Raw genomic sequence first — 57671 nt, 5'->3', positions numbered from 1 at the left:
GCTCCGGCGGAACGCTGTTTCTCGATGAAGTCGGGGATATGACCCCGCTCGTGCAGAGCAAGGTGCTGCGCGTGCTGCAGGAGCAACGGTTCGAGCGGGTGGGAGGCAATGAAACGATTGAAACCGACGTGCGGATCATCGCCGCCACCAATCGGGACCTGGAAGAGTTGGTCGGCAAAGGTGAGTTTCGTCCCGATCTCTATTACCGTTTGAACGGCTTCAGCATCAAACTGCCGCCGCTCCGCGGGCGAACCGAGGACGTCGCCGTGCTGTTGGAGCATTTTCTGCACCGCTTCAGCCGCGAACTTGGAAAGGACGTTTGCGAGGTATCGCCTGAAGCCCTGGAAATGATGATGCGCTATCGTTGGCCGGGCAATGTGCGGGAGTTTCAAAGCGTGCTTAAGCAGGCGCTGCTTCAGGCGATTGGATCGGTGCTTCTACCGGGGTTCTTGCCACCCGCGGTGCGATCGGCCGCCGGGGAAACCAATGGCGAGATGGAATCGCGACCGGGGGAAATCGCGGCCCTCGAGGATTTCGTCGACGAGAGGATGCAGGCCCGATCGACCGACCTGTATGCCGAAGTGTCGGCATACGTCGAGCGGATCGTGCTCACCCGCGTCCTGCGACATACGGGGGCCAATCAATCGACGGCCGCCAAGATACTGGGTATTACACGGGGCAGCTTGCGCAACAAGATTCGCACTCTAGGCATTCGCATCGATCAGGTGGTCAACCTCGCCGATCAGCAGCCGGCCAAGCTGCCGCGATCTCTCGAACCCGTGGGTTGACGATCCGGCCTATTCCGACGCGCGGGGCGATTCTTCTTTCCAGCAAAGTTGCGCGATCGTCTGCAGGAGCCGCGCTTTGTCGATGGGTTTGGCGACAAAGGCATTGATGCCGGCCGCGTGGAACCATTCCGGATCGGTCGGGTTCGAATACGCGCTAACCGCCACGATGGGGACTGGGCGTTCGCTCTCGCGGCGACGGATCTCGCGGACGGCCTGCCAGCCGTCCATGACCGGCATGTGAAGGTCCATGACGACCAGATCGACCGGCTCGCGATCAAAGATTTCGACGGCTTCGCGCCCGTTGGCCGCCAAAAAGACTCGATACCCCTGGGCTTGAAAGAGCCTCAGCCCTACCAACTGACCGGCCGGAGTGTCCTCGACAAATAAGACCCGCAACGTTCGATTTGCCGGGCCACATCCTCCATCGCGGCCGTATTCGTTCGATTTCATGGCAAAATTCGAGTCCATTGCGTGCGGCGGTCGTTCCTTACGGGCGACGGCGTTTCAAGAGCATTCCCGCGAGGAAGCCAATCCCAGCGGCGGATAGAATTGCTCGCAAGGGACGGGTGCGAATTCGAGTTTCCAAGGATTCGCTCACCTCCATCGCTTTGTGGCACCCTTTCTCGACGAAATCGGAGGCCGTACCGCGGGCGGTCTCCCAGCCGACCTGTGCCATGTTCTTGGCCTTGCATCCCATCTGCTGCAAGCTGTCGCGAAGGTCGCGGCCGCTTTCACAAATGGTCTCAGCGATTCCGCTTACGGCGGCCGCAGGGTTTTTGGAACCAGAACGGCGATGACTCATCCTCAACATGATTTCCACTCCCTTTGCCGTGCTTGCAGCCCAATTGCCATTGATCACCGCGCCTATGGGGGGGAACGACCAGCCTGATCGGCTGCGGAAACCACGAGCAGAAATCGTGCCGACTCTGGGAAATGAACCTTAGAATTCGCCGCACGATGACGGATGGTCCCGTTTTGGCCGCGAGTGTCGCAGTATTGGCGCCGCCATGATCCGGCCCAGCCCTCCTCCAACCGACCACCTTCTGCCGACTTTTCCGATCGCAGCGGTGGCGTGCTACGATTGGCTGGCCTCCAGTTGTTTTTCGATCGGCCGATTCGCGATTCGGAAACAAATACTGGCAGTTGGCGTCCATGCTGCCCGCCGGTTGACCAGCTTGATCGGCCATCTCTCAGAGCACGCGCGAGGTGGCCCAGACCCACTCAGATTGGCCATCGCCGGGGCGGCGGAACGCGGCGGCCGCGACTACCAGTAGTAGACCGCGAGCAGGTTTGCCGCGCCGGCCAACTCGGCATGCAGTCGTTCATTCAGTTCGCCGATAACGCTCAAGTTGCGGTCAACGGCCGACGCTTCCAGGCTGGCGGCAACTTCGGCAACGCCCACTGCGCCGCACGTCGCTGCAACTCCCTTCAAACCATGTGCCGCTTTGTGGAGGGCGTCAGCGTCGCCTGCGGAGATGGCAGCGCGCAGTCGAGGGAGCAACCCGGCAGAGTCGTTGAGGAAGCTCCGCACCAACTCCCGGTAAAGCTCAAGGTCTCCCCCAAGGCGGCCGATCGCAGCCTGGGGTTCGCAAGGTCCGCCCATATGACGCCGCCAAAAAAAAGAACCAGATAAAGAATGCTCGATTCGGCATTCGGCATTCAGACTAGTTTCTTCCGAACCGCCCAAACCGCCGCCTGGGTTCGGTCCGTGACGCCGATCTTCCGTAGAATATGTTGCACGTGCTCCTTGACGGTCTCGTAGCTGATGTGCAGGGCTTGTGCGATTGCCTTGTTGGTCGCTCCGAGGGTCAATTGGCGCAGCACCTCATTCTCGCGCTGCGTGAGGGGGACCTCGACGTCTGCGGAAAGCCGCGGGGTCGCCAAGGCGCCGGTCACGCGGCGCAGCTCCTCGCGCGTCCACGTTGTCTCACCCGCCGCGGCAGTTCGAATCGCTTGGACGAGTTTGTCTTTGCTGGCCGACTTCGACACGTATCCATTGGCGCCCAGCGCCACGGCGCGCGCGACATACGTCGGGTTGTCGAAAGCCGACCAAATCAGCACGGGCAAGGTCGGATGATCCAATCTGATCCGCCCTAGCGCTACGAGCCCGTCGCCATCCGGCATCCGGATGTCCATCAGGACGACGTTCGGATTATGCTTTTTCGTCAGCCGCAAGACCGATTCTCCGGTGGCCCCTTCGCCGACGATCTTGAGGTCGGTCCCTTGCAAGAGACTTTTCAAACCTGTGCGGACAACCTCATGGTCGTCGATAACCAAGATTCTGATGCTCATGCCGCACTCCAAGGGTTCGCAAACTGAGTGGTCGGTGAACTAGAATACAGGAGGGCCGCCTGCGAATTGCGGCGTTTGGTTCCGGCGACCGGCCGCGGCGTCAACAGCGCGCGAGCGCCGACCGGTCGCATGATCGAATCCTTGATATGCTAACCGCTATCGGATTAGATTGTACCCCCCGACGTTATGGAAAAACCCCGTGAAAGCCCTCGTTGAAACCGCGGATGTCGCGCTCCAAGCGGAATGGGAGACCCATCTCGTCAAGTGGGGCTTTAAGGTCGTGCCCTGTTCCGACGTGGCGGCCGCCTGGAACGTCGTTCTGGAACAGCGCCCGTCACTTTTCGTGATTGAGAGCCGCAAGGCGGATCCGGACGGCCTAGAACTCTGCCGCCGCGTGCGCACTGAAGGCAACGGCCATTTGCGGGTGATCTGGGTCGTGACCGATCGGAGCGGACCCGCGGCCGCACGGGCCGTTCTCGATGCGGGCGCCGACGATTGCTTTTCGCTGCCCCTCGACTGGCAATGGTGCGACGTCCGCATTGCGGCGGCCAAGCGAAAGATCGCCGAGTTTCGTAACCGCGAGCAAATGGAAGAAGCCCTGCGCCGCGGCAACGAGCGATTCGACCTGGCGGTCCGCGGGGCGAACGAAGGTCTGTGGGACGCCCTGGTTCTCCCCGGCGTTCCTTGGTACTCGCCCGAGACGCCGGTCTGGTACTCCCCGCGAACGAAGGAACTGCTCGGATTTCGCGACGAAGAGTTTCCGAACGTTCTGGGAAGCTGGATGTCGCGGCTTCATCCCGACGACCGAGAACGGATTATGAAGGCCGTCGCCGAGCATGTCGAACATCGCGTGCCCTACGACGTCGAGTATCGGTTGCTGACGAAATCGGGCGAATATCGGTGGTTCAGCGCTCGTGGCTTGGGGATCTGGAGCGAAGCCGGAGAGATGGTGCGGATGGCTGGCTCGCTGCGCGACGTGACCGAATCGCGGCGGACCGCCGATGCGCTGCAGGCCAGCGAGGAAAAGTGGCGCGGGCTGGTCGAGCACGCGCCCGATTTCATCCTCGTGATCGACCGAAGCGGCGCGATCCGGTTCCTCAATCGCGTCGGGCCGCAATACGAAATGAAGGACGTGGTGGGCGCCAGCGTCTTCGATTTCACGACCAACGAAGAAGACCGCCGACGTGTCCGGCAAACGATCGACTCGGTCGTCCAGACGGGAAAGCCGGCTCAATTGGAATCGTCGCTCATTGCCCCCGACGGCAACATCGCCTGGTACGCCAGCCGGTTTGGCCCGATCGAGCGCGACGGAAAGATCGATTCACTGATCGTCATCACCCGCGATATCTCCGATCGCAAGCGGGCTGATGCCGCCTTGCTCCGGGAGCAGGATTTCTTGCGGCGTCTGCTGGACTTGCACGAGCGCGACCGGCAGCTCGTCGCCTACGAGATCCACGACGGAATGGTTCAGGAGATGACCGGCGCGCTCATGCACCTCGAAGCCTCCAAGCACGCTGAGGATGACGGTCTCCGCGAGACGGAATTCGATCGCGGAGCGCGGTTGCTCCGCGAGGCGGTCAATGAAGCGCGGCGGCTGATCAGCGGTTTGCGGCCTCCCGTGCTCGACGAACTCGGGGTGATTGCCGCCGTGGAATACCTGATCAACGAAGCTCGCGGCGAAGTGCCCGAGATCGAGTTCGTCCATCGAGCGACATTTGATCGATTGGTGCCCCCGCTGGAAAGCGCCATCTTCCGGGTCGTCCAAGAGGCGCTCAGCAATATCCGCAAACACAGCGGCAGCCGCCGGGCGCGGATCGAAATCTATGAAAACGGCAGCACGCTCCGACTGGTGATCCGCGACTGGGGCCGCGGCTTTGATCCGACCAAAGTCAGCCGCGAGCGGTTCGGGCTGCAAGGCATCCGCCAGCGGGCGCGGCTGTTCGGGACGACCGCCGTCGTCGACAGCGCGCCGGGGAAAGGGACCACGATCGCCGTCGATTTGCCGCTGATCCTCAACGAAAAAGTAGAAGTACAAAGTACGAAGTTCGAAGTACGAAGCGAAGAATTGGAAAGCCGGAGTAACTAGCCGAGGCATTCATGCCGCGCCGCTGCGATCGGCTTTGGGTGCCATGCCCACGGCTCGGCGTGGGCACGGACTGTGTTGGCGCATGGCCACTCAGGGCAGTGGCCATGGCACCCGTCACTCAGGCGCTCTCGTTGCGGATCTGCTCGAGCGATTTGCCGAGCCGTTTCCGGCCGGCCGGCGGGGCAATCGTTGCCGCCCCGGTCTTGCCTTCTGTCTCGACGGATATGCCCTGCCGCAAGCTAGCAGCCAGGTGCAGACCCAAATCTTCTCCTTCGTGCCGTTCGCCGATTTGAGTGACGGCGTCGGAGAACCCCATCAGCACTGCCCGTCGGACTCCCTCCCGAATCCAAACGAAGAATCCCATGATCGCTGTCCCTCCACATCGGTGAATCGTTGCCGGCGCCCTGCGCGCCCCATTACCGCCCGTTCCGAGTGGGCCGGATGTTACCTGTTGAACCTGAGCCGTCAAATAGCAGATCGCAAGCCAGCGGCGGAGTATGAGCGGCGAGGGAAAGGTCGTTGCCGACACTGCTAGCGTCGGCGCGGACCGCGCCATGTCGGCCGTATTCACTGCAGGTCTGACCGTTTTCGACGGTCGGCTTACTTAACTGCATTCTCCGATTGCCCGCCCCGGTCATCGTCGAATCGCCGAAAATGGGTCGATTGGAATGTCTCTAACGTTCCTTCCGGCCGGCGCATGATATACGCCGCAACGCCGGGCAGTCTTTCGACGAGTACCAAGCCGGCCGTCGGTCCCATGACGCTCACTCCGGTCGAAAGGCCATCGGTCGTCGTGCAATCGGCGGCAATGACCGTCACGGAACAATGATCGGTTAGCGCCCGTCCCGTCGCGGGATCGATGACGTGCGAAAACTGTTTGCCGCCGATCACCACGTGCTGCATCGAATCGCCCGAGGTAGAGACCGCCGCGTTGGCCAGCAGCACGTAGCGGCTGGGCGAACCCTTCAGTTCGAGGGGGGCGATTCCAATCCGCCATCCATTCCGCCCCGGCGGCGGGTCGCCCACTGCGATGTCGCCGCTGCCAGCCACAAGAGCCCGCATGATGCCTTGTTCTCTCAATACGGACAGCGCCGCGTCGGAGGCGTACCCCTTGGCAATTCCCCCCAGATCGAGCCGCATTTTCGGCTTGAGCAGCCGAACCGCGTGTTGCTCCGAGTCCAGCTCGAGAAACCCATAGCCGACCGCCTCGCGCGCCGCGGTGATGGCCTCGGTCGAGGGCAGCTCTCCGGTCCGCCGCGCTCGGCGCCAGAGCTTCACCAGCGGCCCGACCGTGCAATCGAAGGCACCGCCGGTTTGCTCTGAAATTGCCTTGGCGCGCGTGAGCACCCGCCACAAATCATCGCTCACGGGAACGGGTTTGGGCGACGGGGCCGTGTCGCTCAAGCGGCTCAACTCGCTTTGCGGCAGGTAGTCGCTCATCATCTCATCGAGCTGCTTGATGCGAGCGAAAGCGGCCGCGGCAGCCCGTTTGGCGGCCGGTTCGTCCGGGGCGTAGAGCGTGACTTGGAAATCCACCGCCATGTGGACCTCGCTGAATTCAAACCGCGCCAGCGCCGGCTCGCCGGCTTTAAGCGACGCGCCGGCAGATGCCGCTGCTAATAATGCGAGCAACACCAATCCGAGTCGAAGGCCGCCCCAAAGATTACACATGGGTTTGCTCCATTTGCAGAATATCCGCCATCAGCGAAATTAGCACCGAACCGACCGGTCTGCAAAGGTCGCGGGCATTTTGGCCATCCCGCGGAAGACAAGCCATTATCAACGGGACGATAGGGATTGTCGTCGACGACTTGCAATCGAAGGTTAGCGCTATAAGATTCTGACAGCAAAACAGCCACGATAATGGAGCGGGCAACGGGAACGAGGAAACAGGGCGACAGGCAGGTTGCGCTGGCTATGTCGAGTTGACCATGAAGCGATGCCTGTTGCTCGACGTCGGTCTGATTCTGATTGCGGCGGGACCGTGGAACGGATGCGCTCCGAAACAGACTGACGTGGCCACTGCCCAGGCGCCTGCCATTCCCGTCAGCCAGCCCGTGGCGCAGCAGGTGACCGACTTCGTGGACTTCACGGGGCGCACCGAGGCCAAGGAATCGGTTAACATCATTCCCCGCGTCACCGGCTACCTGGTCAGCACGCCGTTCAAGGAGGGGGCTGAAATCAACCGCGGGGATGTGCTGTTCGAGATTGATCCCAAGCCGTATCAAGCCCAATACGATCAAGCCGAAGGGCAGGTGTTGCTGAACGAGGCCCGAGTGAAGGAAGCCAAAGCCGACAATGCGCGGGCCAAGGAACTCTCACGAACTCCGGGGGCGATCAGCAAGCAAGACCTCGACCGCTACCAGGCGGCCGAAGAAGAGGCGATTGCCTCGGTCCAAGCCGCCAAGGCGAGCCTCGAGGTCTACCGGATCAATCTCGGCTATTGCAAGGTGGCCTCTCCGATTGATGGACAGGTGAGCCGCTATTATTTGACGCCGGGCAACCTGGTCAATCAGGATCAGACTCAATTGACCACGGTGGTCTCGACCGATCCGATGTACGTCTATTTCGACATGGACGAGAGCACGTTGCTGCGCATCCGACGCGCGGTGAACGAAGGTCGAATTCAGCGCTACCGGCAGGGAGAAATCCCCGTGTTCATCGGCCTGGAAGGGGAGGAAGGGTTTCCCGAGCAAGGAACAATCAATTTCGTCAACAACCAGGTCAACTCAGGGACCGGCAGCATCATGGTGCGGGGCGAGGTCGCCAATCCCAAGCCGATAAACGGCACTCGGCTCCTCTCGCCCGGCATGTTTGTGCGAGTTCGGCTGCCAATCGGCAAACCGCATCCGGCGCTGTTGGTGATCGATCGTGCCTTGGGATCGGATCAGGGATTGAAATACGCTTTCATCGTCGGTCCGAACAACACGATCGAGCAGCGGCGCGTCGAGACCGGCGCGTTGCAAGAGAATGGCCTGCGGGTGATTGATTCGGGATTGAAGGCGGAGGAATGGGTGGTCGTGGGGGCCATTCAGCAAGTTCGCTCCCGAATGCAGATTCGGCCGGACCGCGTGACGATGCCGACGCTCGGCACGGCGGCTGAATCCGTCTCTTCGGAAAACGGGGCCACGGGGTCGCAACCGGCCCCTACGAACGCGGACAAGTCGCGGCCCGGCGCGGAGAAGCAAGACGTCGAATCGCCGAAAAAAGGGGAAGCAACTCCTGCCCCCGTCCCGCCAGCCGGCGCGGAAAAGCCAAACGAGAAAGCGACCTAATCGCCTCCGCGTCGAGAGTGCCATCGTCATGATCTCGCGCTTCTTCATCGATCGGCCGATTTTTGCCTCCGTCGTCTCGATCGTGATCACGCTGGTCGGGGCGATCGCGCTCTTCTATCTGCCGATCGCCCAATATCCGCGCATCACGCCACCCGGCATATCCATCTCCATCACCTATCCCGGAGCCAGCGCGAAGGTCGTGGCTGACACGGTCGCGGCGCCGATCGAGCAGCAAGTGAACGGCGTCGAGGGGATGCTCTACATGTCATCGCAAATGGGAAACGACGGCTCGTACACGCTGACCGTGACCTTCGACATCGGCGTGGATCTGAACACGGCCCTGGTCATGGTCCAGAACCGCGTGGCGCTGGCCATGCCGCAGCTTCCGACCGAAGTGCAGAATCAGGGAATCACGGTCCGCAAGAAGACGCCCGACATCTTGATGATCGTTAACTTCTATTCGCCCGACGGGCGCTACGACGATATCTACTTGAGTAATTACGCGACGATCTTCGTCAAGGATGAATTGCTCCGCGTTCCGGGTGTTTCGGACATCTCCTACCAAGGGCAGCGCGACTACAGCATCCGGGTCTGGTTGGATCCGCAGAAGCTCGCGGCCCGCGGCATGACCGCTATTGACGTGGCCAACGCGGTCCGGGCCCAGAATCTGGACGTGCCGGCGGGGCAAATCGGTCAGCCGCCAGCGCCGGGCGGTCAGATGTTTCAACTGCCCGTCGACGCGCTGGGCCGGCTTTCGCGCCCCGAGGAATTCGCAAACATCATCGTCAAGGTGAATCCGACTCGGATGACACAGCCCGCGACGGCGCGCAGGCCGCCGGTTTTGGCATCAAGCTTTGGGTTGCCCGCGCCGGGAACGAACGCCACGCAGCCAACCGGCCCAGCGACGACAGCAGCTTCGACCAGCGCCGTGAACTCCAGCCTGTTAACGGTTGGGACCGGCGGCGGCACGGCTGGTACGAGCGGGCCGACATTGTCTACAAGTACGACTGCGGGCCGCGCAACGACGGCCACCGTAACCACCGCCGGCGCCGCACCGGCCGGCGGCACCACCGCGGGTGCGACGCTATTGGCGACGCCCGGAGTGTCGACTGGCGGTGGCGGAACCGCGGCGGGGGGCGGCACGACCGGGGGCGGCGGCATGACCGGAGGCGGGTCCACTACCGGCGGCGCTTTCTCGACCGCCCCTTCATCCAACGCGGCTCCTTCGTCCAACACGGCCCCTTCGACCAACACGGACCTTTCCTACAGCGCGGCATCGTCGACCAGCGCAACGTCCGCCAGCCCAACCGCAAGCGCGGCCGGCTCCTCGTTCATGCCGAATCAGCCGTCGCTGGCGATCGTTCGTTTGAGCGACGTCGGCCGGGTCGAAATGGGCGCTCAAAACTACAACCAGTCCTGCTTATTCGACGGCAAGCCGTCGGTTGGGCTGGGGGTCTTTCAACTTCCCGGCACGAATGCTTTGGATGTGGCCAATAGCGTGCGGGCGAAGATGGAGGAATTGAAGAGCCGGTTTCCGGAAGGGTTGGATTATCAAATCGCCTACGACACGACGCCGTTTATCCGCGAGTCGGTGTCCGACGTCGTCAACACGCTCTTGGAGGCGACGCTCCTCGTCGGCGTGGTGGTGCTGCTGTTCTTGCAAACCTGGCGGTCGGTGCTGATTCCGTTGATTGCCGTGCCGGTTGCCATCATCGGCACCTTCTCGATCATGGCCTTGCTCGGCTATAGCCTGAATAATATTTCGCTCTTCGGCCTGGTGCTGGCGATCGGCATCGTCGTGGACGACGCGATCGTGGTGGTCGAGAACGTCGAGCGCTGGCTCGAGCACGGTCTACCGCCGCGCGAGGCGACGCGCAAGGCGATGGACGAGGTGACGGGGCCGATCATCGCCGTGGCACTCGTGCTGTGCGCGGTATTCGTGCCGTGCGCTTTCGTCGGCGGCATCACGGGGCAGTTTTACCGGCAGTTCGCCGTGACGATCGCCGTTTCGACCGTCTTCTCCGCCTTGAATTCGCTGACGCTCAGCCCGGCGCTCGCCGCCCTGCTCTTGAAGCCGCGCGACGGCCGGCGCGATCCCGTGACGAAGATTTTGGATTTATCGCTCGGCTGGATCTTTCGGCTGTTTAACGCGGCGTTTGGCGCGAGCACGACAGCTTACGGGAAAGTCGTCGCGAGCTTCATGCGCGTGAACCTCGTGATTCTGGCGGCCTACGGAGCGTTGATGGTGCTGACGTATTTGATGTTTTCCAAGGCCCCGATCGGCTTCGTGCCGCAGCAGGATCAGGGCCGATTGATCGTCAGCATCCAACTCCCCGATTCGGCATCGCTGCAACGGACCCAGGCGGTGGTGGCCAAAGTTGCCGAGATTGCCGGGAAAACGCCGGGGATCGCGCATACAGTGGGAATCTCGGGGTTGTCGTTCGTGATGCAGGCCACCGGGCCCAACGTGGCCTCAATGTTCATCGTGCTCGATTCGTTCGAAAAGCGGCGGCACCCCTTTCGCCCCGACACGGCCATCATGGCCGACCTGCGGCGCGCGTGGGCCAAGCAGATCAAGGACGCGGTCGTGACTGTCTACGGCGCGTCGCCGATTCCCGGCGTCGGCGTGGCGGGGGGCTTCAAGGTGATGATCGAAGACCGCGGCGACTTGGGGCTCCCCTCGTTGCAGATGCAAACCGATTCGCTGGATCGCAAGTTGCAGACGGACGTGCCCGGCCTGATTAGTGTCTCGACTCAGTTCCGCTCCAACACGCCTCAACTCTTCTTGAACATCGACCGGCTCAAGGCCGCCTCGTTGGGAGTGTCTTTGCAAGACGTGAATCAAACGCTCGACATTTTCCTCGGCTCGCTTTACGTGAACAGCTTCAACGACTTCGGCCGCCATTGGCAGGTGACTCTCCAAGCCGAAGGGCCGTATCGAAATCAAACCACCGCCATCAATCTGTTCCAAGTGCGGAACAACCGTGGCCAAATGGTCCCGCTCGGCACGCTGGCCAACTTGCAGTCGACCGGCGGCCCGATCGCGGTCACGCGCTATAACCTGTACACGGCTGCGGCGATCACCGGAAACTTGCAATCCGGACTCAGTTCCGGCGAAGCCATTCCCGCGGTCGACAAGCTCGCCGCCGAAACGCTGCCGATCAGCATGAAGGGGGATTGGACCGAGCTGATGTTCATGCAGAAGCGAGCGGGCAACACGTCGATGGTTGTCTTCGCGTTGGCGGTGGTTTGCGTGTTCCTCGCGCTCGCCGCACTCTATGAGAGTTGGTCGCTGCCGCTGGCGGTGATTCTGGTCGTGCCGTTGTGCTTGCTTTGCTCGTTGGCCGGGGTGCTCGGCACGCATCTGGACGTGAACATCTTCGTGCAGATCGGATTGGTGGTGCTCGTCGGGCTGGCTTGCAAAAACGCCATCCTAATCGTCGAGTTCGCACGGCAATTGCACGAGGAGGGACGGTCGCGATTTGACGCGACGGAGGAGGCCTCGCGGCTGCGGCTGCGCCCCATCCTGATGACCTCGTTCGCGTTTATATTCGGCGTGATTCCGTTGATGTTGGCTTCCGGCGCCGGTGCGGAGATGCGACGATCGTTGGGCACGGCGGTCTTCAGCGGTATGCTAGGAGTGACCCTGTTCGGCATTTTTCTGACGCCCGTGTTCTTTTACGTGATTCAATCCATCGGCGAAACCCGCTTGGTTTCGGCCACCGCGACGCGCTGGATCGGCTCGACGGTCGCTGGAGGCCTGCTGGGGTTGACGATCGGTTTCTTGCTCGGGGAGTTGGGCGTAGTCGGTCTGCCGTGGGCCGCCTGGGTCGGTGCGTCCGCTGGAGTGCTGCTGGCGCTGACGTTGCTGGAGTTGTTTCGCAGATACCGTGCAGAACCTTCGTAGGAATCGGCCGTGATAGCGGAATTCTTCGTTGACCGCCCGATCTTCGCCACGGTGATATCCGTGGTGTTCGTGCTGGCCGGCGGCGTGGCCGTGTTCACGTTGCCGGTGGCGCAATATCCCGATGTCGCGCCTCCCACGGTCCAAGTCACGGCCTTCTATCCGGGCGCCAATTCCCAGACGGTGCGCGACACCGTGGCGGCCCCGATCGAGGAACAGGTCAGCGGCGTCGAGGGCATGTTGTACATGTCTTCGCAATCCACTAACGACGGCGCGTACAAGTTGACGGTCACGTTCAAGCTCGGCATGGATTCCGATATGGCCCAGGTGCTGGTGCAGAACCGAGTGGCCCTGGCTCTGCCCGTCATCCCGGCGCTCGTGCAGAACGAGGGGATCAACGTCAAGAAGACGTCTCCCAACACGCTGATGATCGTGAACCTCATCTCGCCCGACAAGCGATACGACGATATCTGGCTGAGCAACTACGCGACGATTTACGTCAGGGACGAACTCGGCCGGGTGTCCGGCGTCGCGGGGATCACCTATTTGGGCGAGCGGGCCTACAGCTTGCGGGCATGGCTCGATCCCGACAAGCTCGCCGCACTCAATTTGAGCGCGATGGATGTGGTTAGCGCGATCAGTCAGCAGAATATTCAAGTCGCGGCGGGACAAATCGGCCAGCAGCCGGTCCCCAAGGGCCAGCAATTCCAGCTCACGATCAACACGCTCGGCCGACTGACCGATCCGGAACAATTCGAGAAGATCATTGTCAAGGCCGGTGCAGGGGCGGGAGCGGGGGCCGGCTCTGCAAGTTCGTCAACCGGCAGTTCGGCGGCCGCTCCCTCTGCCAGCACGGCTGCAGCCGGCTCCGGCGGAAGCGCGGGCACATCGGGCGCCGCCGGGACCAGCGGCAGCCCCGCGCCCCCGGCGACCGGCATCGTGATGCTCCGCGACGTGGTCACGCGCTTGCCCAACGGGCAGCCGCGCGTCGAACTGGGTTCTCAACAATACGACCAATCCTGCACGCTCGACGGGCAGCCGTCCGTTGCCCTATCGATCTATCAGCTTCCCGGCTCGAACGCGCTCGACACGGCCGCCGGCGTCTACGCCAAGATGCGCGAGCTGAAATCGCGCTTTCCAGACGGGCTCGATTATCAGATCGTCTACGATACGACTCCGTTCATTCGGGAGTCCGTCAACGAGGTGTTTTACACGCTTCGCGACGCTGTAATCCTGGTGGCGATCGTGGTGTTGATCTTCCTGCAAGATTGGCGCGCCATGATCTTGCCGATGATCGATGTTCCCGTGTCGCTCATCGGCACGTTTGCCGTGATGGCCGCGATGGGCTTCACGCTCAACAACCTGACGCTGTTCGGCTTGGTATTAGCCATCGGGATCGTCGTGGATGACGCGATCGTGGTTCTGGAGAACATCGAGCGGCAGATTGCGACCGGTCTGGATGCGCGCACCGCCACGATCAAAGCGATGCACGAAATCACGGGGCCGATCATGGCGATCACGCTCGTGCTGAGCTGCGTTTTCATCCCCTGCTGCTTTCTCGGCGGCGTGACCGGCCAGTTCTTTCGCCAATTCGCGGTGACGATCGCGGTTTCCACGATTATCTCGGCGGTCAACGCGATTACGATGACGCCGTCGCGTGCCGTGGTGATTTTCCGGACGGAGGAAGGCGCCGACGGTAACAAGCATCGCAAGGAAGCAGTCCCCTGGTGGCTGTTCGGAATTCTGGGTGGATTGCTCACGCTTTCACTGGGCGAGAAGTATCTGGCGGGGCGAATCGGTCTCCCCGCGTTGCCCGGCGCAGAAGCGCCGAAGTGGCTCCCCTGGGCCATCGATGCCGCGTACTTCACTCCTGGCGCGATCCTCGGCGGCGCCATCGGATGGTTCATCATCGGGCCGGTGAATGCCGTCCTTGGCGGCTTTTTCCGAGCCTTCAATCGCCTCTTCGATCGAGTCGTCGGCGGTTATGGCCGCTCCGTCGGCAGCTTGCTGCGAATCAGCGGCCTGGCGCTGCCGGTCTATGGCGGATTGCTCGTGGCGACTTACTGGCAATTCAACCGCGCGCCGACGGGATTTGTCCCGCAGCAAGACAAAGGCTATTTGCTGCTGAACGTGCAGTTGCCCGACTCAGCTTCGGTCGAGCGCACCTCGCGCATGATGGCCCGGATCGAGGAGATTGCGCGCAAGACGCTGGGCGTCGAGCACACGGTGGGCATCTCCGGGCAGTCGCTGATCTTGAACGCCAATGCCCCGAATCTCGGCTCGATGTATGTGATTCTGAAACCGTTCGAAGAGCGTCGCGCCGCCAATCTTACCGCCGACGCTATCGCCGCCGACTTGCAGCGCCGCTGCCAGGAAGTGCGCGGAGCGGTCGTGTCTGCATTCGGAGCGCCGCCGATCGACGGCCTCGGGACGACCAGCGGCTTCAAATTGATGGTCGAGGATCGCGGCAACCTGGGCTTGGGAACTCTCCAACGCTACAGTGACCAAATCGTCTCCCGCGGCAATCGCACGCCGGGTTTGCGCAACATGTTCAACAGCTCCGGCGCGAACACGCCTTGGCTCTACCTCGATATAGACCGCACCAAATGCGAAGCGCTGGGAGTTTCGGTCAGCGACTTGTTCAGCACGTTGCAAGTTTACTTCGGTTCCTATTACGTCAACAACTTCAACGAGTTCGGGCGGACATGGCAGGTGAACGTGCAAGCCGATTCTCGTTTCCGCGATCAAGTCCCCGACGTGCGGCAGCTTCAAGTGCGGAACAATCAGGGGCAGATGATCCGTTTGGCCACCCTCATGACCGTGCGCGACACAAGCGGCCCGGTGATGGTCATGCGCTACAATTTGTATTCCGCCGCTGCCATCACGGGCGACCCCGGTCCCGCAACCGGCTCCGGAGAGGCCGTCGATATGGCCCAGCGGATCGCCGCCGACGAATTGCCCCGCTCGATGGCTTACGAATGGACCGATCTGGCGTATCTCCAACTCGAGGCCGGCAGCCAGGCGATGTATTTCTTCGCACTGGCGGTGTTGTTCGTCTTCTTGGTGCTGGCGGCGCAATATGAAAGCTGGTCGCTGCCGCTAGCTGTGATTCTGGTCGTGCCGATGTGCTTGCTCTGTTCCGTGATCGGCGTGCAGATTGCCAGCCTCGACATCAACATTTTCACTCAGATCGGCTTTGTCGTCCTGGTGGGCTTAGCGAGCAAAAATGCGATCCTGATCGTCGAGTTTGCCAAGGATCGGCGCGAGTCGGGCGTGCCGCGAATGGAAGCAACACTGGAAGCCTGCCGGCTTCGCTTGCGGCCGATTCTGATGACGTCGTTCGCGTTCATTCTCGGCGTTGTCCCGCTGGTGATCGCGAGCGGGGCCGGCGCCGAAATGCGCCGCACTCTGGGAATCGCTGTATTCAGCGGAATGCTTGGGGTGACGCTGTTCGGGATCTTTCTGACGCCCATTTTCTTTTATGTTATCCAATCCTTCAAAGAGCGGAGACATCGGGCGCAGCCGATCAACCCAGCGCCAATGCCCATTAGCGACCCGGCCGAATGATGGCGAGGCAAGAGCGGAAGATTGGGATGGCTGTTCCGGATTCATGGTATGGATAACGACGGCGGATTGCGACGTTCCTCCACCGACGAATCCGGCGGGGACTCTCCCGTTCTCCCAGCTGGATTTGATAGTTGATCTGAACGAATTGCTCGGCGGCTGCGCAAGGAATGACGATAAATCCGATAATGCCGGTCGTAGCGGATTTTGCGAAAACGCCTTCACGGTTGGCTGGGCAGACTTTGACCGCGAAACACACCGGCCGGAGAGCATGCGGCTTCCGACCAGTGCGTGCCGCTGGCATGGCGAATGGAATCGACTCATGCGTGGCTTCACGTGGAAACTGTGCGCTCCCCTGCTCATGGCGGGACTGTTCTGCGGTTGCACGCCCATTGGCGATTACATCCACAACGGCTTCAAAGTCGGGCCGAACTACGGTCGCCCCGCGGCGCCGGTCGCCCATGATTGGATCGACGCCAACGATTCGCGCTTGCGGCGCGATGAAGACGAGCAGACGCGGTGGTGGGGAGCGTTCCACGATCCAGCGCTCGAAGCTCTCATCTGCACCGCCTACCGGCAAAACCTGACGCTCCGCGAAGCGGGCTTCCGGATTCTCGAGGCGCGAGCCCAATTGGGAATCGACACCGGGAATCTCTTCCCGCAGACTCAAGACGCCACCGGCAACTATCAGCGCAATGCCGTCAGCAAACGGACCGCGCTGGCGTCGAACAATCTGACGAAGCATTTCTTTAGCCAGTGGAACTTCGGCTTCAATCTCGCCTGGGAACTCGACTTTTGGGGACGCTTCCGGCGAGCGATCGAAGCCGATTCGGACAATCTCGACGCCTCGGTCGAGAACTACGATGCCGCGCTGCTCACGCTGCTGGGCGACGTGGCCACCGACTACGCGCAGATGCGGACCACCGAACAGCGCATCAAATACTTCGAGGACAACATTCGTGTGCAGCGTGAGACCTTGACGATCGTCGACGCGCGGTTCAAAGCCAGCACGATTAGCGAATTGGACTTGGATCAGGCCCGCAGCACGCTTGCCGCCACGGAGGCTGCGATCCCCGAGCTGGAAATCAGCTTGCGGCAAACGATCAACCAGCTTTGCGTATTGCTCGGGATGCCGCCGGAGGAACTTCGCGCTCGCCTCGGGCCGGGCGGCATTCCGACCGCGCCGCCAGATGTGGTGGTTGGCATTCCGGCGGACTTGTTGCGCCGCCGGCCGGACGTGCGGGCCGCGGAACGCCAGTTGGCGGCCCAGTGCGCCTTGATCGGCGTCGCTCAATCTCAGTTTTATCCGGCGATTTCCATCACCGGCTCGTATGGCTATGCGGCCCAGAATCTGGGCCACCTGTTCGAGCCGGCGGCGCTCACCGGCTCGGTCGGCCCAACGTTCCAGTGGAACCTGCTCAACTACGGCCGGATTTCGAACAACGTGCGCCTTCAGGATTCCAAGTTCCAAGAGCTGCTGGCCACTTATCAACAATCAGTCCTCACCGCCAATCAGGACGTCGAAAATGGGCTGGTCACGTTTTTGCGCGGCCAGATGCGCACTCGCCTTCAACAGGAGAGCGTTGACAACGCCAAGAAAGCGGTCCAGATCGCGCTCGTGCAATACAAAGCCGGCACGGTCGACTTCACCACGGTCACCCAGGTCGAGCAGGCCTTGGTTCAGCAGGAAGATACGCTGGCCCAAGCGCAAGGGGAAATCGTCAGCGGACTGATCCAGGTCTATCGGGCCTTGGGGGGCGGATGGCAGATTCGGCTCAGCGGCTGCAACGAAGCGCTCGCAGCCCCCGGAGTCGCCCCAGCTCCGTGGCGGCCGCCGCCGGAGACCGTGCAGCCGCCCGCGCCAACCGAGGTCAAGCCAAGCCTGCCAGCGCCGAAATAACCGGCGAAAATCCGTGCGGAGAGTGAACTGGCTTACGGAGGCAGTCCGTTTTCAATGGCATGAGCCGCCGCGCATCGCGATGTCTGCGCTGCCCAGATTAGCCAGCCAATCGATCCGCGGAGATCAGGGCGCTATGCAAAATCGGCGACTACTGGGAAACGCGGGCAGTGGGTCGTAATAGCTCCTCACGCACCGAGTCGCACGGTTCTTTCGAATCGAGTGGCAAGGCGGGCATGGTCGATATTACCACTAGCCGCGGGGAGCAATGGATTAAGAATCCTCACGCGACTTTTCGCTCAGCAGGTCGACTAGGAGAAGCATTACCATGGCTGGTATTGGAGCGGTGGGAAGTACGAGTTCGCAAATCAATGCTCTCGCGAGCCCATCGAGCATCAGTTCGACCGGAACTGCATCGGGAGGCGCTGCCGGCGGCGGCCTCATCGTCGCCTTGCTGTTCGATCCGAATCTCCAGGCCTCGTCTTCCAGCGGAGCTTCGCCGTCAGATGCTTCGTCGGCGACCATCGGGAATTCGGCCGGCCTGACCGATCTGCGCCAGCAAATCGACGCGGCGGTCACAGCCGCGCTTCAGACTTACGAGTCGGGAAGCAACTCGAGTTCCAACGGCGGCAGCGCGGCATCGACGTCGACCGCTTCCGGCTCGACGACGAGCGGCTCGGGCGCGTCGGATATTCTGCAAGCCATTGCCGACGCCATCACCCAGACGCTTCAGAAAAACGGCATCGATCCTCAGCAGCTCCAGCAACAGGCCGGAGCGGGGCGTCTCCATCATCACCATCATGCGGAGTCGAGTTCGGAAACCGGTTCGCAATCGGGTTCGCAATCCAATTCACCGACCGATTCGACGATAAATTCGACGACAAATTCGCAGGCCGGTGCGCTCGATTCCGGAAATCAGCAGGGGCTCAATCTGCTAGTGCAACTGCTGCAAAACAACGGTAGTAATTCCGCCGGAGGCCAGCTTGCCTCTGATCTTTTCGCTGGGGCCGATTCTTCGTCGCAAAGCCCTGGCTTGAGCAATTTGGTGCAGCTCTTGGGCAACTTGCCCGCCGGGTCAAATGTCAATGCTCAGGCCTGATTAGCCCGGATTTTTCATCGCCGATACTAGCCCGATGCGCGAGCGAGGGAGCGGTATCGCTCTGCCTGGCTTGCCCCGAAACGCCTTTTTATTGCCGGCCACTGCTAGAATTCGCGGCCAAGTCAGGTTAGATTGATCGTTTGGCCGGCCGCCGAATCTCGGGCCGCAATGCGACATCCCACCCCTCGTACGTTTCGGAGAATCCAAGATGAGTGATCCGACTCCCTCCGCCAATTCCTCCCCCATCGTAACGCCTTCGCGGCGCGAATTCCTCAAGACGTCGTCGGTCATCGCGGCCGGCGGGGCGCTGGCAAGCACGCTCGGCATCGCCCGCTCGGCTCATGCGGCCGGCGATGACACGATCAAGATCGCCCTGATCGGCTGCGGCGGCCGCGGCACCGGCGCTTGCGAACAGGCTTTGAGCACAACGGGGCCGGTCAAGCTCGTGGCCATGGCCGACGCGTTCCGCGACAACTTGGATGGCGCATACAACGGCATCAGCAAGAAGTTCAAAGACCGAGTGGATGTCTCGGAAGACCGCAAGTTCGTCGGCTTTGACGCTTATCAAAAGGCGATCGATTCGGGGGTCGACTTGGTGATCCTGGCCACCTCGCCCGGTTTCCGCCCGATCCACTTCGAAGCGGCGGTGAACGCCGGCAAACATGTGTTCATGGAGAAGCCGGTGTCGACCGATGCGCCCGGCATCCGCCGCGTGCTGGCCTCAGCCGAGGAAGCGAAGAAGAAGAACCTCAAGGTGGGCGTCGGTTTGCAGCGCCGCCATCAGGCAAACTATCTCGAAACCGTGAAGCGGCTTCAGGACGGGGAAATTGGCGACATCACGGCCATGCGCGTGTATTGGAACGGGCAGACCCCCTGGACCCGGCCGCGAAAGCCCGGCATGACGGAAATGGAATACCAGATGCGCAATTGGTACTACTTCGTGTGGACTTGCGGCGATCACATCGTCGAGCAGCACATCCACAACTTGGACGTGGCCCATTGGGTCAAGGACACTTTGCCAGTCCGCGGCAATGGCATGGGAGGCCGCGAGGTCCGCAAGGGCAAGGACCAGGGCCAGACATTCGACCATCATTGCGTCGAACTCGAATATGCCGACGGCTCACGCGTGTTTAGCCAATGCCGCCATATTCCGGGCTGCTGGGACCAAGTTGCCGAATATGCCCACGGCACCAAGGGGACCTGCGACATCAGCGGATCGCGCATCGACGTCAAGGGAGGCTCGACGTGGGGCTACGGCGAGCGTTACAAGAACCCTTACCAGGTCGAGCACGACGATCTGTTTGCGGCGATCCGCTCCGATACGCCATATAACGAGGCGAAGCGGGGTGCGGAGAGCACCATGATGGCCATCTTCGGCCGGATGCTGACCTACTCCGGTCAGAGTCTGACATGGGACGAGGCAATCAACTCGAAGATCAGCATTATGCCGAAGGAGTATAGCTTCGACGCCACTCCCCCGGTTGTGCCGGATGACAAGGGCAACTATCCGGTGCCGGTTCCCGGACGGACCAGAGTCGTCTGAGACTCATCCTGTTCGACAATTGTTGGCGATATTCACAGCCGGCTGCTCCGCGTGGACAGCCGGTTTTTTTGTCGCCGTCGCGGTGGCCAAAAAACGCCACTGGTTCTTTCGCGTTGCTTCGCGAATGATTGGGTATGATTCGACAGCGACAAATCGAAACTTCCGCCGCCGATTTCATACCGCAGGATCGGTCGATCGACGGCCTCCGTCTGGCGGCTCGGACCTGTCGCGATTGCGAACTCCATCGCGAGGCGACGCAAACCGTGTTTGGCGAAGGCCCCAGCGACGCCCGCGCCGTATTCGTGGGTGATCAGCCGGGTGGCGAAGATGACCGGGAAGGCCGGCCCTTTGCCGGGCCTGCGGGCAAACTATTGGACGCCGTCCTGCAAGAGGTCGGCATCGATCGCCGCCAAATCTATCTGACCAACGTCGTGAAGCATTTCAAATCGGGGCGGCGGGAGCGCGAACATCGGGCGGCAAAGGCGACGAGCCGCGAAATCCACGCCTGGATTCCTTGGTTGGAGGCCGAGCTTGAGGCAATCCGCCCAGAGGTCGTCATTTGTTTAGGCGCCATGGCGGCCCAGTCCCTGTTGGGACCGACCTTTCGCGTGAGCAGGCAGCATGGCCAGATTCGTCCGACAGCCTGGGCGCCTTGGACGATTGCGACCTTCCATCCGGCTGCGATTCTGCACTGCCCCGACGCGATCCGCGCCGATATTCAACAGGCGTTCGTAGCCGACATGAAGTTGGTAGCCGAGCGGATGCGGACCATCGAGTTTACTCATCACGATCCGGGTGATGAATCCTCGCGCGGAGCGTGAGGAACACACTGTCGCTCATCCGGCGCGGCGAATCTCGGCCAAGTTTCGGCAGATGGCCTTCGCCCTTTTCGGGGGAATCGTTCGCCCGAATTCGTCGGCATGGCGCCGAAACCAAGTCAGCACCAGGAGCATGTGTTCCATGTCTTCCTTGCGTGGCCCGTCTTTGGATCGGACTTGGGCGCCGAAGGCTCGCGTCAACCGAAGTAAGCATCGCTCGGCCGATACGCAATCTCTCGGCGCGCGGACCACATCAACCAGATGCGCTCGATCCACGACGAGCCAATATGCTCGGCCAGTCGTGCTCGTGACCGGATAGACGAACGAAAACTCGCCTCGCGCCTGCCGGAGCCGATTGAGGTGGTCGTGCAACCAAGCCAGCGGTTGCCACGCGTCGCGGAGGTTGGCGGCCCGCTCGAATTCGCAGCTTTCGGCGGCGGCGAGCATCTCACGCTCCAATCGGTCGAGCAGGCCGACGTTCGTTCCCTCGAGGAAACTTTTGGCCGCCGCCACGTTGGCCAGATAGTCGCGGCTCGTGCAGCCCGCGGCGCAGGGTGCGGGGCAGGTGCCCAGCTCGAACCGCGTGCATTGCGGCCGGCGGTCGGCGTTGAATAACTCCAACTGATCGGCAAACACCATCGCCACGCGCTCCGGGCAATCTCGGAGCCGATACCATTTGTTGACTTGCCGCACGGCATCGGCCAACCGTCGCCGGGAAGGAACGGGCCCGAACGCCTGCTGACTTCGCTCGCTCGGCTGCGGCGCGACATACGCATAAGGCGCTGGGCCGCGGCCAAGGCAGACGTAACAGCGGCGGAATCTGCCGGGCTGGCCGAGCACATTGAATTCCGGTCGCCAGCGGCGGATCAACTCCAGCTCACGGGCCAAGGCAATCAACTCATGCGCCGCCGGCTCCCAGACGAGCCGCTCGGCGTGCTCAATAATTCGCGCGGCCTTCGGATCGCCCGGCTCTGTTTGCAGATAAGTGAGCAGCCGATGGCGAAGGGATTTCGCCTTGCCGACGTAGATCAACGTACCGCCGGCGTCGATCATGCCATAGACGCCGGGCCGGGCCGGGCAGAATCGCCGCAACGCACGGCGTGATTGGCGGGCATCGGCTTCGAGGTCAACACCGCCTAGCTTCGTCCTCGACCGCGCCCAAAGGGCCGAGCGGCCGAACCCCGAAAATCCGTTCGTATCGAGCGAGAGCATTTCCGACCCATCCGTGGACGCGCGCGAGTCGACGCGAAAGCAAACTTCGCATCGACAACGCCGCCATTGTAGAACCATCTCGTGCAAAATGAAAACCGCAGCGCGAAAAGAACGTGGCGTGTGGCCGTCGCTGCTAGCGTCGGCGCGGAGGCTGGCAGCCTCCGCCACAGTTTAGTTGGCATGCCCAGCATGCCCTACTTTCTACTTCCGCCGCATGGCGTCGGTCGGGCGCTGGCTCGCGCCCCAGAACGCCGGATAGGCGGCGCCGCTGATCCCGATCAGGATCGCGACCAGCAAGCCCTGCAAGATCACGGCCGGGGCGATCTGCCCCGCGATGACGCCAGACGTTAAACGGAAGCCGCTCAAGAACTTCGTCAGGCCGATCGCCGTCAAAGTGCCCAGCGCCGCTGCGCCGATGCTCAACAAGATCGATTCGCAGAGGATGATCGACATCACGCGCCGCTTGGTCCAACCGATCGCCCGCAGGGTGCCGATCTCGCGGACCCGCTCGGCGACCGACATCACCATCGTATTGAGCATTCCGATCGCCCCGATCACCAGCGCGATCGCCGATACGGCCCAGGCCACTCCGCGAGCCAGGCGAATCTGCTGAATGTTGTCGACGAAATCCGCGACCGGCAGCGCAGCCAGCGTCGGATCCATCCGCTCGATCCGCCGAGCCACGTCCGACACCTCAGCCGGATCGTCGGGACGGTTCACGCTGACGCTGAAGGCCGTGACCAGCCGAGTGCTCATCAAACGCTGCAATTCTCCGATGGGCATGAAGACCGAGCCGTTCTCGAAGACGCTGTGGCTATCGAAGACGCCGACGATCTCGATCTCCTCGCCATACATCGTGAGCTTTTCGCCCGGCTTCTTGTTCATGTTCGCGGCCAACACGGCGCCGATGATTGCCTTGGCGTGGTCGCCGGGGCGGAGGGTGCGGCCCGAGGTGATTGCCAGCCGGTTCATCAATCGCGAGCCGGGCTCCCAACCGATCGTGATGACCGCCGAGAGGTCGTAGTCGGGAAACGACGTGACGTCCATCTGGCTGGGGAACACTTCGTTCACTTCAGCCAAACCCTGCAAACTCTTCCGAAGGCTCGGATCGAGCAAGCGATTGAGATTGTTGCCCCCGCTGGCCCGCTGAACGATCAGCTCGACCTGCCGGTCGTGCAGCAGATTGACGTAGGAACGTTCGAAACCGTCGGAGATTCCCACGAGCGCCACGACCGCCGCCACGGCAATCGCCAGACCGACGACGGTCAGCAACGTCCGCGTCGGGCGGCGCAGCAGATTTCTCCAGGCAATCGTCGTGAACCGCATAACCGTCGTTCTCCGCGCGGGTGAATCGATCCCGCGTTCGTGTTCCAATTCTAATGGGAAGCAACGTTTTCGCCCACACTCGCATTGACGCTCGTAGGGCAAATTGTCAGGCTACTTGCTGGCAGCCGCTAGTTGGATGAAAATCAAGGTTTGGAATCGCGTTGCACTAATAGGTTCGATCATGAACAAGATCATGCTGCTTTTCGCCTGCGGGACATTCGTGATGCAGTTGGCCCGCGGTGGTCCGGCGGTCGCGGACGATAATCCGACGCCGGCGGCGGGCGATCGATCAACTGACCGATCGACGACGGCAAGTCCCGATCCATCGGCGCTGAAGTCGGTGATGAAACGTCGCACGGCGGACGACACGGGTCAATCGGGCAACGAAAGTCCGCCCATGGTCTCCGTGCCGCGGGCGCCGATTGTCGACCCGGCGGTTCGCCAAGCGAGCGGTTTTACGACTAACCCTCCGGCTACCAATGCCGCCGCGACCGACGCCAGGACGGCCGCCGAAACCAATGCCAATGGACCGGCCCAAGCGGCTGCGGCCGCCGCGGCGGATCTCATCGCTCAGGGGCTGACGGCTCCCAAGGATTCCGCGCTTGCCGGCCGGCCGACGACACTGCTCGAATTGTTCGCTCGCGCCGGCAACGACCGCAACCGGCAGTCGTGGGTCGTCCGCGATTATTGGAAACTGTCGGCGGCTGAGGTGGATTACAACTGGGCCGCCGATGAATTGGCTCGCCTCGAGCTGATCGAGGCCGCAAAAGGCTTGGAGGCCTCCGAGCTATCCGCCGCTCGAGCGGCGGCCGAAGCGCGGATGCACGAAGCGCGTCTCGGCGTTGCGACTGCCCAGCAGGAGTTGGCCGATCTGTTTGGCATCGCCGGCAACACGCAACTTCCGTTGACCGCCGATCCACCCCTAGTCGGACCCTATCGCACGTACTTTGACACGTTGTTTGCTTCAAGGGTGCCCCCGCCGCGAACTCGGGCAATCGATCGCGGGCTGCCCATCAGGCTTGAAGCGATCCAAGCCCGAACCGCGGCTCTGCATGCCGCTTCGTCGGCCGTTCATTATGCGGAGGAATCTCGCGGCAAGGGTCAGGCCGACCTGCAAACGCTGCTCAACTGTCACGCCGATTTGGCTCGCCAGCGCCGCGCGCTGTTGGCCACGGTGCGCGACTACAATCTCGATATTGGCGAATATGCGCTCGCCGTGGCCGATCCGGCAATCGGCACCGACCGGCTCGTCGCGATGATGATCCTGGTCAAGGCCCCGACGACGTTGACGGCAACGGGCCGCAACGAGCCGACCTTGGCGCCCCCCAGCGATGATGCCCTCTTCAAGACGGCCGTTCCACCGCAGTCCGCAGACAATGCGGCAAGCCGCGGCGTCCGCCGCACGGGCGGCACGGGCGATCAGCGGGGAAAGTAAATCGGCTCGGTCACTTGCCGGACGTCGCATTGATGCCGACTGTGGAGAATCCGCCCGAGTGCGGCGGGAAGAGGCCGAGGGCCGGACTGGTTGGGACATCGCCTCGCAGTCGCCGCTCGGTATCCGCCGGCGCGAGCGGAGCAACGCGGGATGAGCCGCTCGTGGCACTTGATTGAACCGACAGCGATTCGACGTATTTCTGTGCTTCGAGATTGCCGGGCGCCGCGGCTTGCCATTGCCGCAGGATCGGCTCGGCCGCCGAGGGTTGATCGCAAGCGATTAGCGTGACGGCCAGCCAGCGCAGACAGACGAGATCGCGGCAGCCGGCGTCGTAGGCGGTTTGAAGAAACGTGCGAGCGGAATTCCATTCCTTCTTTCCAGCCAGACAAGCTCCGCGAACCGCCGTCCGCAGGACATCGAGCTGCCCGCTCTGGCCCGGGAGCAAGCCGACCTGCTCCAACGCCTCCTTCCGGCGATCGTGCTTGATGTGCAGATCGATCAAGCGGCGCCGCAGGCGTACGGCATCGCCGCCGGCGGACAACGCCTCTTCCAGCACGTGCCTGGCGTCATCGTCTTGGTTCAATAATTCGAGCGACAGGCTAAGGCAGCTCGCCGCCACTTCGTGCAGCGAGGTGAGATGCCAGGTCTCGAGATTGATTTGCCCATGCGTGACGGCCGATTGATAGGCCCGGTTGGCCAAATCAATCCGCCCGCGATTCTGCATGTAGCTGGCAATGGCGCAGAGCAACTGGGCGTCGAACGGAAAGATCTCCAGCGCTTCCAAGCAGGTCTTGATCTGGAGATCGTGGTCCTGTGGCTGCGAGAACCGCCGGGGACTGTCCCCTTTTGTGGAGTCTTCGGAACAAAAGGAGACTGTCCCCCTCTCCGCAGGCGGTTCTCGGAACGGCTCTAAGGTGGCGAGCATTCCGTAATAGGCCTCGAGCATTTCCGTCGAGCCGCGACCGGATAGGGCCAGCGCCTGCTGAAAGCAATCGATCGCCTGCCGCGATTCACCCAGGTTGGTCCAGGCCTCGCCCGACGCGATCAACGGGCTGGCCGCCGGACCGCGGTCGCGGATTTCCAGCTCCGCCAGCTTCAGGTCGCGGCGGGCCTTCCGCGATTTGATCGCCGGATCGTGATCGGCCGCTGTGCGGTGGATGCACCATGAAGTCGGCTCGATCGACATTCCGAGCGCGCCGAGTGCGCCCCGCAGGTTCTCGCGGACTCGGCCGCGAAACCGAATTTCCTTCTTGTTCGGCATCAAGCGAATGCGCGCGACCTGCTCTCCAGCCAGATTATCCTGGGCCGGCGGGAGCTGGACGAGGATCAGATAGGCCTGCGATGGATCGGCATCTTCATCGACAAATCGCCGAATCTCATCGGCGGTGGCGGCGTCGATCGTTTCGCCGGCATCGAGCCAGAGGACCCAATCTCCTTTCGCCCGATCGAGGCAAGCGTTGCGGGCAGCCGAAAAGTCGTCGATCCAAGGGATCGTCACGACGTGCGTCGCCCGGGCCAGCGCCACGTGCCGAGTCCGATCGATGGAGCCGGTGTCGGCCACGATGATTTCGTCGGCCATCTCGCGGACGCTATCGAGCGACGCGGCGATCAAATGCTCGGCGTCACGGGCAATCATCGCCACCGACAAACGCGGATTATTCGAATGCTTAGTTACCGACATGCCTTCTCCTTGGCAAACGGCGGGAAGATGAATCCAACCGCCTCAACCGCATCCTTGCGGCCTGGCCGCTTCTAAACGCGGCGGGAGAGTGTACCGCCGACTGCCCGCCGGCAAAAGGCCGATTTGACGGTGATTGAGTGCAGGCTGGAAATCCGCGGAGGATGGGGCCAGCGCGGCGACGTCTTGGCCCGGCCAGTGCCAGCGCGACGTTGTTTCGTCTCCAAGATACTCGCGGGCTGTAGCCAGCATCGATGCCGACGCTTGCAGCGTCGGCTCCGCGTCGGGCGCTTGGCAATTGCGAGCGATCTCAAATCAATGTGCCGATCCGCTGCCGCAGTGTTCGTGCTGGCAACCGCAGGCCGGTGGCGGGCCGCACGTGTAACACGGCGTTGGGCAGAGCGGCAGCATCACCGGCAGCGGTTTGCAGCAGTAGTCGTCCGGACCGCAGCACTTCACCGGCGCGATGCACGGCAGAGGCTTGGGACAATAGTCATTGCATCCGAAGCAGCAGACGGGGCAGAGAGGTGGGATAGGTTTCCGGCAATAATCGTCGGGACACATCATGCAGGGGGGATGCAGACAAATCCCCGGCCAGAGATGCCAGCCGCCAGGCTCGTCGGCCTGGGCAACTTGGCAAAACATCCCAACGCCGAAGGCGCCAATGAGCAAAAGTCTCGCGGCGAAAGGCGCACGAGCGGACGGCAGTCGCATAAAGATTCCTAGTTCTTGTTATTCTCGGGCGTCTTCTGCGGCAGCGGTGGCGGCGTCACGTCGGTCGGGGCAGGCACCTCTTCCGACTCCTTGGGCGGCTGCCAGGGCGCGGGGGCGACTCCCGGCGGCGGAAGGTTTTCATTGCATCCCGTCAAGCGAATCTGCCATCCGCCTCCCAATGCTCGATAAACTTGGATTAAGCCGGTGACGATCTCGCCTTGCGCTTGAGCCAGCGTGTTTTCCTGCACGACGAGAGTTTGTTGGACCTGCGTGACGGTAGTGAAATTCGCGCTTCCGGACTTATACTTAAACGTCGCGATATCGACGGCTTTTCTGGCGGCATCCACTGCCTCCTGCTGAAGCTGAGTGCGCACTTGACCGCGCAAGAAGGTCACCAATCCGTTTTCCACGTCCTGATTAGCGGCAAGCACGGTGTTTTGATAGGTTGCCAGGAGTTCCTGGAACTTGGCGTCCTGGAAGCGAACGCCGTTCAGAATCCGGCCGTAGTTGAGTACATTCCATTGAAACGACGGTCCGACCGAGCCAGTGATCGCGTTGGGCTCAAAAAGATGGCTGAGATTCGACGCGGACCATCCATAGCTGCCATTGATCGAAATCGCGGGGTAGAAGGCCGATTCGGCGACGCCGATCAGTGCACACTGGGCGGCCAGTTGCCGCTCGGCGGCTCGCACGTCCGGCCGGCGGCGGAGCAGATCGGCCGGGATGCCGACGACTACCTCCGCGGGCGCCGTCGGAATCGGACCGGGGCCGAGCCGGGCTCGCAAATCCTCCGGCGGAATTCCGAGCAGGATGCAGAGTTGGGTAATCGATTGACGCAAGCTGATTTCTAGCTCAGGAATTGCGGCTTCGGTGGCCAATAGCGTGCTCCGAGCCTGGTCGATATCCAATTCGCTATGACCGGGCCCGACGACCTGGACTTCGACGATGCGCAATGTCTCGCGTTGAATCCTTACATTTTCCTCCGCGTACTTGATCTGCTGCTCGGTCGTGCGCATCTGCACGTAATCGGTGGCGATGTCGCCCAGGAGTGTGAGCAAAGCTGCGTCGTAGAGTTCGACCGAGGCGTCGAGACTTGCCGAATCGGATTCGATGGCCCGCCGGAAGCGCCCCCAGAAATCGAGTTCCCAGGCCATATTGAAGCCGAAGTTGACATTGTTGCTGAATCGACTACCCCCGCCTCCTCCTCCGCCATTTTCCCGGCTGGCTTCGCTATGGCGATAAGCGCCAGCGGCGTCTTGCGTTTGAGGGAAGAGATTGCCCGTATCGATACCGAGTTGCGCCCGGGCTTCGAGGATCCGGAATCCGGCGGCCCGCAACGTCAGGTTCTGGCGGTAGGCCGTGCAGATCAGCGCGTCGAGCGCCGGATCGTGGAACACGCTCCACCAACGGGTTTGCTCTTGTTCATCGTGCCGCACGTGCACGTCGTTGGCGTCGATCCAGTCGCGGGCGACCGGAGCCGCGGGCCGGCCATAGTTTGGCCCGACTTTGAATCCGTTGTGAACGTACTCGCCCCACGGCGTGCAGCCGCAGATCAAGCCGATCAAAACAATCGCGACACCGACTAACAGCCTATCCGAGAACCGCCGGGGACTGTCCCCCTTTGTGGAGCGGGCACCATCGCCAGATGGTCGGGAACCAAAGGGGACTGTCCCCCTCTCCGCAGCCAGTTCTCGGATAGGCTCTAAACGCCGTGGCGCCCTGGCCAGCATTTGGGTTGTATTCGAAAACTGCATCGTGCGATTCCATTCGTCGTGCCGCGCGGCCCCGCCGCCACAAATCCATTACGAGCGGGATTACCAGACCTATCGACATTTCGCGTACAACCGAATCCATGCGCACTCGTCGTCGCTGCACAGATTGCCCAGGCCGTTAGGTCTTGACGAACTCGCGCGCTAAGTTGGTGCACAACGAGACTCAGAGTCGGGTCTGAACGGTCTTATCAATAAAGCCGGCAAAGTCCGCCCAGATTCGGGCAAGACTGCGGATCGGCCGAAAAGCAGAGGCGCTCAATTCAACTCCACGGCCTCTTCCCAATGTTCGTAAAGCGTCCGCAGCGTCTCCTTTGCCGTCAGGATGTCGGCCTTCACCTCCCGCACTCGGCCGCCGTCGCGGTGGGTCTGCGGATCGGCCAGCGCGACGTTCAATTCATCCAAACGAGTTTCTTGATCGAGAATCTCGCGCTCCAAATCCGCCACCTTTCGATAAGGAAATCTGCGTTTCCGTTTGGCGGGTTTGACATCGGTCGAGTCCTTGGTCGCTGAAGCCGCTCCGACAGTCGCCGGATTTTTCTCCATCTGGTCCTCCACCGTCGCCTCGCCGGCGGCCAAGCCACGCGAGACAAGGTGCAGGTACGCATCGTAGTTCCCGTTGACGATCCGAAATCGGCCCGGCTCGACGATCAGCAGGTGATCGACGACGCGATTCAGAAAGTAGCGATCGTGGCTGACCAGGAGCACGGTTCCGTCGAATTCAGAGAGCGAGCGCTCGAGCGAATCGCGGGCCCAGAGATCGAGATGGTTCGTGGGCTCGTCGAGCACGAGAAAGTTGGCATCGAGCGTCGCCAGCCGCGCCAGCGCCGCCCGATTCCGCTCGCCGCCGCTGAGGCTCTTCACCGGCTGAAAAACCATGTCGGCGGTCAAGCCGAAGCGGGCGAGATGCTCGCGGCGCTGCGGCTCAGTGAACTGTTTGTGCGGCGGACGGATCGCATCGACCACTTGCGCGTCGTCGTCCAATTCGCCGAGCAATTGGTCGAAATAGCCGATCCGCACGCCCGTCCCTAGATGGACCGATCCTTCGTCGAGCGGCTCGCTGGCGATCAGGCAACGCAGCAGCGTGGTCTTGCCCGAGCCATTAGGTCCCAGGATGCCCCACCGTTGGCCGCGCTCGATCTGAAACGATAGCTCGCGAAACAGCGGCCGGTCAAACGCCTTCGCCAAGTGCTCGGCCCGCAAGACGATCTCGCCGCTGGGCTTCACCTCGGGAAATCCCATCCTGGGCGCGGTAATCTCGCGCGGCTCGGCGATGCGCTCGATGCGGGCCAGCTTCTTTTCGCGGTCCTTCGCCTGAGCACTCTTCTGGCCGTAGAAGTTCCGCCGGATGAAATCCTCCGTCTTGGCGATCTCAATCTGTTGCTTGTCGTAGGTCCGCCGCTGCACCTCCCGTCGCTCGGCCTTCTGTCGCCAATAGGCCGAGAAATTGCCGGGGAACGACTGGACCTCGCCGCGATAAAGTTCGAGCGTGCGATTGGTCACGCGATCAAGAAAATAGCGATCGTGGCTGACGATGATCATCGCCTGCTCGCTTTCGCTCAGAAACGCTTCGAGCCACTCGGTCGCCTCGATGTCAAGATGATTCGACGGCTCGTCCAAGAGCATGATGTCCGGCTCGGCCAGCAGGATGCGTGCCAGCATGAGCCGATTCTGCTGTCCGCCGCTCAAGGTCTCGACCGACTGTTGAAAACAGTCCGGACCGAATCCGAGACCTCCCAGCACCCGCTCGATTTTGTGATCGAAGTTATATGCCCCGTGCAGGTGCAATTGATGCTGCAAGCGATCGAACTGCTTGCCGAGCCGGTCGCGGTCGCGTGGTTCGGTCGCCTCGCTCAAGGCCCGAGCCGTTTCCTCCGCGTCGCGCCCCATGTTGACGAGGTGCTCGAGCCCGCCGCGGGCTTCGTCCCAAAGCGTGCGTCCCGGCGTGACGAGCGGCTGCTGTTCGAGATAGGCGAGCCGCGCCGAGGGATGCAGCTCGGCGACGCCCGAGTCGGCTTGCTCCTCGGCGGCGAGAATCTTGAGCAACGTCGTCTTCCCGGCCCCGTTCGGCCCGACCAGACCGATCCGCTCGCGCGGCCGAACCTCGAACGTCACGCCGTCGAGCACCGGATCGGGGCCAAAATGCTTGACGATGGATTCAACGCTCAACAGGATCATGGGGCAAACCCGGTATCGGAATTCTCGCCCTCATTATCCGCAATTCCGGCAAGTCCGGAACCCGATTTATGGCGTTGCCGCCGCCGGTGGGCGCCCGCCGCTTCTCGCGCCGCACCGGCGTGCTAGACTTCCCAGCGAGGATAGGTGCGCTTGCGCGCCGGATTGTTCGGGTGCTGCACGGCCGGTCGAAACCGGCCTGCCGGTTATGTGCCATAGAGCAATCATCCGCGTCCTGTCTCTCAGGCAAACAGCAAGGCTGAACGCCGCGGAATTGACCCCCGAGCGTTTTGTCGGCCGACCTGTACTTTGGACAACACGGACCGATTTCGGGCACGGACGCGCCCAGAGTTGACCGGGCCACCAACGGTCGGTCGAAAAACAACTTCTCCTCAAACCCCTCGCCCTTTGGGAGAGGTCGGGTGAGGGCGACAAAGCAGCGAAGTTGTTTTTCGGCCGAATCCGTGGAGGCGCCGGCGATTTCGATCGCCACACGAACGCGCGCATGCTCGAAAAACGCAGTCACAAGCTGGATGTCGTTGCGCTGTCGCTCTTGGCGCTGTGCGTCTTTCTGACGCTCGCGCTGTTCACCTACAACCCGGCCGATCCGCCCAGCACGCTCGTATATCCGCTGCATGCAAAGATTTCCAACGCCTGCGGGCGTTCGGGGGCGATCGTTGCCGAGTTCCTGTTGCAAGCGATCGGCCTGGGGGCGTATTTCCTCATCGTTTCGCTGGCCGTGCTCGATGCCGTGTTGCTGGCCCGGCGAAAGATCACCGAGCCGATGCTGCGGTTGGCCGGATGGGGAGTGGCGCTCGTGGGTGTAACGACGCTTTTGGCGATGTCGTTCGGCGGGGCGTCGCCGGGACCGGTGATCGGGCCGGGAGGCTACCTCGGGGCAGCCGGCTCGGCCGTGTTGGAAATGAACTTCGCCCACACCGGCGCACTGATCCTCACGATCAGCCTGATCATGGTCGGCCTGTTGCTCTCGACTGACTACTTACTGATTCGGGTGAGTCTTTGGTCGATCTGGCTGCCGTTGGCTGGCGTGTTGCACGTCGGCCGCCAGGTTCGCCGGATCGATCCTCGCGGCCAGAAGCCGAAACCAAAGATCAAGGCGCGGGCCCACGATATCGACGAGTTGGAAGAGTCGGACGGTGAAGATGGGGAGCCAGCCGTTCGAATCCGCGGCAAACGGTTGACCGACGACGATGCAGCCCAGACCGGCGGCGAAGACGAGGAAGAATCTGACGAATCCGCCGCGGAAGAAGATGCCCCCGAAGTTCAAGCCGGCGACAAGAGCGAGGACTCATCGCAAGCCGAGTCGGCGGCGACGCCGAACCGTCCCGGATTCGCGGCGCGGGTGGCTTCGGCGCTGCGAATTCGCAATCTCCCCGGCCAGCACGAGCGGGAAGAGGTGATGCAGGAACTCGAGGCGGCCAGCCGCACCGACGAGCCAATCCAATACGAGTTGCCGCCGATCGACTTGCTCTTGGAAAGCGAAACGGTGTCGCTCGAAGCGCATGAGCAAGAGGTCCGCCAGAAGGCCAAGATGCTCGAAAAGTCGTTCGCCAGCTTCGGCTTCAAAGTGAAAGTCGTCGAGATCGAGACCGGCCCGGTCATCGCGCAATACGAAGTGGAACTCGAAGCGGGTCTGCGGCTCTCAAAGATCGCCGGGCTGGCTGACGATCTGGCGATCGCGCTGCGCGTGCCGAGCGTGCGGATCGTTGCTCCGATTCCAGGCAAGAACACGGTCGGCATCGAGGTGCCCAACAACGAGCGGCAGCTTGTCCGGCTCCGCGAAGTGATCGAGGAAGCATCGGGCAAGGCCAAGAAGATGCGAATCCCGATCTATCTTGGCAAAGATGTCTCCGGCAATCCGCTCGTGGTTGATCTCACGACGCTGCCGCACCTTTTGATCGCGGGGCGGACCGGCACCGGCAAGAGTGTCTGCCTGAATTCGATGATCGTGTCGATCCTGATGTCGCGCGGGCCGGACGACGTGCGGATGCTGATGATCGACCCGAAAATGGTCGAACTGAGCCCCTACAAGCGTCTGCCGCACTTGATGCACCCGGTCGTCACCGACATGCGCAAGGCCGAGGCGATTCTGGCCTGGGCGGTCGAGAAGATGGAGGAGCGCTATGCCCTCTTGGCGCGGGCAGGCGTGCGGCATATCAGTGTTTACAACCAACTCGGCGAAGAAGAGTTGATGGATCGCCTTCAGCCGGAGAACGACGAAGAGCGGTCGCAGATTCCGCTCCATCTGCCGTACATCGTGATCGTCGCCGACGAAATGGCCGACCTGATGATGACCTCCGCGAAGGAAGTCGAACAGCACATCATCCGGCTCGCCCAAAAGAGCCGGGCGGTCGGCATCCATCTCGTGTTGGCGACGCAGAAACCTACGGTCGACGTGATCACCGGCCTGATCAAGTCGAACCTGCCGGCGCGGATCGCGTTTCAAGTGGCCAGCCGCACCGACAGCCGCGTGGTGCTCGACGAAATGGGGGCCGACAAGCTGCTGGGCAATGGCGACATGCTCTTCCTCTGGCCCGGCACGAGCACGCTCTTGCGCGGCCAGGGAACCTACTTGAGCGACGATGAGATCAACAAAGTGGTCGATTTCGTGGGGACGAGCGAGCCGCAGTTCGTCAAGGAACTCGTGCAGCTCAAGGCGACGGACCCCTCCGTGGGCAAGGGCGCCGACCTACGGAGCCGAGATGAATTCTACGAGGCGGCTGTTGATATTGTGATCCGTGAAGGGCGCGGCAGCGTCTCGCTCTTGCAGCGCGCGCTCGGGATCGGCTACGGACGAGCGGCCCGGTTGATCGACTATATGGCCGAGGACGGGATCGTCGGCGCCTACAACGGCTCGCAAGCCCGCGAGGTGTTGATCACGCTCGACCAATGGGCCGCGATGCTTGGCCAAGAGCCGGAGCCGACCGCGGCAGCGCCCAAGCGAAACCGTATCTTGCCCGATCTGAACCACGCCGCCGCGCCGTTTGACGACGAAGGGCCCGACGCCGAAGCCGACCTGGAAGATTTCCCACCCCCGCGCCGCCGCGCCGCAATTCAGATCGCGCACCAAGATGACGAGGATGACATCGATGAAGAGAATGAAATTGGCGACGAATCGGACGAAGCCGAGCCCGATGGCGATGCGGATGAGGAAATGGACGGCGACGATTCCGAAGCCTATGACACCGTCGAGGATGAGTGCGACGACGAGGAAGTATCTACTGAAGTTTCTGCCCCCCGTCCCCACAAAAGGCTTGCAATCACCGACTCTGATGGTTAATCTGATGCTAGCAGTAGGGCAAAGGATACCGTCTAGTGAACTGCAAACAGGCGCTCGCCGCCAAACACATCGTCGTTTTGCTTTCAGCATCGCTTGCGCCGATGGCCTTCGTCTTGGCAGCCGCCAGACCGTCGCGGGCCGAGCCGATCGCTCCGCTGAATTCGCCACAGGCGTTGAACGACCCGCAGGCCGTGAAGGGTACTTTTGCCGTGGGCGTTTCGGGATCGAACGTCGTCGGCGGCTACTATAGTGCCACGGCGGCCAACCACGGCTTCTTCTACAATGGCTCGTCGTTCACGCCGTTGGATTTCCCCGGCAGCACGACGACGACGATCTCGGGCATCTCCGGCAACAGTATCGTCGGTCTCTATACCGATTCGGCAAGTCAAACGCACGGTTTCCTCTACAACGGCTCGAGCTGGACTTCGCTCGACGACCCGTCCGGCAACTACACGGTCGCCACCGGCATAAGCGGCAACGATATCGTCGGCTATTTCGTCGGCGGTTCGGCGATTCATGGCTTTCACTACGACGGCGCGAGTTGGACGACGCTCGACGATCCGACGCCGGGCACGCAATTGACGGTCGCCTACGGAATCAGCGGCAGCGACATCGTGGGCTATTTCCTGGAGGGTAGCCACGTGCATGGATTCTCGTACGACGGCTCGTCGTACAGCACGCTCGATTTCCCAGACAGCATCTCGACGGCCGCGTACGGCATCTCGGACGACAACATCGTCGGCGATTATCAAGATTCGTCCGGCATCTATCATGGTTTCCTCTATGACGGCGCCAATTGGTTCACGCTCGACGTGCCGTTTCCTGGAACGGCCGCCACGCAGGCCTACGGCATTTCGGGCGATATGGTCGTCGGCGAGTATCTTGACTCGTCGCTAGTGAATCATGGCTTCGTGGCCCAGTTGAATTCGGTCCCCGAACCGTCGAGCGTCGCGCTGCTGATCGGCGGCGCGGCATGGGGTCTCGCCGCGTGGCTTGCGCGCGGACGGTTTGGCGCACGTGCCGGAAGGTGAGGCACCTCTTACGAACTGATAAGCCAAGCTCAAATCCCGAACTGCCGCAAGACCAGATCGAAGACGTCGGTATCGGCCATCGGCGGCCCCTCCAGCACTCCTGGCTGCGAGGTGAGCATCATGCCGTGCTGCCATTTCTCGCGGGCCGGCGCACCGTGCGACCCTTTGATGCGCATCGCGTCGAGCGGGATGCTCTTGGTCGCGAAATCAAAATGAAGTTCGACTGGGTCATAGCCCGGCTTGCGATGAATGTCGACCGATCGTGCGAACCGCGGCGCTCGGCCATTGTCGAGCCACCAATAATAGGCTTGCCAACTATTGGGCGTTGACACCAGCACCACCTCGCCGGCTCGCTCGTGATTCAATTCATATCGGGCCAGATCGTCGCCGGAAAGCGCTTCGTCGATCCCCTCTCGGCCGGTGAACAACTCCTTCACGTGAGCGATCTCCGCAGCTCCGCCGTTCACATAGACGTGCGAGAACTGATGATCCACCATGGCCCAGGCGAGGCTGTTGGAGAGTTCAAGCTGCTCGCAGCCATCTTCTTCGCGCACCATGAGCAGTCCCGCCTCGCGAAGCACTCGATTCGGATAGACAACGTGATCGACGGACCCGATCGCATACTCGCTGGCGATCAGCCACAGTGGTTCGTCTTTCCGCGTCGACAGCCCGCCGTATGCTTCGCCGAAGCCGGCAAACAACCGGCCGAGAACGTCGTCGAGGTCGATCAGGGCCTGCTGCGCCTCGGGGCTATCGGGTCCGGTCTTCTGGGCGGCGTAGTCCAAATGCGGCAAGTAGATGTAGAAAAAATTCGGCCGCTGGCGCCGGGCCAGGTGAACTGCTGAGTCAACGATCCAAGCGGTCGATTTGATATTCGACAACGGTCCCCAAAAATGTTGGAGCGGAAAATGGCCCAGCGCGTCGCGCAGCTCGCCATACAACTCCGTTGGCCGCGTGTAGCACCACAGCGATTCCGAGCCGTCGGGATTGTGGATCGGGGCCGGCGTGCAAATCCAATCCGCTCCCGCCCCCTTCGACAAGAGCGGAAACCAGACGGCACAGCGCAGCTCCGCATCGTGCTGCCGCAGGACGTCCCAAATCTGCGGCCCTTGAATCACATCGTTCCAGGCGGTCCACATCTCGACCTGCCGCTTATCCCGCCAATAGAAACCATCGGCCACGACGCCATGCTGGGCCGGCGGCTTGCCAGTGGTCATGTTGACCTGCACGGGACAGGTCACGCAGGGAAAGCTCGGCACGAGCGACGCCCGATCGCCGGCCGCGACCAAGCCGCGCAGATTCGGCAGCCGGGCGAGATCCTTGTCTCGCAGCCCAGGAACGCTCAGCAAGACAACATGATCGGACATTCGCACCTAGCTCTAGCGGGCGAGGCGCTCGAGTTCTTCCGCGTGGTCCGTTTCCTCGGCGAGGATATCTTCCAAGCGGATGACGAGCCCTTTTTCGCCGAGTTCCTCCGCCATCGCGATGTGGCGAGTGTAGTTCTCGATGATTGTTCGTTCGGCCGCCACGTCGTCTTGGAGCATTTCCTTGGCCGACTTGTGCTTCTTGGGCATCTGCGGATGGATGTGCGGCTCGCCGCCTAGGGCCACGATTTTATCGGCTAGATACGTGGCATGCCCGATTTCGCCGGTGATGTCCTCTTTGAGCGATTCGCGCAGCTCGTGCCCCAATAGTCCCGTGGCGGTCGCCGAATGGTAGATCATCCGCAGCACGGCCTCGAGTTCCAGATTCAAATCTTCATTCAGCCCGTCGATCAACGCCTGCTTGTCGGCCATGATGGTTGCTCCGATGGCGGTTCGAGTGCAAATGGCCGCTACTCTTCGCGGCAAGCAAGAATCGTAACACCGCACGCGACCGTTGGCCAGTCACGTCTTTTCACCGTTTCTCCGGCCTCGCCAGTTGCGGCTGCTTGGCCGCCACGAGCGGATGCAGATAATCATATGCCTGCCGGGCCGCCTCCGGTCCCACATGACTATGCCGGCTCAATTCCACTTGCAGCAGTCCGCGGTAATCGATTGCCCGCAGGGCGGCGATCACCGGTGGAAAGTCGATCTCCCCCTCGCCGAACATCAGGTGCTCGTGGATCCCGGTTCGCATGTCCTCGATATGCACGTTCACGATCCGCCGACCACAAATGCGAATCTGGCCGGCGATCGGCACTTCACCCTGGCAATGCAAATGGCCGATGTCGAGCGTGAGCCGCAGCGGCGATCCGGCAAATTTCGCCGCCAGCTCCTCGTAGCGGTCCATGCGGTCGATGAACATCCCCGGCTCGGGCTCGAAGCCGAGGATCACCTGCTTCAGGTCCGCATAGTCGCAGACTTGCTGCAAACCTTCGATCAAGCGGGAGAACGCCGCCTTAGAGCCCATCTGAGAATCGCCTGCGGAAAGGGGGACAGTCCCCTTTTGTTCCGAAGACTCCACAAAAGGGGACAGTCCCCGGCGGTTCATGGAAGCATTCAGCTTGCCGGACCACAGCGAAACGCAATCGCTCCCCAATGCCTGCGCGATGTCGATGGCATGGCGGTAGAACTCGATCCGCCGCGCGCGGCCCGCTCGCTCGGCCGTCATCAATGTCGGCTCATGCTTATTCATCGGATCGAGGAGAAATCGCGCCCCGGTTTCGACAACCGACCGCATCTCATATTGCTCGAGCAGCTTGCGCACCTGCGCGATCGATTTCTCAAACCCGTCGACGTACGGATTGAGCAGATCCCGATCGATCGTCAGCCCCACGCCGCGATACCCAATCTCGGCCAATAACTTGATCGCTTCGGCTGGGTCGTGAAGTGCGAGGCCGTTGGTGTTATAGGCGAGAAGCACGGCAATCTACGTCGAGTAGCTCCATCGGCCGAGGATCGTCATCGGGACGATCAGCAACACCACGGCGATTCCCCAGGGGACTCCGCGAACGGCGACGACGATGGCCGCGTCGAAAATGATCAACGACACGAGGCACTGTCGGATCGCCTCCCGCACGAATTCACCGTACGGTTGGACCACGCAACGCAAGCAGCGCCAACCCGTCAACAAGGCCAGCAGCACCCAACATAAATGCCATTTTTGCGGATCGATCAGCAATTGATGTGGCTCGAAATCAGCCGTCTGAGGCAACTCCTCTGGGAAATACGCCAAAAGCCCCATCCCGGCAAACATTGGCAACATCGCCAACAGGAGCTGCCCTCGTCGGCTTTGCGGCTCGGCCTCACTTCGGGCAAACCAGGTGACGCCGACGATGTACACTCCGATCCCCACCGCCACGATGTAGTTCGCAGTTTGCCAGGGCTGGCTCGCCGCACTCATCCCGAGCAACACGTTCAAAAACCGGCAGCCTCCCATCGCTAGCGGACCAAGCAGCGTCTGTTTAAGCAGGCCATCGTAGACGAGGATCAGCGCCGCCAGCCCGATCACGACTGCCGCCGGCCGCGGATCGTGCGACCAAAAACTGACCGCGGCTCCCGCGATTCCGCCAAACAACAGCAGCTCGAAGCCGATCCAACGTGCTTGCGATATCAAGATTCGTCCGGAAGGCAACGGCCGCTCCGGGCGCTCGGCCCGATCCAGCTCGACGTCGAACACGTCGTTGAGCACCATCCCAGCCATGTACAACAGCGCCGATGCCAAGAGCAGCGGCAGTGCCCCGGCGAGCGCCGGCCGCCAGTCGCTCGCGTCGTGGGTGAACAAATAGCCCATCGACACGTCAGCCACTGCCGTGAAAACATTCGGCAGACGCAGGAGCTGCACGTAGGCCAGCAGCTTCGATTTCCGGGGATCAGCCGTCGCGGTTTCCGTCACGGCATGGCCCCTCAAGTATTCCGGATTGAATTGCAGAATCAGGATTTCTTTCGGAGTTCCGCAGTTTCACTGAGCCGCGAACCCATGCAGTCACCCTACTGTCTAATTCGCATTATAATTGACGTCGCCGCACAACTTCCAGAACTGAAGATTTGCCGCTCGATGCTCTTGCCAGGGTTGGAGAAAAGGCCACAATTGGAATCGCGACTCCTGCCTGAATTCATTTCCCCCCGCCCACCTGCGATCACTCCATGCGAATCGTGCTCTGCTATCCGCTGCAACAGCGCCATTTAGACAAGATTCAATCCGCCGCGCCGAATGCCGAGTTGGTCAACGCCGGCCAAGAGCGCATCGCCGAGGAAATCCTGACGGCGGACATATTCTGCGGGCATCCCAAGGTGCCGACCCCCTGGGACGAGGTCGTTCAGCTCAACCGGCTGAAGTGGCTTCAATCCTCGGCCGCCGGCACGGACCATCTGCAAATGCCGTCGATGATCGAATCGCCGATCATCATTACGAACATCTCCGGCGTGCTGGCCAATCAAGTGAGCGAGCAAGCGCTCGCGCTGTTGCTCGGACTGATTCGCGGCCTGCCGACGTTTTTCCGAGCGCAACAGGCGAAGGAGTACATCCGCCGGCCCGTCCGCGATTTGCACGGCGCCACGATCGGCATCGCGGGACTAGGCGGCGTGGGGCGGCGCGTGGCAGAGTTGTTGGCCGCATTCAAGACGCGGATTCTAGCGACCGACCTTTATCCGATCGATAAGCCGTCACACGTCGAGGAATTGTGGGCCGCCGATCGGCTCGACGAGATGCTGCCGCTGGTCGATATCCTAGTGCTCTGCGTCCCACTAACGCAAGTGACGCGCGGAATGATCGATGCCCGGCGGCTCGCGCTCATGCGGCGCGGATCGATCCTCATCAACGTCGCCCGCGGACCCGTCGTCGTGGAGCCGGATTTAGTGGCTGCGCTGGAATCGGGGCGCCTGTGGGGGGCCGGCGTCGACGTGGCGGCTATGGAACCGTTGCCTGTCGAAAGCCGATTGTGGGAGATGCCTAACGTGATCATCACCCCGCACGTCGGCGGCGAGAGCGCACTCCGCGCGGACCAAATCACCGACTTTTTTTGCGAGAATCTCCGCCGCTATCTGGCAGGCAAGCCGCTTTTGAACTTGATCGATAAGCGGCTCGGATTCCCAATTCGCAAAGCGGCGAATGCCAAATGATCTCGCATACCCACCATCGTTTAACCCGGAGCCAACGGCGATGGCGGGCGACGCGCGTTTCGTCGCCGTTGGCTCCAGGTTAAACGAAGCGCGGTCGAAGCATTCGCCATTCGGTCTCGCCTTTACTAGCGTGCCCCCGGCAAACTATGATAGTTTTGATGGAGAATCGTTTGGACGCCGTCACACACCACGGATTTGCAAGGAGGTAAATCACCCAAGATATGGACAACACCACGACGTTTCTCGACGGCAAAGCGACGCTGACTTTCGGCGGACATCTTGCCAAGCGCTGCCCCGATGAGCTGCTCACCCGCTATGAGAAGCTGATCGAGGATCAGCGTCTGAGCTGGACGGAGCACCATCGCCTGTTGCGGCTTCTCGGCTCCGGCGGCCAGGGAGTGGTCTTTCTCACCCAGCGCCGCGGCACGGACGGATTCACGCTCCCCGTGGCGATGAAGATTTTCTCGCCCGAGCGCTACGAAACGTCTCGCAGCTACGACGACGCGATGGCCCGCATGGCCCACGTGGCAGCCCGGGTCGCGCAAATCCAGCAGGACAATCTGCTCGATGTGTATAACTTCGTCGATCGCAATCGGATCCGTTTGATGGAGATGGAGTGGATCGACGGCTATGATCTCGGCCGGCTGCTGACGCCCGGGATGCTCGACCGGACGCGCGAGCGAGTCGATCAACGTCGCTGGGAATACTTGAACAACGTGATCGTGACGGCCGGTCCGATGCAGCCCCGGCTCAAGCCCGGGATCGCGGTCGCGATCGTTCGCGAATGTCTGGCGGCGCTGGCCGCTTTGCATCGCGAGGAGATCGTCCACGGCGACATCAAGCCGTCGAACATCATGGTGAAGCGAACCGGGAATGCCAAGATCGTCGACATTGGCTCGGCGTTCCCGCTGGACGCGGTTCCCGCACAACGGACCTGCACGCCGACCTATACGGCCCCCGAGGTGCTCGAAGGCGGGGAATGCACTCCGCGCTCCGATCTGGCGAGCCTGGGCTACGTGCTGGTCGAGATGCTCGCCGGACGGCCGACGTTTGCAGGCATTAACACTTATCGGGACCTGCTCGAGGCCAAGCGAGTGCTGGCCCAACGGCTGCCGCAACTCTTGCCGCAAGAGGTGGTTTGCAACGAGTTGCTGATGAACTTCTGCCGCGGACTGATCGCTCCCGACCCGATGCGACGGTTCCCCAGCGCGGAAGCGGCCGAGCTGCTGAAAGAGGGTGCGGCCAGCTTCCACCGGCAGTTGATCGTGGGCGGCCTGGCCAGCGAATATGAAAATGAAATCCGCCTCTGGCTTGAAGAGCTGGAATAGATCATAGTCAAAGAGAGGGCCGTTCGGCCCGGCACGGATCGACGAATGTCGGGTTCTCGGGCATTTCGTCATTCACAATTTCGCGTCCAGTCGCAGATGTGGCAGGCATGTTGGAGTCGTTGTTTATGCGGATTGCGCTCGGGTATTGCGGGATCGTTGTTGCCGTGACGTTGTGCGGTTGCGGTACGGCGGGCTCCGGACCGCCCGGCTCTGGCGGCGCCGCGCCCACGGGATGGAAAGAGTACGAACTGGACGACGGGAAGTTTGCCGTCAAGATGCCGGGAGACCCGATCGCGATGCCCAGTCGGGATGCGTCCGCCACGAAGGCCTGGAGCGTGAGTGCTGGAAACCTCAGCTACACGATTCGATATACTGAGCTGCCCGATCCGGGTGCCGTTAGTGATCAAGACAAAATCGATGCCCTGTACGACGACTTCGCGAACACCCTGCCAATTACGGACGGAATCGATATTGAAGAAGTGAAAAAGCAGATCAACTTCGGTGGTGTCTCGGGCCGCGAGATCGACGGCACGATCGCGGACAAGAAATCGATTCGGGTGCGGATTGGCGTTGTCGGCGGGCGATTCTACCGTGCCGAAGTGACCGGTGCAGTCGAAGCGGTCAACTCTCCGGACGCCGAAGTCTTTTTGAATTCGCTCAAAATAGCGAGATAGGCTTAAGAAGTCGTCCGAAGTCGAGCTTCTAGGCGATCCCGTCGCAAGCGACGGGGCGAAATCCCGACCTCTGACCTCCGACCTCTGTCTCAGTGTGGCGCCAGCAGCGTGAACGGATAGGCCGGCACGTTTCGCAGTATGCCGAATGCGATCACGACGAACACCACTAGCCACATCCAATGGAACGGCAGCAGCCGGCGATGCGACAGCGGCGGAGCGAGCTGGAATCGCATCGGCAGCAGGTTCCAAAGCCCTGCCGCAATCAACAGCGGCAGCGTGCAGACCGCCAACGGATTCATGGCGAGCGCCGCCGCCAATTGGCCGTGCAATAGTTGGTGCATGGCCCGGAGCGTTCCGCAACCTGGGCAATGCAAGCCCGTGAGCTGATGGAACAGGCAGGCTGGATAGATGCCCCCGTCCGCCGGGTCGATGCGATAAAGCAAAACGCTCGCCGCGACAGCCGCCAGACACCCGACCGCGATGACCAACGGCGATCGAAGCCGGCGCGGCGGACAGTTCGCTGGGTGGTCTTCAGACATGGCGAGAGCCGACTAATGCCATCCGCGGCCACCCTGGTTCATCCCCACAAAGGCCATGCTGCAAACGGCATAAACAACGGCGACAATCAATCCGAGCCCGAATCCAATCCAGCACCACATTTTCGCCGAGCCAGAGGCGGCCTGCGCTCCGGCGTAGTCGCCCGCCGCCAGTTTGCTGCCGACTTGGGCTGCGTAGACGATGGCCACGATCCCGAACGGCAAGCAACAGAACAACGTGATGAGAATTGCTTGCACTAAATAAGTCGGAATGTTGGGTCGCATCCCGGGCGAGCCGTAACCGCCGGCGGCTTGGCTCGCCTGATACGGATTTACAAACGCCATGCCGCAGGCGGAGCAGACCGTCGCTCCGTCCGGATTCTTCGAGCCGCAGTTCGTGCAAAACATGAGGACTCCTCAACGCGCGTCACGATACACCGATCACGATCGTCGCCCGTGGTTAGCGACCGCCAGAACCAGGCCTTCTTACCGACGATTCATTCCTCAGCCAGCGGAGAATCTAATCGCAGGCCGGGAAAACTGCAAGCAGATATGCGAAATTGGAGCAATCGCGGAAACGGCGAACACGTCACAAGCGATGGCCAAGCACGGCCGGAAGTGCCAAGAGCAAGAACAAGGTGAAGATCGATCCCGTGATCACGGCGAAAATCGCTCGCCCCATGCCGTGCTTTTCGGGGTGCTTTTGAATGTCGCGGATCGCCACGATGCCCAACACCAGCGCGATCGGCGCGGGGAAAAATAGCACGGCGAACAATCCTGCATAGCCCGCCGCGATCGCCCACCCCGACCGGCCCACCGGCAGCAAAAACCGCATTCCCGCATCCTGGCCGATGTCATGCCGCGGAGGTACGGGAGCGCCCATGGGTGGCGGCGCACCGAACGACCACCCGCAGCGCCCGCAACTCGTCGCCTCACCCAGGAATTGGCCGCAGTTCTGACAATACACGTGGGATTCCTATTTCTGCGCGTCGGCAAATGCGCGTTGCAATGCCGCCAGCGCCGCTTTACCCTGCCGGCCGTCGACCACAACGTTCACGCGGACCTCGCTGGTGCTCATCATATCGACATTGATCCCCGCCTCGGCCAGCGATTGGAACATGCGGACGGCCACGCTGGTGTTGCTCCGCATTCCAATCCCCGAGACCGACAGCTTGGCCACCCTTGGACAACTATTGACGCCGCCGCAGCCGATCCGCCGAGCGAGTTGCTGGGCGTGCTCGACCGAGCGTTCAAAATCGGCCTGCGCCACCGTGAGGCTGATATTCGCCTGGCCATCTCGGCCGAAGCTCTGCACGATCATATCGACGAACACGCCGGCCTTGGCAATCTCGTCGAACGTTTGGGCTGCGATACCAGGGCGGTCGGGCAGGTCGAGGATCGTCACCAGGCCCTGCGATTCGTCGAGCGACACCTCATCGATCGTCAGATTCTCCATCCCTTGCAGCCGGCGCACGATTTCGATTTCGCTCGAGGCCGGCGCCGTTTTTCCCGCGGCACGTGGGCCGTTGATGCCCGCCGGCTCTTTCGCCAGGTCGAAGGCCGCATGGACGATCCGCAGCGCCGTCTGGGCCTGATCGCGGGCCACCAGCACGGAGATTTTGATCTCGCTCGTGGTGATGACGAGGATGTTCACGCCGGCGTCGGCCAAAGCGCGGAACATCTTCTGCGCCACTCCCGTCTGCCGGGCCATCCCCAGCCCGACTGCCGAGACCTTCGAGACGCGATCATCGTGGCTATAACCGGAAGCGCCGAGTTCTTCGGCCGCTTCCTGGACTGCCTCCAGCGTAGCCGGCAACTCCTCGCGATCGACGGAAAACGAGATGTCGGCCTTTCCTTCCGCGCCGACGTTTTGCACGATCATGTCGACCGCGATCTTGCGGGCGGCGATTTTGGAAAAGATCGCCAGGCTCGCTCCCGGGCGATCGGGGACGCCTTCGATCGTCACCCGGGCTTCGTCTTTCACGAGCGCCACGCCGCAGACGGCCTGGTCCGGCGCTTCCGGCTCGGCGACGATCATCGTCCCCGGCACGTCGGAAAAGCTGCTCCGCACGTGGATCGGCACGGAGAACTTCTTGGCAAACTCGATCGAACGGCTATGCATCACGGCGGCCCCGAGGCTCGCCAGCTCGAGCATCTCGTCGTAGCTGATTCGCTTGACGCGCCGGGCTTCGGGAAGCTGTCGCGGATCGGTCGTGTAGACGCCGTCGACATCGGTATAAATCTCGCAGGCATCGGCCCGCAGCACCGCGGCTAGCGCCACGGCCGTCGTATCGCTGCCGCCGCGGCCGAGCGTCGTGATGTTGTAGTCTTCGTCGATCCCTTGAAAGCCGGCGGCAATGACGATGTTCCCTTCGTCCACCGCCCGACGCATTCGATCGGTCGAAATCGAATGGATGCGGGCTTTCGTGTGCGAGCTGTCGGTTCGGATGCCGATTTGAGCGCCCGTGAGGCTGATTGCCTTGTATCCGAGCGAGTGGATGGCCATCGCCATCACCGCCACGCTCACTTGCTCGCCGGTGGAGAGAAGCATGTCCATCTCGCGCGCGGAGGGACGGTCGCTGATCTCGTGGGCCAGGTCCACCAGCACGTCGGTGTTCTTGCCCATCGCGCTGACCACCATCACGACCTGGTGGCCCTGCTGCTGGGCGCGGATCGCCTTGCGAGCCGCCGCGAGAATCTTCTGGCTATCGGCCACGCTCGTGCCGCCGAATTTTTGAACAATGAGAGACATTGCAACAAGTGCGAGGTGCGAAGTCTATGTCGTTCCTAGAAAGTACCCCATCAGCCGCCACCCCTGCTCAAAAGCCAACTGCGACTTGCCTGCCGCGAGTTCATCGTAAGCCATGCTCCCATCTGGAGCGATCCCGGCGCCGGCCAGCGCAAACGGGATGGGGCCATGGCTATGTGTCTTGATTCGTAGCGGCGTCGGATGATCAGGGGAAATCAGGATGCGGTAATCTCCTTGTTGCTTGAGCGCCGCATGGAGCGGCCCGACGATGTGCCGATCGATTTCTTCCAAGGCCTTGACTTTCGCGGCAGCGTCCCCTTCGTGCGACGCTTCATCGGTTGCTTCAATGTGGACGCAGATCAGATCGGTATCCGGGATCGCCGCAATTGCATAGCGCCCCTTGGCCGAATAATCGGTGTCGGTGTATCCTGTCGCGCCAGGGACCTCAATCCGCTGCCAGCCGAGCAGCGCGGCTAGCCCGCGGAGCAGATCGACGGCCGTAATCATTGCCCCACGGCGACCGTAGGTCTCGGCGAACGGCTTCAAATCGGGTGCCCGCCCCTGCCCCCAGAGCCAGACGTTTGTCGCCGGAGGCTTTCCTTGTTGACGGCGCTTGGCGTTCACTGGATGGTCGTCAAACAGAGCCACGCTGTCGCTCATCAATTGGTTCAAGAGCGCGCTTCCCGGCCCGCGCGGATAGTCGTCGAGCACCGATTTGTCGGTGAGATCGTGCGGCGGCGTGGTGCGGGTATCGGCCGAAAATGGCGGCGCATGTTTCGTCCCGCGATAGACGAGAAGATTGCGATAACTGACTCCGGGAAAGTATTGCAGATCGTTATTTCCCAATTGCTCTTGAGCGGCCGCGAGCAACTCGCGAGCCTCCTCGCTCGAGATATGTCCCGCGGTGAAATCGCGCATCACCTGGTCGTGTACCGTCACCAAATTGCAACGGACGGCCCAATCGGTCGGGCCGAGATCGATCCCTTGAGCGGCCGCCTCGAGCGGCGCGCGGCCTGTGAAGTGTGCGAGCGGATCATAGCCCAATAGGCTCAGGCAAGCCACGTCCGAGCCGGCCGGCAGCGACCGCGGCACATGATTGGCCCGCCCCACGACTCCCAGCCGCGCCACGTCGTCCATCGCGGGAGTGTCTGCGGCCTGGAGTGGCGTCTTGCCGCCGAGCGATTCCTGCGGCTCATCGGCCGATCCATCGGGAATAATCAGTGCGTATTTCATTTCGTGCGCGTCGTGCTACATATCAAAGTGCAAAAACCGGGTCTGACTCTGTCTAATCGTGTGGCACCTGGCCAGCGGGCTGCCCTCTGGGCCCGGCCATTGCCGGCCGCAAGCTAATCGCTCACGAATCGTAAACCCGAAACCGCGAACTGGGAGCGCGCACGTGCGGCAGGCGGCCGATGACGTCGAACGCCTCGCGCATCGCCCCCTCGGCGGCCGCGTGAGTCATAATCACTAGTGGCACCGTGCCATCGTCGCCGTCTTGATTATGTTGAATCACCGAGGCGATCGAAATGCCGTTGCGCCCCAATATGCCGGCAATGTCGGCCAAAACACCGGGCCGGTCCGCCACATTGAATCGCAAGTAATACCTCCCGGTCGAGCAGGCGTGATCCGCCAACTCCACTTGCACGCGCTGATCGGACCAGAGTTTCAGAGAGCGGAATGTGATCGCCGCCCGGCCAACCACGGTGTCGATCAGATCGGCCATCACCGCGGAGGCCGTTGGCATCTGGCCGGCGCCGAGGCCGTGAAAAAACAGCGGGCCGACCGCGTCTCCGACGAGGCTTACGGCGTTAAACGCCCCACGAACTTCCGCCAACGGTGTGCCGATTTTCACCAGCGCCGGCGAAGCGTGCAATTCCAATCCGCCAAAAAAGGAGTCGGGACTCATTCTCCTAGCCGGTTCCAACTTTCCACCGCGGTCGCCGAAAATGACTCCCGACCCCTTTTTTGCAAGTTCGGCGACGGCTAGCAGCTTGACCCGATAACCCAGCTCCTTGGCAAATCTCAGATCGGCAATGTTGAGTTGGTCGATTCCGCGCCGCGGGATGTTTCCCCACTGGACCGCGGATCCAAACGCCAGGTGGGCCAGAATGGCCAGCTTTTGAACCGTGTCGGTGCCATCCACGTCCATCGTCGGATCGGCCTCCGCGTAACCGCGGCGCTGGGCCTCCGCGAGTACGGAATCATAGTCGGCCCCTGTCTCCTCCATTTGCGTCAGGATGAAATTGCAGGTGCCGTTGAGGATGCCACGAATCGAGAGAATCTGATTGGCCGAAAGGCATTGGCTGATATTGGCGATGATCGGAATGCCGCCGGCCACCGCCGCCTCGAAGGCGATCGAGCGCCCCATCGTGCGGGCGCAGTCGAACAGTTCTTGTCCGTGCTCCGCCAGCAGCGCCTTGTTGGCCGTGACCACGTCCTTGCCGCTCTTGAGCACTTCGAGCATGATCGTGCGGGCCGGCTCCAATCCGCCCACCAAATGGGCGACGGCGGCGATCTCCTTGTTGTCGGTGATCCGCTTGAGATCGGTCGATAGGATTCCTTCGGGCAGCGTGACGTCGCGAGGCTTTTCCAAATCCTGAATCACGACTTGCTCGAGCCACAACCGTCGGCCAGCGTGCCGCGTCGTCCGATCGGCATGGTCCAACAGCAGCCGGGCGACGCCCGAGCCGACCGTCCCTAGCCCGACAATGCCGACCTTCGTTCGATCCATTGGAATTCCGCCAACAACCAGATTGGGACGTTCGGGCCCCGAACAGATCGCCCGGCACACGACAAAGATAGCTTCGCAAAGTTTAATCGTTCATCGTAAGGAGCCGATTACAGGCCCGTCAAGGCGCGCGAACCCCTTTGACAGCCCGGCTGTCGGCCCTAAAATACGCTATTCTTTACCGGTTGCGTGGCGGCCATTTGGCGCCGCGCGGTTGCGGAAAGCGTCGGCTAAATCGTGGTTGCGCGCGTAGCTCAGTTGGTTAGAGCGCGTCCCTGATAAGGACGAGGTCCCAAGTTCGACTCTTGGCGCGCGCATTTCAAGTCGGCGCAGCGGCAGCGGACCAATTCCACGGGGACGTAGCTCAATTGGGAGAGCACTAGCTTTGCAAGCTAGGGGTTGGCGGTTCGATCCCGCTCGTCTCCACTTGTTGTAAGTTTCGCCGAATTCATCTGGCGATCATCGGCGATCTGTTGATGGGGGCCACACTCACGCAGCATCCGGAATTGGTCAAGGCCGTGGTCTCCACGGTCGGGATCTACGATATGCTGCGCTTCGAGCTGTCGCCCAACGGAAAGTTCAACGTTCCGGAGTTCGGCACGGTCACGGACGCCGACCAGTTTCGGTCGTTGGTCGCCTATTCGCCCTACAACCACGTGATCCAAGGCGCAAAGTACCCGGCCACTCTCATGCTCACGGGCGCCAACGACCCGCGCGTCGATCCGATGCAATCGCGGAAGATGATCGCCCGGCTGCAAGGGGCGAACACGTCGACGGCGCCGATCTTGCTGCGCACCAGCGCCAACACTGGCCATGGAATGGGCACGCCGTTAACGGAGCAGATCGACGAGCAGGTAAACATCCTCGCATTCTTGTTCGACCAGCTAGGAATCAGGTTCCGTCGTGCAATTAGAAATGCGGGCTAGACCATGATTCTCGCCGCGGGACTTACGCCGGCCTGGCAACAGATCTATGCGTGCGATCACTTCCGTCCCGGAGAAGTGAATCGGGCCTCCCAAGTGGTTCGCTGCGGATCGGGAAAGGTGCTTAACGTCGGAATCGCGTTGCATCTGCTGAGGGCCGAGAGTCGCGTTCTGTCGTTCGTCGGTGGATCGGATCGCGCCGATATGGATCGCGAATTCGTTGCAATGATGATGTCTGTCCGATGGATCGAGACCGCCGCGCCGACGCGGACTTGCATTTCGATTCTCGACTACCAATCTGGCACGACGACCGAGCTGGTCGAGAACGCCAAGGTGGTTTCAGCAGAGGAGTTGGCGCAGTTTCGCGCGGCCTTCGTGCAAGAAGCAGGCGCCGCCGACTTCATTGTGGTCACCGGCTCGCTCCCCGCCGGAACACCGGCGAGCTTTTTTCGAGACTTGCTTGCAAACGTTCGTTGTCCGGTCCTGTTGGACATTCGTGGAGAGGAACTGCTCTTGGCGCTAGAACAACAGCCATTGATCGTGAAACCGAATCGAGAAGAATTGGCCGCGACGGTCGGGCGAGCGCTGGCGAACGAGGAGGATTTACACCGCGCGATGGCTGAATTGAATCACCGCGGCGCGCAATGGGTCGTTGTCAGCGCAGGACGACAGGCCGTGTGGGTTCGCGGCCGTGCGCAGCTTTATCGCCTCGATCCGCCGCAACTGGCGCGCGTCGTTAATCCAATTGGCTGCGGCGATGTGTTGGCCGCCGGGATCGCCACGGCGCTGCTTCGAGGGAATGACCCGTGCGACGCCGTTCGCTTCGGCATGGCGGCTGCCGCCGAGAGCGCGGCAAATCTCCTGCCAGCGCGATTCGATCCATCGCGCGTCGCGGCTGGGTGGAGCTGATAATGGAGTGTTGGGAAGGCGGCGTTATGCATTCGGGGTGTTTCCTACAAAGGGACGGGCGAGAAAGACAAAGCGGAATCGGACTTTCAACAGGTCAAGAAACTTGGATACAAACCGGATTAACCGCCAAAGGCATATAATAATGCCGATGCTGCGACTGTTCGCAGCGTAACGGTCCCCGATCGGCCAAAAGAAACGCCGCCGGCTTGTCTGGTTTCAGCGAGAGCGCTCAGCCGGCGCAAAGCCTCCCGGATCGCGCTCGGGTGGAGACGCGACGGATCTTTGCTCGTATAATCTATGGTAGGACAGGGGTTGCACTTTCATCTGGTGACCGATGACAACACCCACGCATGATGATGTCGGCAGGGCGCTTGCTGAGACTGAACCATTGCGCGTCTTGATCGTGGACGACAACGCGGATGAAGCCGACTCGCTGGCCACGCTCTTGGCGTTTCGAGGCCATGAAGTTCAGCGCGCCTATTCGGCGAACGCCGCCCTCGAAATCGCCGAAGGATTCCGCCCAGAAGTTTTCTTGCTCGATCTCGGTCTGCCGAGGATGAGCGGATACGAATTGGCGGGGCAATTGCGCAAAGAGTTCTCTGACGCCGTGCTCATTGCGACGACAGGCCATGTGGATGAAGCGTATCGGCTCCAAGCCAGAGATGCCGGTTTCGAGCACTATTTCACCAAGCCAGTGAGCATCATCAAACTGCACCAGTTGTTGGAATCGGTTGCAATCCAACGTGCAGCCCGTCGTTTCCAATGAACGTCGTGACGATTGACAATCGTTCGGCGGTGAGGCTGTTCGCTCATGTCTTTTACCCGTCCAGCTCGCCGCTAGACATACGATGCAATCCGTCGCCCGCGAGCGAGCAACGCTTCCTCTGCCGCCCTAATGCCGTGGTAGAAGGCTTCTTCGAAGAGCGCAACACCGCTCAGGTCAGTGTTGGCAAAGTGGATCTTCCTGTAGGGCTGGGCGGCGGTGGGGCGATGCAGGCCCCAAATGAAGCCCGGCACGGGACGGATCATGGCATGGCCCCAGCGCATTACGTCGATTCGCTCGACGAGCGGTCGGACGTCGGGATGTGGAATCGCGAGGTCGGCCAGAGCCAATTCCGCGCATGTTCGCCAGTCGAGATCAAGCAGCCGCTCACGGGCGCGGCGCGGATTGTCGTCGCAGAAAGGGTAGTAATAGGTGAGCGCCGTCGGGCCCGATTCCGGCCCGCGCTGGTGCGTCGCCGTGACGTAACCGAGGGACGGACTTTCGTAGACTACGTTGTCCCAGGCCAGCGGAAAGCCGCGCTCGGCGGGGCGATTTCGGAGGAACACATTCGCGACCAACCATGTGCCGTATTGGAATTCACTCAAATGCCGCGGCGGATCGTCGCGATAGGGCCGCACGACGTGGCGGGCGATAAACTGTGGCGCGGCGAAAATCACACGCTCGGCACGGAAACCGCGCGCGGTCCGGCCGTCTTGCGAGAGAGCGACGATATCGACGCTCGATCGCCCGTCCCGTTCGACAGGAATGACCTCGATTGCTGCCATTCCGAGCCGTGCTTGCCGCGCGAGGCCGGCGGAAAGATGTGCGACCAATCGGCCGTTTCCCTCTGGCCAAGTGATGAGCGGCCTTGGTTCAGCCCCCGACCGGACGATGCGCGAGGCGAAATAGAATAGACCCGCCCAAGCGCTCGTCTGCCCGACTGTGAGACCGTAATCGTCTCGGCAGGCGTAATCCACGAGCCAGCAAAGTCGCGGCGAAATGAAGCTGTGCTCGGCGAGCCAATCGGCCATCGAGAGCTTGTCGAGTGCCCTGACCTCCGGATCGTCGGATGCCGAGACGATCGGGATGCCGAATGCCCGACGTCCGCGGCCGTCGCGCCACGCGACCCAGCGATTGATCTCGTCCTGAAATCGCCCGTATTGTGCCAGATCGTCGGCGCTTGCCCCAGCGTGGAGATAAAGCCCCTCGTGCCAATGGCCGCGATAAAAAATGCGCTCTTGCGGATCGCGACAGAGAAACTGCTCGGCGACAATCGGTTCTCTGTCGGCATCGCTCCCTTCGAGGATGCTCATCTCGGAGAGCAACTTGATGAGCGCCGCATTTTCGCGCGTCGGGGCGGGAATGTAGTGTGCGCCCCAGGGAAACGGGGTCGATACGGAGACGCCGGCGGGCGAGGTTCCACTCTGAGCAGTCCCGCCGGCCGCGCGTTCCAGTTCCAACAACACAAAGTCTTCGCAGTCGGCCTTGAGCAATCGCCACGCCGCGGACAGCCCGGCTACTCCACCGCCGACGATCACGATGCCAGTCTTCTCCCATGCGTCATTGGCAGGGGTGATCCGCAATCCGTCGCGGATGCGATGGCCAAGCTCAAGCGACGGACCGACAATCCGACCATCGAACTCCGCCTCGGTGCTGTCGCGCCCCCGGCAGCCGGCAAGCACGGCCGGCAAGCCGAGCAACCCAATCAGCGCATCACGGCGATTCCAGTCGCGCGGCATCTCTTAATCCGTCAACTTCTGCCTAATCCTTCGTCATTTGTACTTCGTACTTCATGATTACTCCCACTTCCTCCATTCCGACTCGTGGTAGCGAACGAGCACCTGGTTGTCGAGGCGATTCACCTCGACGACCACGGGCGTCATGTCGGCCGAGAGGCGGAACATAGCTGGCAGCGTTTCGTCGTTTAGGAATCGGAACGGGCCGGCCACGTGCGTCGGCCGATCGAACGGTTCGAGCCTTGCCAGCGCGAACCCCCAGACGCCAAACGACGGCACGGCCACGTGGTACGGCTGCACATTGAACCCGGCCACCTCAATCGTCCTCACGATGCACCAATACGACTGTCGCGCGAAAAGTGGCGAGGTGCATTGCACCGCCATCGCGCCGCTGTGGGCCAGGTGCGACCGCGCGAGCCGATAAAACCGCGTGGTATAGAGCTTGCCCAGGGCGAAATTGCTCGGATCGGGAAAATCGACAATGACGGCGTCGTAAGGCTCGGTCGGCCGTTCGAGCCAGATCATCGCATCCTCATTCACCACCTCGACGCGCGGATCGTCGAGCGCATGGCCGTTCAGGTCGCCCAGCGGCGGGAAGCGGTTGGAGAGCCGCGTCATGTCGGGATCGAGATCGACGAGCGTCACATGTTCGACCGAATCGTGCTTGAGGATTTCGCGCACCGCCAGACCGTCGCCGCCTCCCAGTACGAGTACGCGGCGCGGCGTGCCACAGGAGGCGAGCGCCGGATGCACGAGCGCTTCGTGATAGCGGTATTCGTCGGCAGAACTGAATTGCAGATTTCCGTTCAGAAAGAGCTGGAAGCCGGCCCGGCCATGGGTCATGACGATCCGCTGGTATCTCGTCGATTGGGCATAGACGATCGGATCGGAAAACAGATCCTCCTCGGCCAACGACGTTAAAAGTTCTGCCTTGGCGATGCCGGCCGCGAGCAGCACGATCACGAGAATCGCTCGACCCCGGAGCCAAACGACGGCGCCGGGGATCAGCGGCCGCAAGAGCCAGGTGCCCCACAGGCCCACAACGGCGTTCAGGATTCCGAAGGCAAGCGAAGTCCGTACTAGACCCAACCGCGGCACGAAGAACAGCGGAAACAACAACGAGCCGACGAGCGCGCCGATATAGTCGAACGTCAGCACGCGCGACACCAGGTCCTTAAAATCGAGATGGTCGCGCAGTATCCGCATCAGCAACGGCAACTCCAGTCCGACTAACACGCCGATGGCGAATACCACACCGTAGAGTACAACGTGAAACCACCCCAACCGTGCGAAGCTCAGGAATAACAGCGGCGCGGACAGGCCGCCGACGAGCGCTACGCTGATCTCGACCTCGACAAAGCAGCGGGCCAATCCGTGCTCAACGAATCGCGACAACCATGCCCCCGCACCCAGCGCGCTCAGATAGACGCCGATAATGACGGAGAACTGTGTGATCGAATCCCCAAGCACGTAGCTGGCCAGCGTCCCGGCGAGTAGCTCATACACCAGCCCGCAAGTGGCGACGACGAGCACGTTCAGGAAGAGAATGGGGGTGCGGAGCAGTACAGGTGCCGGAGGCCAGCGGCCAGAGGCAAGTGGACGCGCAAGCGGTGGTCGTTCGCGTGGTTCGATCTCATTCATATGTCAAATACTTCGCGAATGCCGAGGCCCTCTCCCCTTTGCCTGGACCCAAGCCTCCGGCCGCTAGTGGATCGCTGCCGCGACGATGACCGAGATGCCCAGGATCATCGAGGCGATGATGATCGCCAGGGCAATGTTCTGGTCTTCCTCGATCTCCTTGCGGACGCTCGACGGAACATGCTTGATGATCTTGATCACCACGACGAACGCAATGCCAAACAGGGCCAAGCCGATCAGGCTGAAGACCAAGGCCGCGGCGACCTCGCCCGACACCTTGGCGGCCAATTCACTAAGCGTCATCATTTGCCTCCATGAAAACCGGAGTGCCAGAAGTGAAACGAACGATATCCGCCGGGCGATTGCCGGACGTTCGACGGCAACCGCTCTTGCTCCGGCGAGGTGACGTCCCAGCCGGCCAGCGTGGCCGCCAGATACCCGCCGATCAGAAGCACGCCGAAGGCTGCGTAGATTCGTGTGAACATCTCATTCTCCGAACCGTCAGTAATTGCTGTTTTCCCAACGCTGCTTCTCAAAGTTGAATTGTCGGATCGCGACCGCTATCGGCACGATCGACAGCGCGAGCACGACGATCAACAGGTACAAGATCCGCGGGCCGGATTCTTCCAGCCGAACGGACATTTGAATCGGTCGGGTCGCATATTGCCATTGCGTTTCGAGCCGGAGCGTGTAGTTGCCCGGCGGCAAGGCCGATACAAAGGCACCGTTCGAGCGGCTCCCCTCGGTCCAGGAACCATCGGAATCGACGCCGTGATAGTAGCCAACCTCGACGGAGAAGGGCTGCACCAGTCCCGTCTCGTCGTTGAACAGATCGCCATCGACATAGAGCCACGAATTATCGACCGGCGCCGAAATGTCGAAGCGCAGGCTGCGATGGGCGTCGAGAACGATCGGCGATTCGAAAACTGTGCGCGCCGTCTCCGGCGCGGCAGGCGGATCGAGCGAGAAAGTCTTTTCGAGCAGCCTATGCGACGGCATCAGGATTGAAAGGACAATCCACAGCACGACTGCCGCCGTGACCAACACGCCCCAGATCCGATAGACGCCTTTGGAATGGAACGGTTGGTTTGCGCCCACGCCGATCGAGGCGCGAAGCGGCGGCAGCTTGAACGCCGCGGCGACCTCGGCCGGCTCAAGATACGTGCCGAGCGACCAGTTGATTTCGCCTTTCGCTCTCAGTCGAGCATCGGCGGCGTCGACCGCAGTGGCGCCTTCCGGCAGCGTGGTCTCCCGCGACAAGATTTCCGGGGGCGCGATGAAATCGTCGAGCGCAACTCGTTCGCCGACGTGGACCTTCCAATAGAATTCGCCCGAGACGTAATCCACGATGGCCGTGGATTTCTCGAACAAGCGGAAATGGCGACCGTTGTAGGTGGCGATTCGCGACTGCACTTCCGCGTCGCCCGGCGGCACGGCGGCAACGAAGCTCCAATGATGATCACTCTCGACGAGCCAGCGGAAGCGGGTCCCGACGCCGTAGAGCAGATACTCGTTCCAATAGTAGTTCGTGTGCAGGTACGTCGTGTGCCGAACGAGAAAGCCGATCACCGTGTATGGCTTGCCGCCCAGCATGCCGGTCGTGCCCAATGGAATCGTCGGCTTGAACTTCCCCGGAGAAAGTGTTTCGAGGTATTGCAGCTTTCCCTGCGCGCAATCCAAAAGCGAATTGCAATACGGGCAAGCGACTCGCTCGGCGACGTCTGGAGCCTTGAGTTCCAGCGCGCCGCCGCACTGGGGGCAGTTTATTTGCAGCGCCCCGACGTGCCGCGGCTCGCGCTCCGTCGCGGCGGCGGGCGAGATCCCCAGATCGTCGAGCGTCACCTCCTCGCCCAGATAGACGGCAGTCTCAGCATCGCTATAGTCGAACGTGGCGAACTTGCCTCCTGGCCCGCTCAAGTCGATGTATTCGAGCGGCGCACCGGGCACGAGCCGATAGGGGATTTCTCCTTCGGCAGACTGCGCCATCGCTCGGCCGATCTCGCTCGCCACCAGGACGCCGACGCCGGGGATCGTGAACCGATGGCCCAACTCGATCTTGTCCGGTTCAGGCAGCTTCGCGTCCGCGGCGAGATGTTTCTCGAACGTGAGGTAGAATCGCCCCTGGGCCTCGGCGAGCCAGCCCCAGCGGTCGCCTGGGAAACTGGCATACCACTCGTCCCACACACCTCCCGCTTCGTGGGCGAATTGCGCTCGTCCGGTCAGTTCGAACGGCGCTCCGCCGTATTTCCCCTTGCGCCCGACTTCGAGCGGCGAGCCGGCGTCGACTAGCGCCGCAACTCTGCCGAGGTCTTCGAGCTTCCGATCGCCGCGGGCCACGACCGACCGGCAATTCGGGCAGACCACCACGACCGACGATCCGATTTCAAATCGAATCGGTGATCCACAAGCGGGACAATTGGCCTCAACATGGTTCACTGCAAGACATCCACCGGCTTAAACTCGCTCCCCCAGAACTTGCTTGCGGGACACGCCGAGCCAATTATCGCGGGCCGCGGCGTGGAAATAGTGCAAATCAGTGTGATGCTTGAGCTTCTCCATGTAAAGATCGCTGATCCGATTCGGAAAGGAGGAATTGTTTCATCGGTGTCGGCCTTCCGGCTTGCCCTATTCAGGCTGCCGACTGCGGTAGTATGATTCGGTCACCTCGTATTAAGATATCCGCCGGGAGTTCCGCCGCGCAGCCACGCCGCCTCAGAAAGGGCATCGTCAAATGACCG

General features: G+C 61.7%; 45 protein-coding genes and 2 tRNA genes (1 of these 47 running past the window's edge). 20 read left to right on the top strand and 27 right to left on the bottom strand.

The features are described 5' to 3' along the window. On the top strand, positions 1-788 hold the 3' portion of the coding sequence (locus VGY55_10435; GenBank protein ID HEV2970397.1) for a sigma-54 dependent transcriptional regulator. The gene continues 697 nt to the left of window position 1, outside the view; 788 of the gene's 1485 nt are visible here — the last part of the coding sequence; its start codon lies beyond the left edge, outside the window; its stop codon occupies positions 786-788. A gap of 9 nt (positions 789-797) precedes the next feature. On the opposite strand, the gene VGY55_10430 is transcribed toward VGY55_10435, so the two are convergent. The 4 genes from VGY55_10430 to VGY55_10415 all read right to left on the bottom strand — a co-directional run bounded on the left by VGY55_10430 (position 798) and on the right by VGY55_10415 (position 3080). Next, positions 798-1238: a response regulator gene (locus VGY55_10430; GenBank protein HEV2970396.1), complete on the bottom strand. Its 441-nt coding sequence runs from the start codon at positions 1236-1238 to the stop codon at positions 798-800. 37 nt (positions 1239-1275) lie between these two features. Continuing rightward, complete coding sequence (locus VGY55_10425; GenBank protein ID HEV2970395.1) at positions 1276-1599, bottom strand: DUF883 C-terminal domain-containing protein; 324 nt, start codon at positions 1597-1599, stop codon at positions 1276-1278. 453 nt (positions 1600-2052) lie between these two features. After that, the gene (locus VGY55_10420) at positions 2053-2391 is read right to left on the bottom strand and encodes an Hpt domain-containing protein (protein ID HEV2970394.1); all 339 of its coding nucleotides are present in this window, start codon (positions 2389-2391) and stop codon (positions 2053-2055) included. A gap of 56 nt (positions 2392-2447) precedes the next feature. Then, entirely contained in the window at positions 2448-3080 is a 633-nt protein-coding gene (locus VGY55_10415) for a response regulator transcription factor (protein ID HEV2970393.1), read from the bottom strand. A gap of 199 nt (positions 3081-3279) precedes the next feature. Here VGY55_10415 and VGY55_10410 point away from each other — a divergent pair, with 199 nt between their 5' ends. Next, the gene (locus VGY55_10410; GenBank protein ID HEV2970392.1) at positions 3280-5166 is read left to right on the top strand and encodes a PAS domain-containing protein; all 1887 of its coding nucleotides are present in this window, start codon (positions 3280-3282) and stop codon (positions 5164-5166) included. Between the two features lie 118 nt (positions 5167-5284). On the opposite strand, the gene VGY55_10405 is transcribed toward VGY55_10410, so the two are convergent. Both VGY55_10405 and VGY55_10400 read right to left on the bottom strand, forming a co-directional pair. Beyond that, positions 5285-5530 (bottom strand): hypothetical protein, encoded by a 246-nt coding sequence (locus VGY55_10405; GenBank protein HEV2970391.1) that lies wholly within the window; start codon positions 5528-5530, stop codon positions 5285-5287. A 236-nt stretch (positions 5531-5766) separates the two neighbouring features. Further along, positions 5767-6837: an FAD:protein FMN transferase gene (locus VGY55_10400; GenBank protein HEV2970390.1), complete on the bottom strand. Its 1071-nt coding sequence runs from the start codon at positions 6835-6837 to the stop codon at positions 5767-5769. 260 nt (positions 6838-7097) lie between these two features. Between VGY55_10400 and VGY55_10395 the strand changes: the two genes are divergently transcribed. The 7 genes from VGY55_10395 (at position 7098) to VGY55_10365 (ending at position 21269) form a co-directional block, all read left to right on the top strand. Beyond that, on the top strand, positions 7098-8441 hold the full coding sequence (locus tag VGY55_10395; GenBank protein HEV2970389.1) for an efflux RND transporter periplasmic adaptor subunit: 1344 nt from the start codon (positions 7098-7100) through the stop codon (positions 8439-8441). Between the two features lie 28 nt (positions 8442-8469). Further along, positions 8470-12348 carry an efflux RND transporter permease subunit gene (locus VGY55_10390; protein ID HEV2970388.1) on the top strand — a complete coding sequence of 1293 codons (3879 nt, stop codon included), beginning with the start codon at positions 8470-8472 and terminating at the stop codon, positions 12346-12348. Positions 12349-12357: 9 nt separating this feature from the next. Next, the gene (locus VGY55_10385; GenBank protein ID HEV2970387.1) at positions 12358-15912 is read left to right on the top strand and encodes an efflux RND transporter permease subunit; all 3555 of its coding nucleotides are present in this window, start codon (positions 12358-12360) and stop codon (positions 15910-15912) included. A gap of 319 nt (positions 15913-16231) precedes the next feature. Further along, positions 16232-17809, top strand: coding sequence for an efflux transporter outer membrane subunit (locus VGY55_10380; protein ID HEV2970386.1), 1578 nt, complete (start codon positions 16232-16234; stop codon positions 17807-17809). A gap of 325 nt (positions 17810-18134) precedes the next feature. Then, positions 18135-18905 (top strand): hypothetical protein, encoded by a 771-nt coding sequence (locus tag VGY55_10375; protein ID HEV2970385.1) that lies wholly within the window; start codon positions 18135-18137, stop codon positions 18903-18905. 208 nt (positions 18906-19113) lie between these two features. After that, positions 19114-20448 carry a Gfo/Idh/MocA family oxidoreductase gene (locus tag VGY55_10370; GenBank protein ID HEV2970384.1) on the top strand — a complete coding sequence of 445 codons (1335 nt, stop codon included), beginning with the start codon at positions 19114-19116 and terminating at the stop codon, positions 20446-20448. A 134-nt stretch (positions 20449-20582) separates the two neighbouring features. Beyond that, complete coding sequence (locus tag VGY55_10365) at positions 20583-21269, top strand: UdgX family uracil-DNA binding protein (GenBank protein HEV2970383.1); 687 nt, start codon at positions 20583-20585, stop codon at positions 21267-21269. Between the two features lie 15 nt (positions 21270-21284). Here VGY55_10365 and VGY55_10360 read toward each other — a convergent pair whose 3' ends face one another. After that, positions 21285-22478 (bottom strand): UvrB/UvrC motif-containing protein, encoded by a 1194-nt coding sequence (locus tag VGY55_10360; protein ID HEV2970382.1) that lies wholly within the window; start codon positions 22476-22478, stop codon positions 21285-21287. Between the two features lie 201 nt (positions 22479-22679). Further along, positions 22680-23804 (bottom strand): ABC transporter permease, encoded by a 1125-nt coding sequence (locus VGY55_10355; GenBank protein HEV2970381.1) that lies wholly within the window; start codon positions 23802-23804, stop codon positions 22680-22682. 181 nt (positions 23805-23985) lie between these two features. On the opposite strand from VGY55_10355, the gene VGY55_10350 reads away from it, so the two are divergent. Continuing rightward, entirely contained in the window at positions 23986-25239 is a 1254-nt protein-coding gene (locus tag VGY55_10350) for a hypothetical protein (protein HEV2970380.1), read from the top strand. Positions 25240-25249: 10 nt separating this feature from the next. Here VGY55_10350 and VGY55_10345 read toward each other — a convergent pair whose 3' ends face one another. From VGY55_10345 to VGY55_10330, 4 genes are all read right to left on the bottom strand, one after another. Next, positions 25250-26920 (bottom strand): glycosyltransferase, encoded by a 1671-nt coding sequence (locus tag VGY55_10345; protein HEV2970379.1) that lies wholly within the window; start codon positions 26918-26920, stop codon positions 25250-25252. A 307-nt stretch (positions 26921-27227) separates the two neighbouring features. Continuing rightward, positions 27228-27407 (bottom strand): hypothetical protein, encoded by a 180-nt coding sequence (locus VGY55_10340; protein HEV2970378.1) that lies wholly within the window; start codon positions 27405-27407, stop codon positions 27228-27230. A gap of 232 nt (positions 27408-27639) precedes the next feature. Next, positions 27640-29196 (bottom strand): efflux transporter outer membrane subunit, encoded by a 1557-nt coding sequence (locus VGY55_10335; GenBank protein HEV2970377.1) that lies wholly within the window; start codon positions 29194-29196, stop codon positions 27640-27642. A 462-nt stretch (positions 29197-29658) separates the two neighbouring features. After that, a complete protein-coding gene (locus tag VGY55_10330) occupies positions 29659-31578 on the bottom strand; it encodes an ABC-F family ATP-binding cassette domain-containing protein (GenBank protein ID HEV2970376.1) in 1920 nt (639 codons plus the stop codon). A 502-nt stretch (positions 31579-32080) separates the two neighbouring features. On the opposite strand from VGY55_10330, the gene VGY55_10325 reads away from it, so the two are divergent. Together VGY55_10325 and VGY55_10320 are read left to right on the top strand one after the other, a co-directional pair. Next, positions 32081-34876 carry a DNA translocase FtsK gene (locus VGY55_10325; protein ID HEV2970375.1) on the top strand — a complete coding sequence of 932 codons (2796 nt, stop codon included), beginning with the start codon at positions 32081-32083 and terminating at the stop codon, positions 34874-34876. A 35-nt stretch (positions 34877-34911) separates the two neighbouring features. Further along, positions 34912-35907, top strand: a complete 996-nt coding sequence (locus VGY55_10320) for a PEP-CTERM sorting domain-containing protein (protein ID HEV2970374.1) — start codon at positions 34912-34914, stop codon at positions 35905-35907. A gap of 29 nt (positions 35908-35936) precedes the next feature. On the opposite strand, the gene VGY55_10315 is transcribed toward VGY55_10320, so the two are convergent. The 4 genes from VGY55_10315 to VGY55_10300 all read right to left on the bottom strand — a co-directional run bounded on the left by VGY55_10315 (position 35937) and on the right by VGY55_10300 (position 39723). After that, complete coding sequence (locus tag VGY55_10315; GenBank protein ID HEV2970373.1) at positions 35937-37274, bottom strand: nucleotide pyrophosphatase/phosphodiesterase family protein; 1338 nt, start codon at positions 37272-37274, stop codon at positions 35937-35939. Between the two features lie 12 nt (positions 37275-37286). Continuing rightward, positions 37287-37703 (bottom strand): ferritin-like domain-containing protein, encoded by a 417-nt coding sequence (locus tag VGY55_10310; protein HEV2970372.1) that lies wholly within the window; start codon positions 37701-37703, stop codon positions 37287-37289. A 100-nt stretch (positions 37704-37803) separates the two neighbouring features. After that, positions 37804-38751 carry a sugar phosphate isomerase/epimerase family protein gene (locus VGY55_10305; protein ID HEV2970371.1) on the bottom strand — a complete coding sequence of 316 codons (948 nt, stop codon included), beginning with the start codon at positions 38749-38751 and terminating at the stop codon, positions 37804-37806. A 6-nt stretch (positions 38752-38757) separates the two neighbouring features. After that, positions 38758-39723, bottom strand: a complete 966-nt coding sequence (locus tag VGY55_10300) for a UbiA family prenyltransferase (protein HEV2970370.1) — start codon at positions 39721-39723, stop codon at positions 38758-38760. Between the two features lie 251 nt (positions 39724-39974). Here VGY55_10300 and VGY55_10295 point away from each other — a divergent pair, with 251 nt between their 5' ends. The 3 genes from VGY55_10295 to VGY55_10285 all read left to right on the top strand — a co-directional run bounded on the left by VGY55_10295 (position 39975) and on the right by VGY55_10285 (position 42951). Beyond that, positions 39975-40949: a D-2-hydroxyacid dehydrogenase gene (locus VGY55_10295; protein HEV2970369.1), complete on the top strand. Its 975-nt coding sequence runs from the start codon at positions 39975-39977 to the stop codon at positions 40947-40949. A gap of 221 nt (positions 40950-41170) precedes the next feature. Then, positions 41171-42277, top strand: coding sequence for a serine/threonine-protein kinase (locus tag VGY55_10290; GenBank protein ID HEV2970368.1), 1107 nt, complete (start codon positions 41171-41173; stop codon positions 42275-42277). 107 nt (positions 42278-42384) lie between these two features. Further along, positions 42385-42951: a hypothetical protein gene (locus tag VGY55_10285; GenBank protein HEV2970367.1), complete on the top strand. Its 567-nt coding sequence runs from the start codon at positions 42385-42387 to the stop codon at positions 42949-42951. 89 nt (positions 42952-43040) lie between these two features. Here the strand turns inward: VGY55_10285 and VGY55_10280 are convergent, their stop codons facing one another. From VGY55_10280 to VGY55_10255, 6 genes are all read right to left on the bottom strand, one after another. Next, positions 43041-43490 carry a DUF2752 domain-containing protein gene (locus VGY55_10280; GenBank protein ID HEV2970366.1) on the bottom strand — a complete coding sequence of 150 codons (450 nt, stop codon included), beginning with the start codon at positions 43488-43490 and terminating at the stop codon, positions 43041-43043. 12 nt (positions 43491-43502) lie between these two features. Next, a complete protein-coding gene (locus tag VGY55_10275) occupies positions 43503-43895 on the bottom strand; it encodes a CD225/dispanin family protein (protein ID HEV2970365.1) in 393 nt (130 codons plus the stop codon). Positions 43896-44076: 181 nt separating this feature from the next. After that, positions 44077-44370, bottom strand: a complete 294-nt coding sequence (locus VGY55_10270) for a DUF4190 domain-containing protein (GenBank protein ID HEV2970364.1) — start codon at positions 44368-44370, stop codon at positions 44077-44079. A 93-nt stretch (positions 44371-44463) separates the two neighbouring features. After that, positions 44464-46239 (bottom strand): aspartate kinase, encoded by a 1776-nt coding sequence (locus VGY55_10265; GenBank protein HEV2970363.1) that lies wholly within the window; start codon positions 46237-46239, stop codon positions 44464-44466. Between the two features lie 24 nt (positions 46240-46263). Continuing rightward, positions 46264-47469, bottom strand: a complete 1206-nt coding sequence (locus VGY55_10260) for a cofactor-independent phosphoglycerate mutase (protein HEV2970362.1) — start codon at positions 47467-47469, stop codon at positions 46264-46266. Positions 47470-47590: 121 nt separating this feature from the next. Then, positions 47591-48967, bottom strand: a complete 1377-nt coding sequence (locus VGY55_10255; GenBank protein HEV2970361.1) for a homoserine dehydrogenase — start codon at positions 48965-48967, stop codon at positions 47591-47593. A 240-nt stretch (positions 48968-49207) separates the two neighbouring features. Here VGY55_10255 and VGY55_10250 point away from each other — a divergent pair. The 5 genes from VGY55_10250 to VGY55_10230 all read left to right on the top strand — a co-directional run bounded on the left by VGY55_10250 (position 49208) and on the right by VGY55_10230 (position 51562). Next, positions 49208-49281: transfer RNA gene (locus VGY55_10250), tRNA-Ile, on the top strand. Between the two features lie 36 nt (positions 49282-49317). Continuing rightward, positions 49318-49390 (top strand) — tRNA-Ala (locus VGY55_10245). A 50-nt stretch (positions 49391-49440) separates the two neighbouring features. Then, positions 49441-49890, top strand: coding sequence for a prolyl oligopeptidase family serine peptidase (locus tag VGY55_10240; protein HEV2970360.1), 450 nt, complete (start codon positions 49441-49443; stop codon positions 49888-49890). Between the two features lie 3 nt (positions 49891-49893). Beyond that, the gene (locus VGY55_10235; protein HEV2970359.1) at positions 49894-50796 is read left to right on the top strand and encodes a PfkB family carbohydrate kinase; all 903 of its coding nucleotides are present in this window, start codon (positions 49894-49896) and stop codon (positions 50794-50796) included. 334 nt (positions 50797-51130) lie between these two features. Further along, on the top strand, positions 51131-51562 hold the full coding sequence (locus tag VGY55_10230) for a response regulator (protein HEV2970358.1): 432 nt from the start codon (positions 51131-51133) through the stop codon (positions 51560-51562). 71 nt (positions 51563-51633) lie between these two features. Here the strand turns inward: VGY55_10230 and VGY55_10225 are convergent, their stop codons facing one another. The 5 genes from VGY55_10225 to VGY55_10205 all read right to left on the bottom strand — a co-directional run bounded on the left by VGY55_10225 (position 51634) and on the right by VGY55_10205 (position 57300). Beyond that, entirely contained in the window at positions 51634-53298 is a 1665-nt protein-coding gene (locus tag VGY55_10225) for an FAD-dependent oxidoreductase (GenBank protein HEV2970357.1), read from the bottom strand. A gap of 57 nt (positions 53299-53355) precedes the next feature. Beyond that, positions 53356-54843 carry a polyamine aminopropyltransferase gene (locus VGY55_10220; GenBank protein ID HEV2970356.1) on the bottom strand — a complete coding sequence of 496 codons (1488 nt, stop codon included), beginning with the start codon at positions 54841-54843 and terminating at the stop codon, positions 53356-53358. A gap of 156 nt (positions 54844-54999) precedes the next feature. After that, on the bottom strand, positions 55000-55236 hold the full coding sequence (locus VGY55_10215; GenBank protein HEV2970355.1) for a DUF350 domain-containing protein: 237 nt from the start codon (positions 55234-55236) through the stop codon (positions 55000-55002). Further along, on the bottom strand, positions 55236-55418 hold the full coding sequence (locus VGY55_10210) for a hypothetical protein (GenBank protein ID HEV2970354.1): 183 nt from the start codon (positions 55416-55418) through the stop codon (positions 55236-55238). Before VGY55_10210 ends, VGY55_10215 begins: the two co-directional genes overlap by 1 nt. Positions 55419-55434: 16 nt before the next feature. Then, positions 55435-57300 carry a DUF4178 domain-containing protein gene (locus VGY55_10205; GenBank protein HEV2970353.1) on the bottom strand — a complete coding sequence of 622 codons (1866 nt, stop codon included), beginning with the start codon at positions 57298-57300 and terminating at the stop codon, positions 55435-55437. Between the last annotated feature and the right edge of the window lie 371 nt (positions 57301-57671).

The sequence above is a fragment of the Pirellulales bacterium genome, from assembly GCA_035939775.1.
GTDB lineage: Bacteria > Planctomycetota > Planctomycetia > Pirellulales > DATAWG01 > DASZFO01.
This window is presented reverse-complemented; position numbering and strand designations above follow the sequence as displayed.

Excerpts from the sequence above, each read along its gene's own strand:
- VGY55_10430 (HEV2970396.1), bottom strand. The coding sequence starts at position 1,238 with ATGAAATCGAACGAATACGGCCGCGATGGAGGATGTGGCCCGGCAAAT.
- VGY55_10425 (HEV2970395.1), bottom strand. The coding sequence starts at position 1,599 with ATGTTGAGGATGAGTCATCGCCGTTCTGGTTCCAAAAACCCTGCGGCC.
- VGY55_10420 (HEV2970394.1), bottom strand. The coding sequence starts at position 2,391 with ATGGGCGGACCTTGCGAACCCCAGGCTGCGATCGGCCGCCTTGGGGGA.
- VGY55_10415 (HEV2970393.1), bottom strand. The coding sequence starts at position 3,080 with ATGAGCATCAGAATCTTGGTTATCGACGACCATGAGGTTGTCCGCACA.
- VGY55_10405 (HEV2970391.1), bottom strand. The coding sequence starts at position 5,530 with ATGGGATTCTTCGTTTGGATTCGGGAGGGAGTCCGACGGGCAGTGCTG.
- VGY55_10400 (HEV2970390.1), bottom strand. The coding sequence starts at position 6,837 with ATGTGTAATCTTTGGGGCGGCCTTCGACTCGGATTGGTGTTGCTCGCA.
- VGY55_10395 (HEV2970389.1), top strand. The coding sequence starts at position 7,098 with ATGAAGCGATGCCTGTTGCTCGACGTCGGTCTGATTCTGATTGCGGCG.
- VGY55_10390 (HEV2970388.1), top strand. The coding sequence starts at position 8,470 with ATGATCTCGCGCTTCTTCATCGATCGGCCGATTTTTGCCTCCGTCGTC.
- VGY55_10380 (HEV2970386.1), top strand. The coding sequence starts at position 16,232 with ATGCGTGGCTTCACGTGGAAACTGTGCGCTCCCCTGCTCATGGCGGGA.
- VGY55_10375 (HEV2970385.1), top strand. The coding sequence starts at position 18,135 with ATGGCTGGTATTGGAGCGGTGGGAAGTACGAGTTCGCAAATCAATGCT.
- VGY55_10370 (HEV2970384.1), top strand. The coding sequence starts at position 19,114 with ATGAGTGATCCGACTCCCTCCGCCAATTCCTCCCCCATCGTAACGCCT.
- VGY55_10365 (HEV2970383.1), top strand. The coding sequence starts at position 20,583 with ATGATTCGACAGCGACAAATCGAAACTTCCGCCGCCGATTTCATACCG.
- VGY55_10360 (HEV2970382.1), bottom strand. The coding sequence starts at position 22,478 with ATGCTCTCGCTCGATACGAACGGATTTTCGGGGTTCGGCCGCTCGGCC.
- VGY55_10355 (HEV2970381.1), bottom strand. The coding sequence starts at position 23,804 with ATGCGGTTCACGACGATTGCCTGGAGAAATCTGCTGCGCCGCCCGACG.
- VGY55_10350 (HEV2970380.1), top strand. The coding sequence starts at position 23,986 with ATGAACAAGATCATGCTGCTTTTCGCCTGCGGGACATTCGTGATGCAG.
- VGY55_10345 (HEV2970379.1), bottom strand. The coding sequence starts at position 26,920 with ATGTCGGTAACTAAGCATTCGAATAATCCGCGTTTGTCGGTGGCGATG.
- VGY55_10330 (HEV2970376.1), bottom strand. The coding sequence starts at position 31,578 with ATGATCCTGTTGAGCGTTGAATCCATCGTCAAGCATTTTGGCCCCGAT.
- VGY55_10325 (HEV2970375.1), top strand. The coding sequence starts at position 32,081 with ATGCTCGAAAAACGCAGTCACAAGCTGGATGTCGTTGCGCTGTCGCTC.
- VGY55_10315 (HEV2970373.1), bottom strand. The coding sequence starts at position 37,274 with ATGTCCGATCATGTTGTCTTGCTGAGCGTTCCTGGGCTGCGAGACAAG.
- VGY55_10310 (HEV2970372.1), bottom strand. The coding sequence starts at position 37,703 with ATGGCCGACAAGCAGGCGTTGATCGACGGGCTGAATGAAGATTTGAAT.
- VGY55_10295 (HEV2970369.1), top strand. The coding sequence starts at position 39,975 with ATGCGAATCGTGCTCTGCTATCCGCTGCAACAGCGCCATTTAGACAAG.
- VGY55_10290 (HEV2970368.1), top strand. The coding sequence starts at position 41,171 with ATGGACAACACCACGACGTTTCTCGACGGCAAAGCGACGCTGACTTTC.
- VGY55_10285 (HEV2970367.1), top strand. The coding sequence starts at position 42,385 with ATGTTGGAGTCGTTGTTTATGCGGATTGCGCTCGGGTATTGCGGGATC.
- VGY55_10280 (HEV2970366.1), bottom strand. The coding sequence starts at position 43,490 with ATGTCTGAAGACCACCCAGCGAACTGTCCGCCGCGCCGGCTTCGATCG.
- VGY55_10275 (HEV2970365.1), bottom strand. The coding sequence starts at position 43,895 with ATGTTTTGCACGAACTGCGGCTCGAAGAATCCGGACGGAGCGACGGTC.
- VGY55_10270 (HEV2970364.1), bottom strand. The coding sequence starts at position 44,370 with ATGGGCGCTCCCGTACCTCCGCGGCATGACATCGGCCAGGATGCGGGA.
- VGY55_10265 (HEV2970363.1), bottom strand. The coding sequence starts at position 46,239 with ATGTCTCTCATTGTTCAAAAATTCGGCGGCACGAGCGTGGCCGATAGC.
- VGY55_10260 (HEV2970362.1), bottom strand. The coding sequence starts at position 47,469 with ATGAAATACGCACTGATTATTCCCGATGGATCGGCCGATGAGCCGCAG.
- VGY55_10255 (HEV2970361.1), bottom strand. The coding sequence starts at position 48,967 with ATGGATCGAACGAAGGTCGGCATTGTCGGGCTAGGGACGGTCGGCTCG.
- VGY55_10240 (HEV2970360.1), top strand. The coding sequence starts at position 49,441 with ATGGGGGCCACACTCACGCAGCATCCGGAATTGGTCAAGGCCGTGGTC.
- VGY55_10235 (HEV2970359.1), top strand. The coding sequence starts at position 49,894 with ATGATTCTCGCCGCGGGACTTACGCCGGCCTGGCAACAGATCTATGCG.
- VGY55_10230 (HEV2970358.1), top strand. The coding sequence starts at position 51,131 with ATGACAACACCCACGCATGATGATGTCGGCAGGGCGCTTGCTGAGACT.
- VGY55_10225 (HEV2970357.1), bottom strand. The coding sequence starts at position 53,298 with ATGCCGCGCGACTGGAATCGCCGTGATGCGCTGATTGGGTTGCTCGGC.
- VGY55_10215 (HEV2970355.1), bottom strand. The coding sequence starts at position 55,236 with ATGACGCTTAGTGAATTGGCCGCCAAGGTGTCGGGCGAGGTCGCCGCG.
- VGY55_10210 (HEV2970354.1), bottom strand. The coding sequence starts at position 55,418 with ATGTTCACACGAATCTACGCAGCCTTCGGCGTGCTTCTGATCGGCGGG.